At 69.2% G+C, this 43,538-nt stretch carries 51 protein-coding genes and 1 riboswitch (1 of these 52 only partly in view); of the genes, 26 read left to right on the top strand and 25 right to left on the bottom strand.

The annotated features are described in order from the left end of the window. Nucleotides 1-77: 77 nt before the first annotated feature. From DC434_RS17660 to xseA, 6 genes are all read right to left on the bottom strand, one after another. Nucleotides 78-395 carry a type IV toxin-antitoxin system AbiEi family antitoxin domain-containing protein gene (locus tag DC434_RS17660; RefSeq protein ID WP_116636624.1) on the bottom strand — a complete coding sequence of 106 codons (318 nt, stop codon included), beginning with the start codon at nt 393-395 and terminating at the stop codon, nt 78-80. Between the two features lie 193 nt (nt 396-588). Then, nucleotides 589-1,983 (bottom strand): class II fumarate hydratase, encoded by a 1,395-nt coding sequence (locus tag DC434_RS17655; RefSeq protein ID WP_116636623.1) that lies wholly within the window; start codon nt 1,981-1,983, stop codon nt 589-591. Continuing rightward, on the bottom strand, nt 1,980-2,654 hold the full coding sequence (locus DC434_RS17650; RefSeq protein ID WP_116636622.1) for a carbonic anhydrase: 675 nt from the start codon (nt 2,652-2,654) through the stop codon (nt 1,980-1,982). The genes DC434_RS17655 and DC434_RS17650 overlap by 4 nt, the downstream gene beginning before the upstream one ends. Continuing rightward, complete coding sequence (locus tag DC434_RS17645; protein ID WP_116636621.1) at nt 2,651-3,295, bottom strand: DUF4245 family protein; 645 nt, start codon at nt 3,293-3,295, stop codon at nt 2,651-2,653. The genes DC434_RS17650 and DC434_RS17645 overlap by 4 nt, the downstream gene beginning before the upstream one ends. Further along, nucleotides 3,292-3,534, bottom strand: a complete 243-nt coding sequence (locus DC434_RS17640) for an exodeoxyribonuclease VII small subunit (protein WP_116636620.1) — start codon at nt 3,532-3,534, stop codon at nt 3,292-3,294. The genes DC434_RS17645 and DC434_RS17640 overlap by 4 nt, the downstream gene beginning before the upstream one ends. 36 nt (nt 3,535-3,570) lie before the next feature. Then, nucleotides 3,571-4,848 carry an exodeoxyribonuclease VII large subunit gene (gene xseA / locus DC434_RS17635; protein ID WP_116636619.1) on the bottom strand — a complete coding sequence of 426 codons (1,278 nt, stop codon included), beginning with the start codon at nt 4,846-4,848 and terminating at the stop codon, nt 3,571-3,573. Between the two features lie 76 nt (nt 4,849-4,924). Here xseA and DC434_RS17630 point away from each other — a divergent pair, with 76 nt between their 5' ends. The 3 genes from DC434_RS17630 to DC434_RS17620 all read left to right on the top strand — a co-directional run bounded on the left by DC434_RS17630 (nt 4,925) and on the right by DC434_RS17620 (nt 7,566). Beyond that, complete coding sequence (locus DC434_RS17630; RefSeq protein WP_207769994.1) at nt 4,925-6,004, top strand: 4-hydroxy-3-methylbut-2-enyl diphosphate reductase; 1,080 nt, start codon at nt 4,925-4,927, stop codon at nt 6,002-6,004. Between the two features lie 2 nt (nt 6,005-6,006). Continuing rightward, nucleotides 6,007-6,798: an IclR family transcriptional regulator gene (locus DC434_RS17625; RefSeq protein ID WP_116636618.1), complete on the top strand. Its 792-nt coding sequence runs from the start codon at nt 6,007-6,009 to the stop codon at nt 6,796-6,798. Nucleotides 6,799-7,038: 240 nt separating this feature from the next. Further along, entirely contained in the window at nt 7,039-7,566 is a 528-nt protein-coding gene (locus DC434_RS17620) for a DUF6264 family protein (RefSeq protein WP_116636617.1), read from the top strand. 130 nt (nt 7,567-7,696) lie between these two features. On the opposite strand, the gene fbaA is transcribed toward DC434_RS17620, so the two are convergent. Beyond that, entirely contained in the window at nt 7,697-8,725 is a 1,029-nt protein-coding gene (gene fbaA, locus DC434_RS17615; RefSeq protein WP_116636616.1) for a class II fructose-bisphosphate aldolase, read from the bottom strand. Nucleotides 8,726-8,910: 185 nt separating this feature from the next. On the opposite strand from fbaA, the gene glpX reads away from it, so the two are divergent. Together glpX and DC434_RS17605 are read left to right on the top strand one after the other, a co-directional pair. Next, nucleotides 8,911-9,897, top strand: coding sequence for a class II fructose-bisphosphatase (gene glpX / locus DC434_RS17610; RefSeq protein WP_116636615.1), 987 nt, complete (start codon nt 8,911-8,913; stop codon nt 9,895-9,897). A 193-nt stretch (nt 9,898-10,090) separates the two neighbouring features. Further along, nucleotides 10,091-10,375, top strand: a complete 285-nt coding sequence (locus DC434_RS17605; RefSeq protein ID WP_116636614.1) for a hypothetical protein — start codon at nt 10,091-10,093, stop codon at nt 10,373-10,375. Between the two features lies 1 nt (nt 10,376). Here the strand turns inward: DC434_RS17605 and DC434_RS17600 are convergent, their stop codons facing one another. Then, nucleotides 10,377-11,621, bottom strand: coding sequence for a DNA recombination protein RmuC (locus DC434_RS17600; RefSeq protein ID WP_116636634.1), 1,245 nt, complete (start codon nt 11,619-11,621; stop codon nt 10,377-10,379). Nucleotides 11,622-11,686: 65 nt separating this feature from the next. Then, nucleotides 11,687-12,280, bottom strand: a complete 594-nt coding sequence (locus DC434_RS17595; protein ID WP_116636613.1) for a 3'-5' exonuclease — start codon at nt 12,278-12,280, stop codon at nt 11,687-11,689. Nucleotides 12,281-12,339: 59 nt separating this feature from the next. Here DC434_RS17595 and DC434_RS17590 point away from each other — a divergent pair, with 59 nt between their 5' ends. Both DC434_RS17590 and ychF read left to right on the top strand, forming a co-directional pair. Then, nucleotides 12,340-13,080 carry a class I SAM-dependent methyltransferase gene (locus DC434_RS17590; protein ID WP_116636612.1) on the top strand — a complete coding sequence of 247 codons (741 nt, stop codon included), beginning with the start codon at nt 12,340-12,342 and terminating at the stop codon, nt 13,078-13,080. Between the two features lie 42 nt (nt 13,081-13,122). After that, complete coding sequence (gene ychF, locus DC434_RS17585; protein WP_116636611.1) at nt 13,123-14,196, top strand: redox-regulated ATPase YchF; 1,074 nt, start codon at nt 13,123-13,125, stop codon at nt 14,194-14,196. A gap of 18 nt (nt 14,197-14,214) precedes the next feature. On the opposite strand, the gene DC434_RS17580 is transcribed toward ychF, so the two are convergent. Then, the gene (locus DC434_RS17580) at nt 14,215-14,586 is read right to left on the bottom strand and encodes a hypothetical protein (protein ID WP_116636610.1); all 372 of its coding nucleotides are present in this window, start codon (nt 14,584-14,586) and stop codon (nt 14,215-14,217) included. A 670-nt stretch (nt 14,587-15,256) separates the two neighbouring features. Here DC434_RS17580 and DC434_RS17575 point away from each other — a divergent pair. From DC434_RS17575 to DC434_RS17555, 5 genes are all read left to right on the top strand, one after another. Further along, nucleotides 15,257-15,490 (top strand): toxin-antitoxin system, encoded by a 234-nt coding sequence (locus DC434_RS17575; RefSeq protein WP_116636609.1) that lies wholly within the window; start codon nt 15,257-15,259, stop codon nt 15,488-15,490. After that, the gene (locus DC434_RS17570) at nt 15,487-15,909 is read left to right on the top strand and encodes a type II toxin-antitoxin system VapC family toxin (protein ID WP_116636608.1); all 423 of its coding nucleotides are present in this window, start codon (nt 15,487-15,489) and stop codon (nt 15,907-15,909) included. The genes DC434_RS17575 and DC434_RS17570 overlap by 4 nt, the downstream gene beginning before the upstream one ends. 102 nt (nt 15,910-16,011) lie before the next feature. Beyond that, nucleotides 16,012-16,290, top strand: a complete 279-nt coding sequence (locus DC434_RS17565; protein ID WP_116636607.1) for a DUF4190 domain-containing protein — start codon at nt 16,012-16,014, stop codon at nt 16,288-16,290. Between the two features lie 174 nt (nt 16,291-16,464). Next, complete coding sequence (locus tag DC434_RS17560; RefSeq protein ID WP_116636606.1) at nt 16,465-17,034, top strand: alpha/beta fold hydrolase; 570 nt, start codon at nt 16,465-16,467, stop codon at nt 17,032-17,034. A 1-nt stretch (nt 17,035) separates the two neighbouring features. Continuing rightward, nucleotides 17,036-17,596 carry a cysteine hydrolase family protein gene (locus DC434_RS17555; protein WP_116636605.1) on the top strand — a complete coding sequence of 187 codons (561 nt, stop codon included), beginning with the start codon at nt 17,036-17,038 and terminating at the stop codon, nt 17,594-17,596. Between the two features lie 19 nt (nt 17,597-17,615). On the opposite strand, the gene DC434_RS17550 is transcribed toward DC434_RS17555, so the two are convergent. After that, on the bottom strand, nt 17,616-17,960 hold the full coding sequence (locus DC434_RS17550; protein WP_116636604.1) for a LysR family transcriptional regulator: 345 nt from the start codon (nt 17,958-17,960) through the stop codon (nt 17,616-17,618). 82 nt (nt 17,961-18,042) lie between these two features. On the opposite strand from DC434_RS17550, the gene DC434_RS20200 reads away from it, so the two are divergent. Both DC434_RS20200 and DC434_RS17540 read left to right on the top strand, forming a co-directional pair. Continuing rightward, on the top strand, nt 18,043-18,240 hold the full coding sequence (locus DC434_RS20200) for a hypothetical protein (RefSeq protein ID WP_116636603.1): 198 nt from the start codon (nt 18,043-18,045) through the stop codon (nt 18,238-18,240). A gap of 56 nt (nt 18,241-18,296) precedes the next feature. Then, on the top strand, nt 18,297-19,961 hold the full coding sequence (locus tag DC434_RS17540; protein ID WP_116636602.1) for an ABC-F family ATP-binding cassette domain-containing protein: 1,665 nt from the start codon (nt 18,297-18,299) through the stop codon (nt 19,959-19,961). Between the two features lie 14 nt (nt 19,962-19,975). On the opposite strand, the gene DC434_RS17535 is transcribed toward DC434_RS17540, so the two are convergent. The 3 genes from DC434_RS17535 to DC434_RS17525 form a co-directional block, all read right to left on the bottom strand. Then, the gene (locus DC434_RS17535; RefSeq protein WP_116636601.1) at nt 19,976-20,620 is read right to left on the bottom strand and encodes a hypothetical protein; all 645 of its coding nucleotides are present in this window, start codon (nt 20,618-20,620) and stop codon (nt 19,976-19,978) included. Between the two features lie 111 nt (nt 20,621-20,731). Continuing rightward, nucleotides 20,732-21,031, bottom strand: a complete 300-nt coding sequence (locus DC434_RS17530) for a Fe-S cluster assembly protein HesB (RefSeq protein WP_116636600.1) — start codon at nt 21,029-21,031, stop codon at nt 20,732-20,734. A 107-nt stretch (nt 21,032-21,138) separates the two neighbouring features. Beyond that, a complete protein-coding gene (locus DC434_RS17525) occupies nt 21,139-21,624 on the bottom strand; it encodes a GNAT family N-acetyltransferase (RefSeq protein ID WP_116636599.1) in 486 nt (161 codons plus the stop codon). Between the two features lie 95 nt (nt 21,625-21,719). Between DC434_RS17525 and DC434_RS17520 the strand changes: the two genes are divergently transcribed. After that, entirely contained in the window at nt 21,720-22,265 is a 546-nt protein-coding gene (locus DC434_RS17520; protein WP_116636598.1) for a DNA starvation/stationary phase protection protein, read from the top strand. Nucleotides 22,266-22,280: 15 nt separating this feature from the next. Here the strand turns inward: DC434_RS17520 and DC434_RS17515 are convergent, their stop codons facing one another. Continuing rightward, nucleotides 22,281-22,808, bottom strand: a complete 528-nt coding sequence (locus DC434_RS17515; protein WP_116636597.1) for a DUF6328 family protein — start codon at nt 22,806-22,808, stop codon at nt 22,281-22,283. Between the two features lie 69 nt (nt 22,809-22,877). Here DC434_RS17515 and DC434_RS17510 point away from each other — a divergent pair, with 69 nt between their 5' ends. After that, nucleotides 22,878-23,081 carry a hypothetical protein gene (locus DC434_RS17510; RefSeq protein WP_116636596.1) on the top strand — a complete coding sequence of 68 codons (204 nt, stop codon included), beginning with the start codon at nt 22,878-22,880 and terminating at the stop codon, nt 23,079-23,081. A 17-nt stretch (nt 23,082-23,098) separates the two neighbouring features. Here DC434_RS17510 and DC434_RS17505 read toward each other — a convergent pair whose 3' ends face one another. Both DC434_RS17505 and DC434_RS17500 read right to left on the bottom strand, forming a co-directional pair. After that, nucleotides 23,099-23,689 (bottom strand): 1-acyl-sn-glycerol-3-phosphate acyltransferase, encoded by a 591-nt coding sequence (locus tag DC434_RS17505; RefSeq protein WP_116636595.1) that lies wholly within the window; start codon nt 23,687-23,689, stop codon nt 23,099-23,101. Nucleotides 23,690-23,712: 23 nt separating this feature from the next. Further along, nucleotides 23,713-24,315 (bottom strand): carboxymuconolactone decarboxylase family protein, encoded by a 603-nt coding sequence (locus tag DC434_RS17500; RefSeq protein ID WP_116636594.1) that lies wholly within the window; start codon nt 24,313-24,315, stop codon nt 23,713-23,715. A gap of 129 nt (nt 24,316-24,444) precedes the next feature. Here DC434_RS17500 and DC434_RS20195 point away from each other — a divergent pair, with 129 nt between their 5' ends. Beyond that, a complete protein-coding gene (locus DC434_RS20195; protein WP_165808120.1) occupies nt 24,445-24,591 on the top strand; it encodes a hypothetical protein in 147 nt (48 codons plus the stop codon). A 36-nt stretch (nt 24,592-24,627) separates the two neighbouring features. On the opposite strand, the gene DC434_RS17495 is transcribed toward DC434_RS20195, so the two are convergent. Beyond that, the gene (locus tag DC434_RS17495; protein WP_116636593.1) at nt 24,628-26,106 is read right to left on the bottom strand and encodes an MDR family MFS transporter; all 1,479 of its coding nucleotides are present in this window, start codon (nt 26,104-26,106) and stop codon (nt 24,628-24,630) included. A 166-nt stretch (nt 26,107-26,272) separates the two neighbouring features. Between DC434_RS17495 and DC434_RS17490 the strand changes: the two genes are divergently transcribed. Then, nucleotides 26,273-28,327 carry an ABC transporter ATP-binding protein gene (locus DC434_RS17490; protein ID WP_116636592.1) on the top strand — a complete coding sequence of 685 codons (2,055 nt, stop codon included), beginning with the start codon at nt 26,273-26,275 and terminating at the stop codon, nt 28,325-28,327. Between the two features lie 18 nt (nt 28,328-28,345). Here the strand turns inward: DC434_RS17490 and DC434_RS17485 are convergent, their stop codons facing one another. Genes DC434_RS17485 through DC434_RS17455 form a run of 7 tightly spaced genes read right to left on the bottom strand, consistent with a single transcriptional unit; the run spans nt 28,346 to nt 35,684 of the window. Beyond that, nucleotides 28,346-29,119: an SDR family oxidoreductase gene (locus tag DC434_RS17485; protein ID WP_116636591.1), complete on the bottom strand. Its 774-nt coding sequence runs from the start codon at nt 29,117-29,119 to the stop codon at nt 28,346-28,348. Nucleotides 29,120-29,138: 19 nt separating this feature from the next. Next, complete coding sequence (locus tag DC434_RS17480) at nt 29,139-30,086, bottom strand: glycosyltransferase family 2 protein (RefSeq protein ID WP_243408996.1); 948 nt, start codon at nt 30,084-30,086, stop codon at nt 29,139-29,141. A 22-nt stretch (nt 30,087-30,108) separates the two neighbouring features. Beyond that, on the bottom strand, nt 30,109-31,245 hold the full coding sequence (locus DC434_RS17475; RefSeq protein WP_116636590.1) for a cysteine desulfurase family protein: 1,137 nt from the start codon (nt 31,243-31,245) through the stop codon (nt 30,109-30,111). A gap of 5 nt (nt 31,246-31,250) precedes the next feature. Then, nucleotides 31,251-32,102, bottom strand: a complete 852-nt coding sequence (nadC, locus tag DC434_RS17470) for a carboxylating nicotinate-nucleotide diphosphorylase (protein ID WP_116636589.1) — start codon at nt 32,100-32,102, stop codon at nt 31,251-31,253. Beyond that, the gene (gene nadB / locus DC434_RS17465; RefSeq protein WP_116636588.1) at nt 32,102-33,637 is read right to left on the bottom strand and encodes an L-aspartate oxidase; all 1,536 of its coding nucleotides are present in this window, start codon (nt 33,635-33,637) and stop codon (nt 32,102-32,104) included. The genes nadC and nadB overlap by 1 nt, the downstream gene beginning before the upstream one ends. Then, nucleotides 33,634-34,971 (bottom strand): quinolinate synthase NadA, encoded by a 1,338-nt coding sequence (gene nadA, locus DC434_RS17460; protein WP_116636587.1) that lies wholly within the window; start codon nt 34,969-34,971, stop codon nt 33,634-33,636. Before nadA ends, nadB begins: the two co-directional genes overlap by 4 nt. After that, nucleotides 34,968-35,684 (bottom strand): NUDIX domain-containing protein, encoded by a 717-nt coding sequence (locus tag DC434_RS17455; RefSeq protein ID WP_116636586.1) that lies wholly within the window; start codon nt 35,682-35,684, stop codon nt 34,968-34,970. The genes nadA and DC434_RS17455 overlap by 4 nt, the downstream gene beginning before the upstream one ends. Before the next feature lie 265 nt (nt 35,685-35,949). Here DC434_RS17455 and DC434_RS17450 point away from each other — a divergent pair, with 265 nt between their 5' ends. The 8 genes from DC434_RS17450 to gcvP form a co-directional block, all read left to right on the top strand. After that, complete coding sequence (locus tag DC434_RS17450) at nt 35,950-37,641, top strand: ABC transporter substrate-binding protein (RefSeq protein ID WP_116636585.1); 1,692 nt, start codon at nt 35,950-35,952, stop codon at nt 37,639-37,641. A 32-nt stretch (nt 37,642-37,673) separates the two neighbouring features. Then, nucleotides 37,674-38,669 (top strand): ABC transporter permease, encoded by a 996-nt coding sequence (locus DC434_RS17445; protein WP_116636584.1) that lies wholly within the window; start codon nt 37,674-37,676, stop codon nt 38,667-38,669. Beyond that, nucleotides 38,662-39,648 carry an ABC transporter permease gene (locus tag DC434_RS17440; RefSeq protein ID WP_116636583.1) on the top strand — a complete coding sequence of 329 codons (987 nt, stop codon included), beginning with the start codon at nt 38,662-38,664 and terminating at the stop codon, nt 39,646-39,648. Before DC434_RS17445 ends, DC434_RS17440 begins: the two co-directional genes overlap by 8 nt. Then, nucleotides 39,645-40,496, top strand: coding sequence for an ABC transporter ATP-binding protein (locus DC434_RS17435; protein WP_116636582.1), 852 nt, complete (start codon nt 39,645-39,647; stop codon nt 40,494-40,496). Before DC434_RS17440 ends, DC434_RS17435 begins: the two co-directional genes overlap by 4 nt. Then, a complete protein-coding gene (locus DC434_RS17430; protein WP_116636581.1) occupies nt 40,493-41,356 on the top strand; it encodes an ATP-binding cassette domain-containing protein in 864 nt (287 codons plus the stop codon). Before DC434_RS17435 ends, DC434_RS17430 begins: the two co-directional genes overlap by 4 nt. 43 nt (nt 41,357-41,399) lie before the next feature. Next, nucleotides 41,400-41,495: riboswitch (glycine riboswitch) on the top strand. Nucleotides 41,496-41,644: 149 nt separating this feature from the next. Then, a complete protein-coding gene (locus DC434_RS17425; protein WP_116636580.1) occupies nt 41,645-42,829 on the top strand; it encodes a glycine cleavage system aminomethyltransferase GcvT in 1,185 nt (394 codons plus the stop codon). Beyond that, the gene (gene gcvH, locus DC434_RS17420; protein WP_116636579.1) at nt 42,826-43,221 is read left to right on the top strand and encodes a glycine cleavage system protein GcvH; all 396 of its coding nucleotides are present in this window, start codon (nt 42,826-42,828) and stop codon (nt 43,219-43,221) included. The genes DC434_RS17425 and gcvH overlap by 4 nt, the downstream gene beginning before the upstream one ends. A gap of 61 nt (nt 43,222-43,282) precedes the next feature. Beyond that, nucleotides 43,283-43,538: the 5' end (the start) of an aminomethyl-transferring glycine dehydrogenase gene (gene gcvP, locus DC434_RS17415; protein WP_243408997.1), read on the top strand. It continues 2,630 nt past the right edge of the window; the window shows 256 of its 2,886 coding nt (coding positions 1-256); its start codon is at nt 43,283-43,285; its stop codon lies off the right edge, out of view.

Raw genomic sequence — 43,538 nt, 5'->3', positions numbered from 1 at the left:
TCTCCGAATACTCGGCTCAATATCGTCACGGGTGCGGTCCTCGGCCTCGCCCTCGGGTTGCTGTATGTGCTCCTGCGCTATCTGGTTGATCGTCGGGTCCGCCACCCGCGCGACATCGAGCGCGAGACCGGCGTCTCGGTCATCGGCACGCTCCCGCTCGAGAAGTCGATGTCCGACGAGCGCCAGGTGATCGACKTCAKCGCCCCGCCATGGGCAGTCGCCGCCCGGACCTGCGGCGAGATGACCCCGGCGGCGAACACTCCGTCACGGATGCGCTCGATCTCGCCGCGTCGAACGGCTCGTGACAGCGCGCGTCGCGTGAAGCCGAGCGTCTGAAGATGGGTGCCGCGTGCGAGCCCGCCTAGGCGTCGAATGGTGTCTGGTGCCGAGAGCATCTCTGCAGCCTGCCCGCGTTGCAGCCGGTGCTGAGTCCACCATCGCACTCCCCGTGCACAACTTGTTCCTGCCGCCCTCCTGTGCAAAACGCCCCGATCTGCTGACGCGGTACCGATCTGCTGACCAACCTTCGGGAAAGGTCAGCAGAACGGGGCGACGTCAGCAGATCGGGGCGTCTGCGTCCGGCCGGGCTCAGCCGGGGTGCGTCATCGAGAGCAGGTCGAGCTTCTCGTCGAGCTGCTCGAGCGTGAGGTCGCCGCGCTCGACGTAGCCCAGGTCGATCACGGCGTCGCGCACCGTGATGCCCTTGGCCACGGAGTGCTTGGCGATCTTCGCAGCAGCCTCGTAGCCGATGAGCTTGTTCAGCGGGGTCACGATCGACGGGCTCATGCCCGCGAACGCGGCGGCGCGCTCGACGTTCGCCTGCAGGCCGTCGATCGTCTTGTCGGCGAGCACGCGCGAGGCGTTCGACAGCAGTCGGATCGACTCCAGCAGCGCGGTGCCCATGACGGGGATCGCGACGTTGAGCTCGAAGGAACCGGATGCCCCGGCCCACGCGACCGTCGCGTCGTTGCCGATCACGCGGGCGCAGACCATGAGCACGGCCTCCGGCACGACCGGGTTGACCTTGCCGGGCATGATGGACGATCCGGGCTGCAGATCGGGGATGTGCAGCTCGCCGAGACCCGTGTTGGGACCGGATCCCATCCAGCGCAGGTCGTTGTTGATCTTGGTGAGCGAGACCGCGATGGTGCGGAGCGCGCCGGAGGCCTCGACCAGGCCGTCGCGGTTGGCCTGCGCCTCGAAGTGGTCCTTGGCCTCGGTGATCGGCAGCTCGGTCTCGGCGGCGAGCAGCGCGATCACCTTCTGCGGGAAGCCGAGCGGGGTGTTGATGCCCGTGCCGACGGCGGTGCCGCCCAGCGGGACCTCGGCGACGCGGGGGAGCGCCGACTGCACGCGCTCGATGCCGAGGCGCACCTGACGGGCGTAGCCGCCGAACTCCTGGCCGAGGGTGACGGGCGTCGCATCCATGAGGTGCGTGCGACCGGACTTCACGGCATCCTTCCACAGCTCCGCCTTCGCCTCGAGAGCGACGGCGAGGTGGTCGAGCGAGGGGATGAGGGTGTCGATGAGCGCCTGGGTGACGGCGATGTGCACCGAGGTCGGGAACACGTCGTTCGACGACTGCGAGGCGTTCACGTGGTCGTTCGGGTGGACGCTCGCGCCGAGGATGCCGGTCGCGAGGGTCGCGAGCACCTCGTTCATGTTCATGTTCGACGACGTGCCGGAACCGGTCTGGTAGGTGTCGACCGGGAACTCCCCGTCGTGCGCACCCGAGGCGACCTGGTCGGCGGCCTGCGCGATCGCGTCGGCGATGGCGCCGTCGAGCGTGCCGAGCTCCTTGTTCGCGAGCGCCGCCGCCTTCTTGATGCGGGCGAGGGCGGCGATCTGCGTCGATTCCAGCCCCTTGCCCGAGATGGGGAAGTTCTCCACGGCGCGCTGCGTCTGCGCACCGTAGAGCGCGTTCAGGGGCACCCGCACCTCGCCCATGGTGTCGTGTTCGATGCGGTAGTCCTGCTCGGTCATTCCGAACCCTCCTTGGTTGCGGGGGTGGCCCCCTCGGTATCGATTCCGACCGTGACCACCGGCGACGCGGTGCCCTCGGCCAGACGGTAGTTGGCGCCCACGATGCCCAGACGGCCATCGGCGACGGCGCTGCTGATCAGCTCGGAGGACTGCAGCAGGTCCTTGACCGTGTTGCGCAGGTGCTCCTCGCCGACGAGCTCGGCGTCGATCTCGGCAACCGTGGTGCCGCCGCTCTCGTGCAGCACCTTGCGCGCCGCGGGCACGATCGGGGCGATGAGCCGCCAGATGTGCGGCGGAAGCGGGGCGGCGTCGATGGCGGTGCCGTCGATCGCCGCGCGCACCGCACCGCAGGAGTCGTGCGCGAGGACGACGATGAGCGGCACCTCCAGCACGGCGACCGCGTACTCGAGGCTCGCGACGATCGACTCGCCGAGGACCTGCCCGGCATTGCGCACGACGAAGAGGTCGCCCAGGCCCAGGTCGAAGATGATCTCGGCCGCGAGACGCGAGTCCGAGCATCCGAAGAGCGTGGCGACCGGATGCTGCGCCGCGGCGAGGTGCTGGCGCCTGGCGCCGTCCTGGTTCGGATGCTGGGGCTCGTCGCGCACGAAACGGGCGTTCCCCTCCTGCATCTGCTGCCAGGCTGCGGCGGGGGTGAGCGTGTTCGTCATGAAGCCTCCGAGAGAGCGCGGATCTGCGGCACGAGGGATTCTGCGAGGTCGGCGGTGGATGCCGCGGAGCGCGAGCCGTACAGCAGCACGTAGTCGTCTCCGGCCTGCGTGCCGATCGCGTAGCTGACGTTGGCGTTCGCGCCTGCGTCGCCGAGCTTGTAGACGTCCCAGTCGAGTCCGCCGATGCGCACCTCGTCGGTGGGGGCGTTGCCGTTCAGGCGCTGCGGCGCCCACGAGGAATCGGCGTCGAACGCCTGGGCGACCTTGATGAAGCCGCGTTCGTCGTCGGCGGCCGGTGCGAGGGTGATCTCCCACACGACGGTGGCACCGCTCTGCAGCTCGGCGGCGTTCACGCGCCAGAAGTCATCGAGTTCCGGGATGATCGCGGGGCTGTCCATGGTCGATTCGACGCCGGCCGCGATGCCGGCGACGTCGATCTCGTCGGCCTTCACCGGCTCGCCGCGCGGGACGGCGAAGATGATCACGGCGACGACGGCGACCGTCACCAGGAGCGCCGCGACGAGGTTCCGCACCGTCTGGCTGCCGCGGTACGCCTTGCTGGATGCGGCCTTGCGCGCCGCGGTCTCGTCCGGGGTCTCGGGCCGACCGAGCTCGGCGACGATCGGCGGCTGCTTGCTCACGATGCGCCGCCGGCGGAGTCGGAGTCGGATGCCGCGGCGCGGGCGGCCTCGAGACGGCGCTTCGCGCCGAGGAGCCACTCCTCGCACCTGGCGGCGAGTGCCTCGCCGCGCTCCCACAGGGCGAGCGAGTGCTCGAGCGTAGGGGAGCCCTGCTCGAGCTCGGCGACGACGGTGACGAGCTCATCGCGGGCTGCCTCGAACGACAGCGTCTCGACGGGGATCTCGTTCAGGGCGCTCACTCCTCCATCTTACGGCGTGCGTCGCGGGTGCCCGGCTCAGGAGCCTTCGGCGATCTCGCCCTCCGAGCGCGCGGCGACGGAGCCGCGATCGACGGTGATCGTCAGGGCGCTTCCGGCCGGCGCGTCCGCCGCATCGCGCAGGATCACGCCGCCCTCGAGGTGCGCGATCGCGTAGCCGCGGGCCAGGGTCGCGGCCGGCGACAGGGCGCGCAGCGAGGCGCGGAGCTCGGTGGTGCGGCGTCCGGCCGTGTCGAGCTGCCGGGTGATCGTGTCGCGGCCTCGCGAGAGAAGCAGCCACAGCTCCTGCGCGCGGGCGTCGATGATCGGCGCAGGGGAGCGCAGGACCGGCCGGGAGCGCAGCTGCTCGAGCTGGGCGATGTCGTGGGACAGGCGCTGGGTCAGGCGCGAAGTCGCCCGAGAGCGCAGCTGCGCGATCAGTGCGCGCTGCTCGCCGACATCGGGGACGACGCGCTTCGCGGCATCCGTCGGGGTCGATGCGCGCAGGTCGGCGACGTCGTCGAGCAGGGGATGGTCGTTCTCATGCCCGATGGCGCTGACGATCGGTGTGGATGCCGCAGCGACGGCGCGCACGAGCCGCTCGTCACTGAAGCCGAGGAGCGTCTGCGGGTCGCCTCCGCCGCGCGCGATGATGATGACGTCGACCTCGGGGTCGGCATCCAGTCGCTTGAGGGCGGCGAGGGTGTCGGGGACGCAGCGGTCGCCCTGCACGGCGGCGTACTCGGTGCGGAACCGCACCTGCGGCCAGCGCAGCTCGGCGTTGCGGTGCACGTCCTTCTCGGCGTCGGAGCGCTCACCCGTGATCAGGCCGATCAGGTGCGGGAGGAACGGCAGACGCTTCTTGCGGGTGGCGTCGAACAGCCCTTCCTGGCGGAGCTGCGCGCGCAGCTTCTCGAGGCGCTCGAGCTGATCGCCGAGCCCGACGTGCTTCATCGCCGAGACGGCGAAGCTGAAGTCGCCGGCCTTGACGAAGTAGTCGGCCTTGACCGCGGCGACCACATGATCGCCGACGCCGAGATCGGAGGGGATGCGTGGGCGCACGCTCGACCAGATCCGGATGGAGATCTGCGCGTCGGACTGGGTGTCCTTCAGCCGGGCGAAGATGTTCCCGGCCCGGACGTTCCACGAGGTGATCTCGCCTTCCACCCAGACGGTGTTCCAGCGCGCGATGAAGTCGCGGATCGTCGCATTCAACCGTGCGACGGAGGTGGGTGCATCCGAGGTGGAGTCGCGCGGGGCGACGGCGTCGGCGGGCGGCGTCTCGCCCGGACCCGCGGCCGCTTCGAAGACTGTCATCTGCTCCCGTTCCGTGCCGTCGCGCCGTGTGGCGGCATCCCGGCCTTCCACAGGCACGCGCCGGTAGAATCAAGGGGTGACTTCGACTGCCGTTCATCTCCCCGTCCCCCTCATCCCACGCGTGCGCGCGGCGGCAGGGCGGCTTCAGGATAACCCGATCGTCGGACACAAGCGGATTCTGCTCGCCGCTCCCCGCGGCTATTGCGCCGGCGTCGACCGCGCCGTGGTCGCCGTCGAGAAGGCGCTGGAGCGCTACGGTGCACCCGTCTACGTGCGCAAGCAGATCGTGCACAACATCCACGTCGTCTCCGAGCTCGAGGAGAAGGGCGCGATCTTCGTCGAAGAGGTCGACGAGGTCCCCGCCGGAGCCCACGTCGTCTTCAGCGCGCACGGCGTCTCGCCGGCCGTCGTGAACGCGGCATCCGATCGCGGACTCCACGCGATCGACGCCACCTGTCCACTGGTCACGAAGGTGCACCGCGAGGCCGTGCGGTTCGCCCGGGACGACTTCGAGATCCTCCTGATCGGCCACGAGGGACACGAAGAGGTCGAGGGCACCGCGGGGGAGGCCCCCGAGCACGTGACCATCGTCAACTCGCCGGCCGAGGCCGACACGGTGCAGGTGAAGGACCCGTCCAAGGTCGTCTGGCTCTCACAGACCACGCTGTCGGTCGACGAGACCATGGAGACCGTCAACCGTCTCCGTCTGCGCTTCCCCGAGCTCCACAATCCGCCGTCCGACGACATCTGCTACGCCACCCAGAACCGTCAGGTCGCGATCAAGAAGGTGGCCGCGAACGCGGATCTCGTGATCGTGGTCGGATCGTCGAACTCCTCGAACTCGGTCAGGCTCGTCGAAGTCGCCCTCGAGTACGGCGCCAAGGCGGCGTATCGTGTCGACTACGCCGAAGAGGTCAAGCAGGAATGGCTCGACGGCGTCGAGACCGTCGGCGTGACGAGTGGGGCATCCGTCCCCGAAGTGCTCGTCCGCGAGGTGCTCGATGCTCTCAGCGACGCGGGGTACCGCGACGTGGAAGAAGTGAAGACGGCTGAGGAGGATCTGATGTTCTCTCTGCCCAAGGAGCTTCGTCAGGACTCCGCCGGCCAGCGCGACGCCCGGGCGCTCGGCGGTCGTGCCTCAGGAGGAGGCGCGTAGCGGTGAGCCCGACAGAGGGCGAGCCCACCCTCATCGGGTCGGTGCAGCGCGCTCTTCGCCTCGTCGACATCGTCGCGAACTCTCCTCGTCCGCTGCCGGCGAAGATGCTGGCCGCCGCCACCGGACTGACCCCGGGCACGACGTACAACCTCATCCGCACGCTCATCCACGAGGGATACCTGTCGGCCGAACCCGACGGTCTCGTGCTCGGCACCAGGTTCCCGTCGTTCCAGCAGGAGATCGACTCGCGCGGCGTCTTCCTCGCCCGCGTGCGCTCCGCTTTGAGGAACGTGACGGAGGAGGTCGGCGCGACCGCCTACCTCTCGCGCTTCGACGACGGCGAGATGCACCTCGTCGACATCGTGGATGCCGTGCACAACCCGCGGGTGGAGCTCTGGGTCGGCCTGCAGTCGAGCGCCCATGCCACGGCGCTGGGCAAGCAGATCCTCGCGGAGCTGCCGGACGAGCACCGGCTCGACTATCTGGCGCGGCATCGCCTGGAAGAGCTGACCCCGCGCACGATCAGCGATCGCGCCACTCTGCTGACGCAGCTCGAGCACTCTCCGGGGTGGGTCGTCGATCAGGAGGAGTACGCGATCGGGGCGACCTGCGTCGCGGTGCCGGTGATCGCCCCGAACATCACCGCGTCGCTCGCGATCTCGCTGCCTTCGGAGCTGGCTGTCGTGGATCGGGCCCTGGTGTCGCGCCTGCAGAGCATCGCGCGGAGACTGTCGCTGCAGCTCGGCGCCGATTCTCTGGATGCGGGTGCACCCGACGTCGAGTTCACCATCTGAAGTTTCGGCTCTAGCGCGCCGGACATGCGCTTTCCTATGATCAGAACCGTAGGCGTCTGTGCAAACGGCACTACAGGTTCGCGGAGGGTCCCCAGCTCTGCGTGAGCCCACTTGGATGACGAGCGTCCCCAGCGTTCCGAGTCCGCGGCCCCGAGGAGTCCCCAATTCTCCGGGGCCGCCATCATTTTCGGCCTGCGTCGGCTGTGAGCCGCTCGGAGCGGCGGCGATTAGCATGGCGGGATGACCGATCAGCGTCCTCAGTACGGCGAACTCGCAACCCCCGAGGAGCAGCGGAGGGCGGCCGGGCTCCCGCCGCTGAACGAGGTCGTGGCGGAACCGGTCTTCACGGCCCCCGCACCGGAGCCCGTCATCGCGGATGCCGCTCCGCGTCGTCCCCACCCCGTCGATCGGTTCGTCACCATCGGGCTGCTGGCCTACGGCCTCATCAACGTGATCGTCACCGCGCTGTCGTACCTCGACCTCACGCGGGTGATGAACGAGAGCATGAAGATCCTCGGCATCGACGGAGAGTTCACGAACTACGACCAGGGCAAGTTGTGGGGCACCGTCGCCGCGGTCGTGCTGGTCGTCGGCTGGTCGCTCACGGCGTGGGCGTCGATCCGGCGGCTCCGCAGCGCGAAGGTCGCCTGGTGGATTCCCCTCGTCGGCGCGGTGGTGACGATGCTGATCGCGTCGATGTGCCTGGCGGTGCCGATGTTCGGCGATCCCGCCTTCATGTCGTACGTCGAGAACATGGGCGGCAGCTGATCCCGCCCATCGACGCAGAAAAGGGGTGCCCGGCCGATCGGCCGGGCACCCCTTCGCTTCGACAGGCTCAGCGACCCAGGGGACGGAGCTCAGCGACCCAGGGGGCGGAGCTCAGCGACCCAGGGGCGGATCAGCTCTTCGACTGGCCGTAGGAGCCGAGCTGGCGGGTGGACTCGACGACGCGGGCGGCCATCGCGGTCTCGGCGATCTTGCCCCATGCGCGCGGGTCGTACTGCTTCTTGTTGCCGACCTCGCCGTCGACCTTGAGGACGCCGTCGTAGTTCTTGAACATGTAGTCGGCGATCGCACGCGTGTAGGCGTACTGCGTGTCGGTGTCGATGTTCATCTTGATGACACCGTTGGCGACCGCGAGGGCGATCTCGTCGACGGTCGAGCCGGATCCGCCGTGGAAGACGAGGTCGAGCGGCTTGGCGCCGGTGTTGTACTTCGCGGCGACCTGCTGCTGGATCTCGCCCAGCAGCTCGGGGCGCAGCTTCACGCCGCCCGGCTTGTAGACGCCGTGCACGTTTCCGAAGGTCAGGGCGGCGATGTATCGGCCCTGCTCGCCGAGGCCCAGCGCCTGAACGGCCTGGTCGACGTCGGCGAAGGTCGTGTAGAGGGCGTCGTTCGAGCCCTCGTGCGCGACACCGTCTTCCTCGCCGCCGACGACGCCGATCTCGACCTCGAGGATCGCGTTGATGGCCTTCATGCGGGGGAGGAGATCCTTGGCGATCTCGATGTTCTCTGCGAGGGGAACGGCGGAGCCGTCCCACATGTGGGACTGGAAGATCGGGTTGCGTCCGGCCTTGACCTCTTCCTCGGAAGCCGCGATCAGCGGCTCGACGAAGCCGGCCAGCGCGTCCTTCGGGCAGTGGTCCGTGTGCAGCGCGACGGTGACCGGGTAGTTCTTGGCGACCTCGGTGGCGTAGCGTGCGAACGCGAGCGCGCCGGTGGAGCGGGCCTTGACCGTGTGGCCGGCGAAGTAGTCGGCGCCGCCGGTGGTCACCTGGATGATGCCGTCGGAGCCGGCCTCGGTGAGGCCCTGCAGGACGGAGTTGATCGTCTGCGAGCTGGAGACGTTGAAAGCGGGATACGCGAAGCCGCCGGCCTTCGCGCGGTCGAGCATTTCGGCGTACTGATCCGGGGTGGCGACGGGCATGAGAACTCCTGCGATAGGGGAAGCCGGGACAGCAGTCACTCTATCGGGGTGCATGGGTCGATGACGCAGGCTCCGAGGCGCTGAGCGGCCAGGACTCCTGCCGGACTGTTAAGAATCGGGATTCCTTCACGTGAAATGGGCCGAAAGCCGGGCTGTTCACGATGGCTGATCGATAGGCTGACCGCATGGTGAGTCTGACAGCGGATCTGAGCCCTCTTCATCCCGACCGCAACCTCGCGATGGAGCTGGTGCGCGCGACCGAGGCGGCGGCGATCCGCGCGGTGCCGTTCATCGGCCGCGGCGCGAAGGAGGCCGCCGACGGAGCCGCCGTCGACGCGATGCGCGCGTTCCTCGGAACGGTCGACTTCCAGGGCCGTGTCGTCATCGGCGAAGGTGAGAAGGACAACGCCCCGATGCTCTTCAACGGGGAGGTCGTCGGCACCGGCCGCGGGCCGCTCTGCGACATCGCGGTCGATCCCATCGACGGCACGTCTCTCACTGCGGCCGGACGGCAGAACGCGCTCTCGGTGATCGCCGTGTCCGACCGCGGCACGATGCTCGACGCATCGACGGTGTTCTACATGGACAAGCTCGTCACGGGCCCCGCGGGCGTCGGCGTGGTCGACATCCGCCTCCCCGTCGGCGAGAACATCCGCCGACTCGCGGGGGCCCTCGACAAGCCCGTCGACGAGATCGTCGTCTCGGTGCTGAACCGCCCGCGGCACGAGCAGCTGATCCAGGAGATCCGCGACGCCGGTGCCGGTACCCGCCTGATGAGCGACGGAGACGTCGCCGGTGGGATCAACGCGGCTCGTCACGACGCGCGCACCGACATGTGCGTGGGCGTCGGAGGCAGCCCGGAAGGCATCGTCACGGCCTGCGCCATCAAGGCGCTCGGCGGCCACATCCAGGGTCGGCTCTGGCCGCGTGACGACGATGAGCGTCAGCGGGGCATCGACGCCGGCCTCGACATGGACAAGGTCTACGAGGCCGACGACCTCGTGCAGGGCAAGAATACGATCTTCGTCGCCACGGGCGTCACCGACGGCCAGCTGGTCGCCGGCGTGCGCCGGGAGCGCGGCTTCGTCTACACGGAGAGCGTCGTGCTTCGCGGAGCATCGGGCACCCTTCGCCGCATCGCCTCGGAGCACCTCGTCTCCAAGTGGCTCTGAGTCGCCCGGCATAGTCGTACGGGCCGCTCGGCGAGCGATCTGTGCGCGGGGAGGCCGTGTCATCGTTACCGACCCGGTATCGGGTCGAGACGTCGTGATCCACGCTTCCTCGGGGTGCCGTGTCACAATTGTCCCTGGGTTTGTCGCCGTCGACGGAGCCGCCAGGCACCGCAGGCACCAGGAGGGCGAACAGATGACAACGCAGCATACGAGCGGCTCGAAGGCCGCCCCGACGAAGATCGTCACGACCAACACGGGGCGCATCCTCCGGGTGAGCGCCGACGCCGAGGTGATAGCTCCGGCTCCGACGGCTCCACCGCAGACCGCGGTCAGCGACCCCGCTCGACGAGCCGACGTGCTCTTCCGCAAGCGTCTCGACGAAGGTCATGAGATCAGCGCATGGTGGATGATCGGGGCCTTCCTCGCCACCAGCGGTCTGGTCATCGTGCTGCTGAGCGGCGTTCCGGGCGCCGCCTGACTCACACGTCGTCGAGACGTGCGCGCACCTCTCCCACATCCGCGCGGACCGGGGCGTCGGACTTCTCGTCGTCGATGCCGACGAGTTCCGGTGCGGTGAAGCGGCGGGTGACCCCTGCGGTGACCGCCGGCGCGGCGGGAAGGCCCGAGGCGTCGACGCCGGGGAACTGTCGCGCCGTCACGAGCACACGGGTCTCGAGCGAACCGGCGAACTTGTTGTAGCTGTCGACGGTGCGCTCCAGTGCTCGTCGCAGGTCGTCGGCGTGGCCGGAGAGAGTGCCGAGCCGCTCGTAGAGCTGGGTTCCGAGATTGAGCAGGGTCCGTGCCTCGGTCGACACCTCCTGCTGGGTCCAGGCATAGGCGACGGTCTTCAGCACGGCCCAGAGGTTGACGGGCGAGGCCAGCGCGACACGACGGCTGAAGGCGTAGTCGAGCAGCGTGGGGTCTTCGTCGATCGCCGCGGCGAGGAGGGACTCGCTCGGCAGGAAGCAGATCACGAACTCGGGACTGGCGTCGAGGCCCGACCAGTAGGCCTTCTTCGCGAGCGCATCGACGTGGGCGCGCACGGCCTTGACGTGCTTCTGCATGTGCGCACGTCGCTGCGGCTCGTGAGCGTCTCCGGCGGGGAGAGCGGAAGCCTCGAGATACGCATCGAGCGGGACCTTGGCATCGACGGCGATCGACGTGCCGCCTGCCAGGCGGACGACCATGTCGGGGCGACCGGTGCCACGGTCGGACGAGATCGTCGACTGCAGGTCGAAGTCGACATGGCGGGTGAGGCCGGCCGCCTCGACCACCCGGCGCAGCTGCGTCTCTCCCCAGACGCCGCGCGTCGCGGTGGATCGCAGGGCCCCGGCCAGGGACTCGGTCGTGGCCCGCAGCGCCTCGTCGGACTCCTGCGCGCGCCGCAGCTGCTCGGCGAGGGTGCCGAACTGCGCCTGCCGCTCCTGCTCGATCGCCGTCACCTTCGACTGCATCTGCTGCAGGCTCTCGCGCACCGGCGCGAGGGCGGTGAGCACGGCGTTCTGCTGCTGGACGCGCAGCGCCTCCGCGCGCTGCTCCGTACGGGCGTGCTCGACCGCGTCGCGGTAGAGGTCGTACTGGCGATCCCGGTCGTCGCGCGCGGCTGCCAGCTCGGCCTCTGCCCGTGCCAGGTCGGCGGCCCCTCGTCCTGCGCGCAGGAACCAGCCCACGGCGACACCCGCCGCGAGTGCGGCGAGGACCAGAACGAGCGAGAGAGCATCCATGTCTCTCATGATGCGGCCGGCATCCGACATTGCGGGGCAGCCCCGCTCAGACGCGGCGATCCCCGTCAGGCGACGGCGCGCTCCAGAGCGGGAACCGCGGGCTCCGTCACCCGCAGGCTGAGCGCGTCGGCGAGCGCGAACACGTCGGCGGCGCCGTGGCGGCGGGCGGCATCGATCACGATCTGCGCGCAGGCGCGGGCATCGGCCAGGGCGTCATGGTGCGAGAACTCCGCGAACCCTGCGGCGGCTGCGGCCACCGGCAGGCGGTACGAGTCGAGCTGATACGTCTTGCGGGCGACCTGCAGGCTGCAGAGCGAGCGGTACGGCGGGCACAGCATGTCGGTGGCCTCAGCCGCCCGGCGCAGGACGTTGAGATCGAACCCGGCGTTGTGGGCGACCAGGACGTCGGCGCCCGCGAAGCCGCAGAGACGGTCGAACTGGTCCGCCCAGGTCGCGGCGGAGACCACGTCCTGCGGTCGGATGCCGTGGATGCGCACGTTCCACTCCTGGAACTCGTCGTGCCCGGGCGGAGGCTGGATCAGCCATCCGGCGGTCGCGACGACCTCGCCGCCGCGCACGCGGACGAGTCCGACGGAGCAGGCGGAGGCCGGGCTGGAGTTCGCGGTTTCGAAGTCGATCGCAGTGAAGTCCAGTGGCACGGATCCACTCTCCCTCGCGATTTCGGCGTCGGATCGCAGGCTCGCCGTAGGCTGGCGACATGACGGACGAGCAGGCGACATCCTTCGGCGTGCAGGCCCACAGCTATGAGGTCGGTCGGCCGGAGTACCCCTTCGCGGCGGTCGCATGGATGCTCGACGCTCTGCCGCACGGTTCGCGTCGCATCGCCGATGTGGGCGCCGGGACCGGGAAGCTCACGCGCACCCTCCTCGGTGCACCGGACGCCGAGGTCGTCGCCGTCGATCCCGACCCCGAGATGCTCGCGACCCTGCGCACCGCGGTCCCCGGGGTCCCCGCGTTCGTCGGGACGGCCGAGCGCCTGCCGCTTCCGGATGACAGCGTCGACGCGGTCGTGCTCGGCCAGGCGTGGCACTGGGTCGAGCCGGTGGCGGCCTCCGCCGAGATCGGGCGCGTCGTGCGCAGCGGGGGAGTGCTCGGACTCATCTGGAACATCCGCGACGAGCGCGTGGACTGGGTGCGACGGCTCACCGAGATCATGCACGGCAGCAATGCTGAGATCATGCTCGCCGCGGGAGACCCCGTCGTCGCGGCGCCGTTCGGTCCGCTCGCGCAGCAGCGCTGGGAATGGGTCCGACCCATCACCCGCGAACTGCTGCACACCATGGCGTCGTCGCGCAGCTACGTGATCACGGCATCCGACGATGAGAAGGCACGCATCCGGCGGGATATGGATGCCCTGTTCGACGAGCTCGGCCTCCACGGCGATGACACGATCGATCTCCCTTACGTGACGAGGGCGTTCCGCGCGGTACGCGACTGACTCGCAGGACCACGCGAGGACCGACAGGTAGACTCGTCCTCCGTGGCTCTCACTATCGGCATCGTCGGCCTGCCCAACGTCGGCAAGTCCACCCTCTTCAACGCACTCACCAAGAACGACGTGCTCGCGGCGAACTATCCGTTCGCGACGATCGAGCCGAACGTCGGCGTGGTGAACCTGCCCGACCCGCGTCTCGACAAGCTCGCGGAGATCTTCGGCAGCGAGCGGATCCTCCCCGCAGCGGTGTCGTTCGTCGACATCGCCGGCATCGTGCGGGGTGCGAGCGAGGGCGAGGGGCTGGGCAACAAGTTCCTGGCGAACATCCGCGAGGCGGACGCGATCGCCCAGGTCGTGCGCGGGTTCGCCGACGACGACGTGGTGCACGTGGACGGTGCCGTGAACCCGGCATCCGACATGGAGACGATCAACGCCGAGCTCATGCTCGCCGACCTCGAGACGGTCGAGAAGGCGATCAACCGCTACGAGAAGGAAGTGCGCGGCAAGAAGATCGAGCCCGTCGTGCTCGAGACCGCGATCGCCGCGAAGGATGCTCTGGAGCGCGGCGTGCTGCTGTCGGTCGCCGGCATCGACCTGGCGCCGATCCGCGAGCTGGGGCTGCTCACCGCGAAGCCCGTCATCTTCGTCTTCAACGTCGACGAGGGGGTGCTGACGGATGATGCCCGAAAGGCCGAGCTCGCCGCTCTCGTCGCGCCCGCGAAGGCCATCTTCCTCGACGCCAAGATCGAGTCCGAGCTGATCGACCTCGACCCGGAGGATGCCGCTGAGCTGCTGGCGTCTACCGGCCAGGACGAGTCGGGCCTCGACCAGCTCGCGCGGATCGGCTTCGATACCCTCGGGCTCCAGACGTATCTCACCGCTGGTCCGAAGGAAGCTCGCGCCTGGACGATCCCCAAGGGGTCGAAGGCGCCGCAGGCCGCCGGCGTCATCCATACCGACTTCGAGAAGGGCTTCATCAAGGCTGAGATCGTCTCGTTCGACGACCTCGTCGAGACGGGCTCGGTCGTCGAAGCCCGTGCCAAGGGCAAGGCGCGCCTCGAGGGCAAGGACTACGTCATGAAGGACGGCGACGTCGTGGAGTTCCGCTTCAACAACTAGCCCATCCGGCTCGGCGAGTCAGGGGCGACCTTCGGCGTCTGCCAGGCCTTTCCGATGCTTCGCGGCCGCACGTCTGATCGTGGCCACCTTCGGGTTGTCCGCACGCTCTGCGGGAAGGCTGTCGAGGATGGTGACGTCGGCTCGCGCTGCGAGCGTCAGGAGGCCCCACATTCCGATCGAGTCGAGTTCCACATCGACTTCTTCGGGGGTCGCCGCCGCGAAGGCCGCATGCGCGCTCGCTTCGATCTCTGGGTCGCTCGGCCTCTTCGCCGCGCCCGCGACGGCGTTCGGCTGATTCGAGTAGTTGTCGAGCTTGGTCAGCAGTTCGTCGGCGCGTGCGGTGCCGAGCGCCGATGCGAATGCGGCTTGAATCGGGTATGTCTCGGTCACGCTCGTCTCCAGAGTTCGGTTCGCGGTCGGTGCGATGGCAGCTGTCGGATTCGGCCACCGTACGGGTAGCGTACTCATTCGGACGACGCTCGGGTTCTGCCGGGACCCTCCAGGTGTGAGTGTCCATCTGCGAACATGTCCTCATGCGCCGCGCTGCCACGCTCACCACGACCCTCGCCGCACTCGTCCTCGCGATCGGCGCGCTTGCAGGGTGCGCCGACCCGACAGCGCCACAGGCGGCACCTCCCTGGCCGACGCCTGCCCCCACACCGCCCCAGGAGTACCCTCCGGAGCTGCCCGAGTGGGCGCAGGGTCACCAGGTTTGGCTCATCTACCCGGACGGTTTCGAGTGCGGCGGCACCGAGGGTGCCCGAACGACTATCGCGCGTTCTTCGGCGAGCCTGGTCCCGTCCTGCCCGATGGCGTCGAGTACTACGACCCGGCCAAGCATGACTGCGTGGCCGTGGCGCCCCTGGGCGTGGACTGCTTCGGGTGAACCGCAGACTCGCCTCACCTGCTCTGCACTCTCCGCGCATCTCTGAGAGTCGTCCACAATCGCTCGCATCTGTTCCCAGGATGGCGTGTGCACGTGCAGGCTCGACGCATGCGAGACAGATCCTCCGCGTTGCCTGATATCATTGATGATATCAAGCAAGGAGGTGGTCGTCCCGTGGCATCGATCATCGTTCGTGGACTCGATGAGTCGGTCAAAGTGCAACTCGCCGCGCAGGCGAAGAGCCATGGACGTTCCATGGAAGCCGAGGTTCGTGAGATTCTGACCAGGGCCGCTCGGAGACCGCACATCGGGCTGGCTCTCATGCACGCCGCCCAGCAAGGGGGTGCTGCGGATGACCTGGAGCTTCCGAAGCGCGATGACATCGCGCGGGCTGCGGACTTCGAGTGATCGTCCTCGACACGAACGTCATCTCGGAGGTCTTCCGATCCGCGCCGAATGAGCGAGTCGTCGCCTGGCTCGAGGCGTGCACCGAGGAAGTCTCCATCACTGCGGTGACACTCGCTGAGCTGTTGGCGGGCCTGGAACGGCTCCCGGACGGCCGTCGGAAAACGGAGCTGACCGCTCGCGTTGACGCGGCGATCGAGCCCTTTCGCGGTACCCGTTCCATCCTGGCCTTCGATGACGCCTCCGCAGCTCACTACGCGAGAGTCCTTCTCGCGCGAGAGGCGGCGGGGCGCCCGATCAGCACGGCTGATGCCCAGATCGCTGCCATCTGCCTCGCCCACTCGGCCACGTGCGCGACACGCAACGTCAAAGACTTCGCTCATACCGGGGTCGACCTGCTCGACCCCTGGCGTGTCTTATAGCATCTCGCGCATGCGGAAAGAGGCGACGAACCACCAGAACGTTTCTATAGTCGACTCGTCGCGATGGGCCCACCTGGCGACACGAAGCCTCGGAAGGTCCCGATGACAACGGCCACCACTGCACCGCGCACGAACACCCTGTCCCTCGTCGGCTTCATCGCCGCGTTCGTGATCCCTGTCGCCGGACTCATTCTCGGTGTGTTCGCGCTGCGGCAGCTGCGCGCGCCCGGCAACCTTGAATCGGGGGCGGGGCTCGCTCGCTGGGCGATGGTGATCGGAGTCCTGGGCGCCCTGGCGCAGCTGATCTTCTTCATCGTGTGGTTCACCCTGTTCTTCTCCGCATTCAACGGGCAGTCGTTCGGCCCGGGGCAGCCCGGCTGAATCCACGACACGATCCCGAGGGCCGTCTCGACGCGGAGCATCGGGCTTCTGTGCCGCCCACGGCATCCGGATAGGCTGGACGAAGGCGGCGTGAGCCGCGGTCCGGCCGCAGGCGTCCGCCGAGTTCGTTCCGCCTGCGCTTCCGACACCGACGGCACGAGGAGACTGACGCCGATGACCGACACCCAGACCTTCGAGCCCGACGGCCGCGCCGTTCCCTTCGTCGACGAAGGCGACGGGCCCGTCAAGCTCGTGCTGATCCAGGAGCAGGGGCTCCCCGCCGACGTTCTGGGCGTCGTCGGGCACTACCTCGCCGAGGAAGCCGGATTCCACGTGCTGCGCATCGGCTACCGTGCCGGCGACGCCGACATCTCGCTCGAGGACCGCGTCGACGATGTCCTCGCGGTGATCGACCATGTCGGCCTCACCGACACCTGGGTCGGCGGACACGGATTCGGCGGAACGATCGCACGCGCGCTCGCCGCATCGCACCATGAGCGGGTCAACGGCCTGCTCCTGCTCGGAGTGGAGGGGAACGACATCCCGGTGGCACCGGTGATTCCCGTGCTCATCATCCAGGCCTCCGACGACACCACCACGGCGCCGGCCAACGGCGAGCGTCTGCAGTCGACCGTGCCCGAGCGCGCGAGCGTGAAGACGATCGCCGGCGGCGACCACCTGTTCCCGATGACGCACGCGATCGAGACCGCGGTGAACATCGAGGAATACCTCGACTGGGACTGAGATGACCTCGACCCCCGCGCAAACATCCGCACGGATGCCGCGCACCGCTGTCGTCGTGATCGACGCGCAGGTCGGCGTGATGCCGGGCTGCTTCGACGAACACGGAACCCTCGCGCGCACCGCGACTCTCGTGGAACGCGCACGCGCCGCGGATGTGCCTGTCGTGTGGGTGCACCACGATCCGGTCGGCGACGGAACGCCCGCATGGGACCTCGCCCCGCCGCTGGCTCGTCACGACGGAGAACCGCTGGTCCGGAAGAGCTATCGCGATGCCTTCGCGGAGACGGACCTGCGCGAGACCCTCGATCGTCTTGCGGTCACACACCTCGTCCTGGCCGGCGCGCAGTCGGACTTCTGCGTGCGCACGACGATGCAGCGCGCGGCGGCGGAGGGATACGACGTCACCCTCGTGGGAGACGCGCACACCACGGTCGACGCGGAGTGGGACGGCGTGCCGATCTCGGGTGAGCAGATCATCGCCCACACCAACATGTACTTCTCGGGGCTGCGGTATCCCGGACAGACCTTCGCGGTCGCGCGGCACGACGCCGTCGACCTGTGACCTCGGCGTCTTCGCGGAGCTAGCGCCCCTGGCGCTTCTTGTACGGCTTCGGCTGACCCTTCACCACGGGCGCGCGGCCCTTGCCCTTGGACGCCTTGGCCTTGCCACCTGCCGGGACGACCGGCTTCGCGCTCGGTGCCGGCGCCGCGGCGATCCGCTCTCGTGCCTCCTCGAGCAGAAGCTCGCCGGCTTTCGTCAGGCGCGTGTCGCCTCCGCGCGTGAAGAGCGGATGGCCGACCTCCTCCTCGAGCTGCTCGATCGACGAATACACAGCCGCCAGCGACACATCGAGGGATTCTGCCGCTCGGGGGAAATGCAGCGTCTCGGCGACGGCGACGAAACGCCGAAGTTGAGTGAGTTTCACGGGGGAGAAGTCCTTTCCCGCAGGAGTCGCGGCAGGTCTTCAGCGTACGCGTCTTCCATCGGGATGTCGGCGTACTCTGGGCATGCCGCCGATCGAAGGGTTCGCCGTGTCCGACCACAACGACCGCTCCTCGCACGAGCACATCCCCGCTCCGGGAGAGCCGACCGTTCCGGAACTCGAAGAAGACGAGACGATCGCACCGCGCCCGGAGGAGGAGATCGCCGACGCGCTGCGGGCGAGACCCGACCTGGAGGACCACAGCGCGCAGCACTCCGACTGAGTCCCGCAGGCGGATCGGGTGCGAGCCCGGCGTCCGCGCGATGACAGGATTGAGTCATGACCGCAACTCTCGTGGCCCAGGGCCTGGCCGGCGGATACGGCCACCGCACCCTCTTCGACTCGCTCGATCTGACGGTCGCGCCGGGAGACGTCGTCGGAGTCGTCGGCGCGAACGGGGCGGGGAAGTCCACCCTGCTCCGCCTGCTCGCGGGCATCGACGAGCCGCAGGCGGGGACGATCGCGCTGGCACCGGCCGACGCGTTCGTCGGATGGCTGCCGCAGGAGCATGAGCGCATCTCCGGTGAGACGATCGCCGCCTACATCGCCCGTCGCACGGGATGCGCCGCGGCGACCATCGCGATGGATGCCGCCGCGGCCGCGCTCGGCGACCCTTCGCTCGCCGCCCCGGGCGTCGACCCGGCAGACGCCTACTCGACCGCCCTCGACCGGTGGCTGGCCAGCGGCGCCGCCGACCTGGACGAGCGACTCCCGGCCGTGCTCGCCGACCTGGGTCTCGAACTCGACGGCGGCGACGCCGACGGGATCCTGATGACCTCGCTCTCCGGCGGTCAGGCGGCTCGTGTCGGGCTGGCGGCGCTGCTCCTCTCGCGCTTCGACATCGCGCTGCTGGACGAGCCGACCAACGATCTGGATCTCGACGGTCTCGAGCGGCTGGAGGCCTTCGTACGCGGACTCCGCGGCGGCGTGGTCCTGGTGAGCCATGATCGCGAGTTCCTCGCGCGCTGCGTGACCCGGGTGCTGGAGCTCGACCTGGCGCAGGGCTCGAACCGTGTGTTCGGCGGCGGGTACGACGCCTACCTCGAGGAGCGGGCCACTGTGCGCCGCCACCAGCGCGAGAAGTACGACGAGTTCGCCGAGAAGAAGGCCGACCTCATCGGCCGCGCCAGGACCCAGCGGGAATGGTCGAGTCAGGGCGTGCGCAACGCGATGAAGAAGGCACCCGACAACGACAAGATCCGGCGCAAGGCCTCGACGGAGTCCAGCGAGAAGCAGGCGCAGAAGGTGCGACAGATGGAGAGTCGGATCGCGCGGCTCGAGGAGGTCGAGGAACCCCGCAAGGAGTGGCAGCTCGAGTTCACCATCGCCGCGGCGCCGCGCTCGAGCTCGGTCGTCTCGACCCTGAGCTCCGCGGTGTACCGGCAGGGTGATTTCGCTCTGGGCCCGGTGTCGCTGCAGGTGAACGCGGGGGAGCGCATCGGGATCACGGGTCCCAACGGCGCGGGCAAGTCGACCCTCCTCCGCGCTCTGCTCGGGCAACAGCATCCGGACGAGGGCACGGCGAGTCTCGGAGCGAGCGTGCAGATCGGCGAGATCGACCAGGCGCGCTCCCTGCTGGCGGGTTCCCAGCCGCTCGCGGCGGCTTTCGAGGAGCTCGTGCCCGAGATGGCCACCGGTGAGGTGCGCACGCTTCTCGCCAAGTTCGGACTCAAAGCCGACCACGTGGGTCGCCCGGTCGACGAGTTGTCACCGGGGGAGCGCACGCGAGCGGGGCTCGCCCTGCTGCAGGCCCGCGGCACCAACGTCCTGGTGCTCGATGAGCCGACGAACCACCTCGATCTCGCGGCGATCGAGCAGCTCGAGCAGGCGCTCGAATCGTACGAGGGGACGCTGCTGCTGGTGACGCACGACCGACGGATGCTCGCCACGGTGCACACCGACCGTCGGTGGCGTGTCGAGTCGGGTCGCGTCACCGAGCTCTGACGAGCGGTCTCGACTCAGAGATCGCTGAAGTCGTCGGCGAGGCCGAAGATCTTCGACACCGTGTCGCCGTCGAGCGCGAGCATGACGTACTGCACGCCGACCTCTCCCGGACGGACGAGCGACATCGTGCCTGGAACCTCGCGGGTGCCCACCGCGAGATAGTCGTTCACGCCGTCGCCGTCGTCGTCCATCGGAAGCTCTTCGGCGCCGGCCGCCAGAGCGTCTGCGCGGCTCGAGCCGATGCCGATCCCGTCGGCGACGGTGAACACGACGCCGGGGGTGTCGTCGCTCCCGATCCAGAGCGCGGCCGGCCCCGACTCGGGGACGTTCAGCCGGACGGCGCCGTCCCAGTCATAGGACGTGAACCCGTACGCATCGGGTCCCTGCGCCTCGGGGACGGGCCCCACGACCTCTCCGAGCGCCGCGCGCACGGCGTCGTGGTCGGTATAGGCGATCAGCGGGCCCTCGTCGATCGACAGTCCGTCGATGGTCACCCGCGCGTCCGCTGTCTCCGGTGTCTCGGACGGCGACGATGACGGCGAGGCGGAGCCCGACGAGATGGTGGACTGCGGTGCCGCTGTCGGCGCACACCCGGCGGCGATGACGGTGAGGATCGCGACGGCGGAGACGATCAGGACACGGGGCGCACGAGTTCGCATGCCTCGATGCTAGGGGCGGGTCCCGAGGCGTGCCGTGGCGCCACGCGCCTCGACCCGAAGACGACGGATGCCGCGACCCCTGAGGGCCGCGGCATCCGGAATCCTGTGTCGTCAGGCGACCTTGGGCATCACCGCGAACGAGACGGCGCCCTCGTCGTCGACACCGGCGTCGAGCACCTTGTCGTCGAGCGCGGTTGCGGCCCCCTCATCGAGGAAGAGGCGGGTGCCGGAGATCTCCACGACCTGGTCCTGCGGCTCCGGGTCGGCGGTCACGAGGACGGCCAGACGGGCGCCGCCTTGCGCGTCGGGAGCGGTGGTGGAGTGGATGCGCAGACCGGCATCCGGGGCTTCGCTCTGACGGCTCACGAGGGTGGAGACGATGGCGGTGGCGTTGTCGGTGAGGGTGAGCACGAGACTCTCCTTCCGGTTGGGGCATGCCGCGGTCGCGACACGTCCGGGCCACGATGCCGGACCTCGTCCATCGGCTCAACCCCCTTGCCGCGATTGTCAGGAGGCTCTCAAGCTCCCAGACGTTTCCGCAGGAAGACCTGGGCGGTCCCGTCGCCGTCCGGCACGCGCTCATGCTCCTCGTAGCCGCAGGCTTCGTAAAGCCGCAGGTTCGCCTCGCTCAGGCTGCCGGTGAAGAGCTCGGCCACATCGGCGCTGGAGGACTCCTCGGCGGCGTCGAGCAGCATCCGTCCGATGCCCTCGCCCTGCAGGTCGGGCGCGATCGCTATCCGCCCGATCAAGAGCAGGCCGTCGCGCTCGACGAAACGGATCGCGCCGACGAGTCGTCCGCCGATCCGTGCGACGAAACCCGATTCCGCGCGCAGCTCGGCCTGCAGCTCGGGAAGCGTCTGGGTCAGCGGGGGCATGTCGACGCTGCCGTAGATCGCCGCCTCCGACACGAAGGCGGCGCGCTGCACCGTCAGCACTTCGCCGGCGTCGCTGTCCTGGATCGTGCTGATCTCGATCTGCGATCTCTGCTGCTGGTCGTCGGTCACGGGTCCGCCTCTCTGTCCTCCGGCCACATTCGAGGCGCGCGCGCACCGGTGTCAACCCCCTCGGCGTGCGTCTCCGCCCCCGTTAGCGTCGACCCATGGCTGACACGAAGACGACCAAGAAGACCGCCGGTACGCCGAAGGGCGGAGCGAAGACGACCCGGCGCCAGAACGCCGAGAAGGGCTTCACCGCATCGCCCGATCTGGCAGCGAACCTGCAGGCCGTGCTCGTCGACCTGCTGGAGCTGGCGACGCAGGGCAAGCAGGCGCACTGGAACGTCGTGGGACGCAACTTCCGCGACACGCACCGCCAGCTCGACGAGATCATCGACGACGCACGCGCCTTCAGCGACACCGTCGCCGAGCGCATGCGCGCACTGCACGCCGTACCCGATGGACGCAGCGTCACGGTTTCGGCCACGACGACGCTGCCGGAGTTCCCGGCCGGCGAGGTCTCCACCTCGGAGACCATCGACCTGATCACCGTCCGCCTCGAGGCTGTCGTCTCGACGATGCGCGATGTGCACGACGACGTCGACGAGGCCGATCCGACATCGGCGGACATCCTGCACGCGGTCATCGAGCGCCTGGAGCAGTTCGCGTGGATGGTCAGCGCGGAGAACCGCAGCCCCGCCGGCCGCTGAGCGAGGTGCGCGGGATCACTCCTCTCCGGTGTCGTCGGAGCGGGGCCGCTCGCGCATCGCCCGCGGCAGGGCCAGCCACAGCGCCACGACCAGCACGAGCGCGGCCACGAGCGCGATGATGCCGGCCGTGCGGTTCACCGTGAAGTCGACGATCAAGGTGGTCACGCCGATGGTCAGCGCTCCGATCACGGCCAGGTCGATCCGGACGATGCGGGCGGCGATCCGCACCAGGTCGGGCTTGCGGCGATGCCCGAACAGCGCGCGGTGCATGCCGACCGGCGCGAGCGCGAGAATCGTCGCGATCGCCGCGAGAGCGACGAGGACGACGTACAGATCGCGTTGGAGCTCGTCCATGTCGGTGAAACGCGGCTGGAAGGCCACGGCGAGGAGGAAGCCGGTGAGGATCTGCGTACCCGTCTGCATGACGCGCAGCTCCTGCAGGAGCTCGAGCCAGTTCCGGTCCGCCCTCTCGTTGGGAGTCTCGTCGCGACCGTCGGCCCGATCGTCGATGTCGGGCTCGTCAGGAGGCAGATCCGCTGTCATGATCTCAGTGTCGTGCCGGTGATCCGGTGATGTCCAGCCCGTTGCCCCACCCCGCTGAAAGAAGGAACGATGACCCTTCCCCCGATCGACGACTGGTGGTCGGACCTGTCGCCCGATGCCCAGCAGTCCGTGCTCGACAGCGACTCACATCTTCTCGATGAGGCGGTACGAGAGGAGATCCGCGTGCTGACCGGAGCCGTCGTCGGGATGGTGGAGCAGCTCTCCGGCAAGGACCTGGCCTACGCCCGGGCGCACACCGCGTCGAAGGACTGACCGGAGCGGCCCGTTCGTCAGGCGGCGTCGGGCGAGGCCGCCGGGTCCTCGCCGCGCAGGCGCGGCTCTGTCCGCCGCTCGGGCCGCACGCCGGCCTTGTCGGCGTAGAACGCCCGGATGCGGTCCATGTCGGCAGCCACGTCGCCGGTGAGGTCGATCGTCGGTCCCAGACCCGAGGTCATGGTCGTGCGGTCGACGAACCCCAGGGTCACCGGCATCCCCGTCTCGCGGGCGATGCGGTAGAAACCGGACTTCCAGTACTCGTTGCCGCCGCGGGTTCCGTCCGGTGTGACGACCAGCCCGAAGACCGTGCGGGCATGCACCTGGCCCACGACGTCCTTCACCACGCGCGCCGGGTCGGCGCGATCGACGGGGATGCCGCCGAGTCCACGCATGATCGGACCCCGCCACCCGCGGAAGAGGCTCTTCTTCCCGAGCCAGTGCACGTCGATGCCGAGGCGCCACGCGATGGCGAGCATCAGGACGAAGTCCCAGTTGGACGTGTGCGGTGCGCCCACCAGCACCGTCGGGCGCGTCGGTGCGCCTTCACTCGTGAGCGTCCAGCGGCTGAACGCCCAGAACAAGCGGGCGAGGAGTCGTTTGAGCATGGCTCAACCGTAGGGGAGACCGGCTATCCATCCGCTGTCGGCTGCGAGCGGCCGGCGGCGTTCGAGCGCGTCAGCGCGGCGGCGATGGTCGGATTCAGGCCGGGGACCTCGTCGACCGGCACGGCGAGGGCGAGCAGAGCCCGGCTGAAGAAGTTCCGCGCCGCCGCCGCGAGGGTGATGTCCACGATCTGCCGGTCCGAATAGCCGACGTCGCGCAGGGCCTGCGTGTCGGCATCCGTCATCGAGGCGGGGTCGTCCGACAGCCGCGCGGCGTACTCGACGACCACCTGCTCGGCGGGGGTGAATCCGGCGTCGTCTCCCGCCGCGAAGGCTTCGAGGGCGTCCTCGTCGAGGACCTCGGCTCGCAGCGACTTGCGGCCGTGAGCGAGGAGGCAGTGGGTGGAGCCGATGGCCCGCGCCGCGCCGAGCGTGGCCGCCTCGTACACGCGGATGCCGATCGACGGCACGATCGCGCCGATCAGGTCCTCGAAGGCGGCATGCGCGTCGGGATTCACAGCCATCGCGCGTGTGTGCCCGAAGACGAAGCCGTCGTCGTCGATGTCGCCCGCATACATCTCGGCGACATGGCCCGTTGCCGCGGCCTCTCCCGGCGTCTCGATGATCATGGCGGCTCCTTCGCTGCGGTCGCCGGAGCGCGCACGCGCCCCAGCATCACAGCGAACGATACGCCGGGCGTATCACGCGGGGAAGGGGCGGGCGGCGCCGGTGGCCTCCGGCAGGCGTACCATCGAAGGATGAAGAAGACGCAGCAGGACACCGCAGCACAGGATGCGCCTCTCGCGCCCCCGCCGCTCGCGGGTGCTCTGAACCTGCTCGAGGCCGATGCGGCCGGTTATTGCAGCGGTGGCGTCTGCCACTTCCCTGCGCCGAAGACGCCGTAGCGGGCAGACGCCACCGAGTAGTGCGATCCGTGTCGGTCAGTGACCGCCGTGGAATCCCTCGCCCGCGTCATCAGCGGGCTTGCGCACGAACGGGCTCAGCGCCACCGCGGCCAGGGAGATGATCGCCGCGATCAGGAACGCCATGCGCGCCCCCGGCGCACCGGCGGTCGCCGTCGAGAGGCCTTCGCTCTCTCCGGCGTGCAGGATCGCGGAGTACGTCACCGTGAGCAGTGCGACGCCCGCAGCGCCACCGACCTGCTGCAGCGTGTTCAGCACGGCGGAGCCGTGAGAATACAGCGAGCGCTGCAGCGAGCCCAGCGACGCGGAGAACAGCGGCGTGAAGGACATCGCGAGTCCGACCGACATCGCGGCCTGAACGATGATGAGCACCCACCACACGGTGTGCTCGCCGACCGTCGAGTAGTAGAACAGCGCGGCGGACACGAGGATGGTTCCCGGGATCAGCAGCGGGCGGGTGCCGCGGGAGTCGTAGACGCGCCCCATCACCGGGCCGAGCAGACCCATGAGCACGGAACCCGGCAGCAGGATCAGCCCGGACTGCAGGGCATTGAGTCCCGCGACGTTCTGCAGGTACTGCGGGAGCAGGGTGAGCGTTCCGAACATCGATAGCGCGAGGATCGTCATGATGATGACCGCGAAGGTGAAGTTGCCGGCACGGAAGACCCGCAGATCGAGCAGCGCGTCGTCGACGCGCTGCAGCAGGAGCTGACGCCAGACGAACAGACCGAGTGTCACGGCTCCGACGACCAGGGCGATGATGCCGGTCGTCTCACCGGAGCCGCCCTCGCCGCCGAACTGGCTCAGGCCGAACACGAGCCCGCCGAAGCCGAGAGCCGCGAGCGGGATCGACAGCACGTCGAGCGGGACGCGACGCGTCTCGCCGAGGTTCGTCATCCACTTGACGCCCATACCCAGGGCGATGAGCGCGATGGGGAGCACGATGGCGAAGAGCGCACGCCAGTTGAACGCCTCGAGCACGGCACCGGCGAGCGTCGGGCCGATCGCGGGCGCGAGCGAGATGACCATGCCGACGCGGCCCATCATGCGGCCGCGCGACTGCGGAGGCACGACGTTCATGATCGTCGTCATCAGCAGGGGCATCATGATGCCGGTTCCTGCGGCCTGGATGACACGGCCGACCAGCAGCACGCCGAATCCGGGCGCGACGAGCGCCACGAGCGTGCCGAGCGAGAACGCGACCATCGCCGCGATGAACACCTGGCGCGTCGTGAAGCGCTGGAGGATGAAGCCGGTCGTCGGGATGACGACGGCCATGGTCAGCATGAAGGCGCTGGTCAGCCACTGGCCGAGCTCGGGCGGGATGCCGAGATCGGTGTTCAGGTGCGGGATCGCGATGCCCATGGTCGTCTCGTTGAGGATCGCGACGAAGGCGGCGACGAGCAGCAGCCAGATGACACGCATGTCGGTGCGAGAGATCTCGCCGGACGAGGGCGTGCGGGTGGTCGGGATGGAGCCGGTATCGACGGCAGACATAGGCGGCCTCCTGGGCGACAAGATGAGGGGGATGTGCGAGAGATCGCGCGAGTCTCTCAGCGTAACCACAGGGTCGGACATTTCATTCCGATCCCGACGAAATCCGCCGAGAGCGGATCCCACGGCCCTCGGTGTCCGCTGCGCTGAGTACGCTGGCGCCATGAGCATGGGCGGTGGCAGGGGTGGTGGGCACGGCGGCGGGTTCCGCGGCGTCGACGAAGACGCGCAGCGGAAGCTGAACGCCGAGGCCCCGCGCATCAGCGGTCTCGGCGCCCGCGTGATCGCGCTGTTCCGCCCGTACCGGTGGCGGATCTTCTTCACCGGCATCCTGGTCGTCGCGGGTGCGGCCATCGCCGTCATCCCTCCGCTGATCGTCCAGCGCATCTTCGACGACGCGCTCTTCCCCGTCGACGGCGGCAGCCCGCAGCTCGAGCTGCTGGCCTGGCTGGTCGCGGCCATGGTGGGACTTTTCCTGTTCTCCGCGGTGCTGGGCGTCGCGCAGACCTGGCTGACGGCGACGGTCGGCAACAGCGTCACCGGCGACCTGCGCGTCAAACTGTTCGAGCACCTCCAGGCGATGGAGCTCGGCTTCTTCACCCGCACCAAGACCGGCGTGATCCAGTCGCGGCTGCAGAACGACGTCGGCGGAGTCTCCGGCGTGCTGACCAACACGGTCACCAGCATCCTCGGGAACGTCGTGACGGTGGTGGCGTCGCTCGTCGCCATGATCCTCATCGACTGGCGTCTGACCCTCATCGCGGTGGTGCTGATGCCGTTCCTGATCTTCGTGCAGCGTCGCGTCGGCCAGGTGCGCGCGCGGATCGCGGGGGAGACGCAGGAGTCGTTGTCGGAGCTGACCTCGATCACGCAGGAGACGCTGAGCGTCTCGGGCATGCTGCTCTCGAAGGCGTTCAACCGGCAGCGCACCGAGTCGCAGCGGTATCAGGCAGAGAACCGCAACCAGGTGACACTCCAGGTGCGCAGGGCGATGAGCGGCCAGGGATTCTTCGCCGTGGTCCAGGTGCTGATGGCCAGCGTTCCGGCGGTCATCTACCTCGTCTCCGGTTATCTGATCACCGGAGGGACCGACGCGATCACCGCCGGCACGGTCGTCGCGTTCACCACCGTGCAGGCGCGGCTGCTGATGCCGCTGATGGGGCTCATGCGCGTCTCGCTCGACCTGCAGACCTCCTCCGCGCTGTTCGCGCGGATCTTCGAGTACCTCGACCTGGTCCCCGAGATCGAGGACGCCCCGGATGCGATCTCGGTGGACGATGCGCCTGGTCCGCGCGGACGCATCGAGTTCGCCGACGTCGTCTTCCGCTATCCCGACGCGTCGGCGGAGGCCCGGCCCACGCTGGACGGCGTCTCCTTCGTCGCCGAGCCCGGACAGCACGTCGCCTTCGTCGGGCCTTCCGGTGCCGGCAAGACCACGATCCTCTACCTGGCACCGCGGCTCTACGAGGCGAAGGGCGGCTCGGTGCTCTTCGCCGGCGCCGACGTGCGCGCGCTGACGCAGGAGTCGATCATCGACAATGTCGGCATCGTCTCGCAGGAGACGTATCTCTTCCACGCGACGATCCGCGACAACCTCCTGTACGCCCGCCCCGGGGCGAGCGAGGAGGAGGTGATCGCGGCGTGCACGGCGGCGAACATCCACCACATCATCGCCGGATTCGAGGACGGGTACGACACGGTCGTCGGCGAACGCGGATATCGGCTCTCCGGCGGCGAGAAGCAGCGCATCGCGATCGCGCGCGTGCTGCTGAAGGACCCGCCGGTCCTCCTCCTCGACGAGGCGACCTCGGCCCTCGACACCGTCTCGGAGCGCGTCGTGCAGGAGGCGCTCGACGAGGCCGCGAAGGGCCGCACCACGCTGTCGATCGCCCACCGGCTGTCGACGGTCATGGGCGCCGACGTCATCCACGTCGTCGAGGCCGGCCGGATCGTCGAGTCGGGTACGCACGCCGAGCTGCTCGCCCACGACGGCCTCTACGCCGAGCTCGCCGCCCAGCAGGTCGCGGCCTCGCGCGTGCTCGCGACCGAGGCGGTCGTCGAGGACGCGGTGACCGGCGGCATCCAGGCGGCGCTCACCGATCGCAGGGCCGACCGTGCGCCCGTGGACTCCGCCGGCGCCGATGCGGTGGCCGCGCTCACGGCTGCGGTCCCGCTGCTCGCCGAGCCGAGGGTCGACGAGCGGGTCTATCCCGCCGAGACCTGAGCGTGGCGCGGGTGCCGGTCAGTGCACCGAGAGGCCTCCGTCGACGAAGAGCGAGTGACCGGTGACGTAGCCGGAGCCTGCCCCGGCGAGGAAGACCGCCGCACCGGCGAAGTCGCTCGGCAGACCGTTGCGACCGATCATGGTGCGTGCGGCGAGGGCGGCGATCTTCTCGGGGTCCTCCTGAAGTCGCGCGTTGAGCGGGGTGAGGACGAACCCCGGGACGAGGGTGTTGCTCGTCACCCCCGTGCCGCCCCAGGCCTCGGCCTCGGACCGCATGAGGGACTCCACCGCGCCCTTGGACGCGCCGTAGATCCCGCTGCCGACGAACGCGCGGTGCGCCTGCTGGGAGCTGATGTGGATGAGCCGGCCGTACCCGCGCTCGACCATTCCGCGGGCATAGTGCTGTCCGAGCAGAAAGGGTGCGAGAGTGTTCACCGTCATCGTGGCATCCCAGTCGTCCTCGGTGATCTCCGCGTAGGGCGGCCGGATGTTGATGCCGGCCGAGTTCACCAGGATGTCCGGGTCGCCGAAGGGTTCGGCCGCCGCCTCGGCGAGGGCGTGGATGCCCGCACGGGTGCCGAGATCGCCGACGACACCGGCGACGCGGCATCCGCTCTCCTGCAGCTCGCGCACGGTCTCGTCGATGCGCTCGGCCCCTCGGGCGACGATGACGGTCGACGCTCCGGCACGGGCCAATGCCGTGGCGATGCCGCGCCCGATGCCCGAGCTGCCGCCGGTCACCACGGCGGTGCGGTCCTCGAGTGAGAAGAGCGCGTCGAGGTAGTCGTTCATGGAATCACCGTTCGTCGAATCACCAGGAGAGCGCCGCAGCGATCGCCTCATCGGGGGAGGCGTCGGCGAACTCCGGAAGCGCGCGGAGCTCGTCGATGAACACGGCGACCTCGGCAGCGTAGGCGGGGTCGTCGTGGGTCGCGGCGATGTCGAGCAGCGAGGGCATGTCCATCGCGAGGATCAGGTCGAGCCGCGCGGTGACGGCCGCGCGCTCGCCGGCGTCCTGCAGCACCCGGATGCCGCCGCGGAGGGCGGCGAGATAGTCGCGCAGAACCGGGAGCTGAGACTTCCCCTGCGTGATCGAGGTGCCGTCGGGGCGCACCCGCCAACGCACGACGACGTCGGGGATGACGTCGAAGGAACGGGCCCGGGTGTACATCAGCTGGGCGACGATCTGATCCTCGTACGCGACGCCTTCGGGGAACCGGAGATCGTGCCAGAAGCCGGTGCGGCTGATCTTCGACCAGGCCACGATGTTCGACACCGCTCGCGGGTGCTGCGCGAGAGACGTGCCGAGCCGTTCAGGATCGGTCGCCGCCGAGATCCACGGCTGCACGCGACCGGCGTTGTACGAGTCGCCGTGCGGGCGCAGTCGCACGTACGCGCCCGCGACGAAGTCGCTCCCGGTCTCGGCGAGCGTCCCGGTCAGGCGCGACAGGGCTTCGGGGGCGAGTTCGTCGTCGCCGTCGAGGAAGCCGAGATACGGGGTGTCGACGAGGGCGAGTCCGACGTTGCGGGCCGCGCCGAGTCCGCGGGAGGCCTCGTGTCTGAGCACGGTGAACCGGGGGTCGGTGCCTGCGGCCTCTGCGAAGATCGCTCCGGTCTCGTCGGCCGAGCCGTCGTCGATGAGGATCGCGCGCCAGCGGGTCTCCGTCTGGGCGCGCAGGGAGGCGAGGGCGGCCGGGGCGAAGGCGGCGATGTCACGTCCGGGGACGATCATCGTCACGATCGGGGCGGATGCAGTCACCAGCCGAGTCTATGGCCGCGCCTCAGACCGAGGCCGCTCGCACGGACTCTGTGACGAGGGCCGTCAGGCGCTCCGGCGCGTCGTCGGGAAGGGGCTCCCGGCCGAACGTGAAGCGCACGGAGGTCTGCGCGACCTCGGGCGGGATGCCGCAGGCGAGGAGCACGGGAGACGGTTCGTCGCTGCCCGCCGCGCACGCCGACCCGCTGGACGAGATCACCCCTCGGCGCTCCAGCTCCAGCAGCACCGCCTCGCCACTGGTTCCCGCGAACGTGAAGCTCGCTGTGCCCGGGAGTCGGTGGTCGGGATCCCCGGTGAGCGCCGCCTGCGGAACGGCGCGCAGCACGCCGGCGATGAACCGCGCCGTCGCGGCGCCGACGCGGGCGGACGCGACCTCCCGCTCGGCCTCGGCGAGTTCGAGGGCCGTCGCCAGGCCGACGGCGCCGGCGACGTTCTCGGTGCCGGAGCGGCGTCCGCGCTCCTGACCGCCGCCGTGCAGCAGCGGCTCCAACGGAACCCGACCGCGCACCGCCAGCGCACCGGTGCCCTTCGGGGCGCCGAGCTTGTGTCCGGCGATCGACACGGCATCCGCGCCGAGATCTCGCAGCGGCAGCCATCCGGCCGACTGCACCGCGTCGAGATGAAGCGGGACGCCGGCCGCGCGGGCCACCGCTGCGAGAGCCGCGACATCCTGCACCGTGCCGATCTCGTTGTTCGCGTGGCCGAGGGAGACGAGCGCCGTGTCCTCGCGGATTGCCTCCGCGAGGGCGGACGGCTCGATGCGTCCCGCGGCGTCGACACGGAGTCTCGTGACCGCGACGGAGTGGAAGCGGCTCAGATAGTCGGCGGATTCGAGGATCGACTCGTGCTCGATGGGGGACACCACGAGGTGCCTCCGCCCGGCGTCGAGTGCCGCGAGCACGATGCCCTTGAGAGCCAGGTTGTTCGCCTCGGTGCCTCCCGCGGTGAACACCACGTCGCCGCGGCGCATGCCGAGCACGCTCGCCACCCGGCCTCTGGCGTCGTCGAGCGCGCTCGCCGCGGCCTCGCCTGCCGTGTGGTGACTGGAGGGGTTCCCGAACACCGCCGTGAGGTACGGATGCATCGCAGCGAGCACCTCCGGTCGTACCGGAGACGTGGCGGCGTGGTCGAGGTAGAGCATGGTGCTCAGTCGATCCGCAGGTCCAGGCCGAGGTCGAGGGCTCTGGCCGAGTGGGTCAGCGCCCCGACCGAGATGACGTCGACACCGGTCGCGGCGATGTCGTGCACGGTGTCGAGGTTCACGCCGCCGGAGGCTTCGACGGTCGCCCTGTCGCCGATCAGCGCGACGCCCGCGCGCAGGTCCTCGAGCGAGAAGTTGTCGAGCAGCACCGTATGCGCACCGCCGTCGAGGACCGCCGGGATCTGGTCCAGGCGATCGACCTCGACGACGACGTGCGTCGTGTGCGGCAGTCGGGACAGCGCGTCGCGGAGGGATGTCGCGAGGTCGGCGCCTGAACGCTTCAGCACCGCGAGGTGGTTGTCCTTGGCCATCACGGCATCCGACAGCGAGTAGCGGTGATTGCGCGCTCCGCCCGATGCGACCGCATGCCGCTCGAAGGCGCGGAGCCCCGGCGTGGTCTTGCGGGTGTCGGCGATGCGCGCGCCGGTGCCCTCGATCGCGCGCACGTAGGCGGCGGTGAGCGTCGCGATGCCGCTCATCCGCTGCGTGAAGTTCAGTGCCACCCGCTCGGCGGTGAGGATGCTGCGCGCCGAACCGGACACCGAGGCGAGCACGTCTCCGGCGGCGAACTCGTCGCCGTCGCCCACGTGCAGGTCGACCGTCAGCGTGGGGTCGGTGAGGGCGAAGGCCGTCGCGAAGACCTCGCCGCCGCTGAACACGCCGGCTTCGCGTGCGACGAGGTCGGCCGTGGCCGTCGCCTCCGCGGGGAGCAGGGTCGTGCTCGTCAGATCGCCCCAGGGGGCGTCCTCTTCGAGGGCCGCGCCGACGACGCGCGTGAGGGTGGCGGGTGTGAGCATCAGACGGTCTCCAGGATCGGTGCGGCGCTGCGGGTCTCGGCATCCGTGAGCCGGTAGTGGGCACCGACCGAGCCGGCGCGGGCGAGAGCGGCGGATGCCGTCGCCTCGGCCAGCAGCAGCAGGTTCGCGTCCTCGTGCTCCCCGACCGTGCGGGGCGCGGGCGCACCGAGGCGCCACGCGCGCACGGCGTCGAGGGTGTTCCGAAGGCCCTCGCCGGTGCGCAGGAGTCCGACCTCGTCCCACATCAGCTGCTGCAGAGCTGCGCGGGAGAAGTCCCGGACCTCGCTTCCGTCGCGATACTCCACGGATGAGGGCGCCGGATCGGTCGATTCCTGCGACCCGAGGGAGGTGGATACGGGCCAGGGGTCACCGAGCGCCGCCGCCGCCCGCGCGCCGAAGACGGCGCCTTCGAGCAGGGAGTTGGACGCCAGGCGGTTGGCCCCGTGCACACCGGTGCGCGCGACCTCGCCGACGGCGAAGAGCCCGGGGAGCGTGCTCCGACCCTCGAGATCGGTGACCACGCCGCCCATCAGGTAGTGGGCAGCGGGCGTCACCGGGATGGGGCCGGTCGACCAGTCGAAGCCGCGTTCGCGCGTCACCCTGTCGATGGTCGGGAAGCGCGCGGCGAGGGTCGAGGCTCCGAGCATGGTGGCGTCCAGGCGCACCGGACCGCCCTGCGCCGCGGCCCGGCGGGCGATCGCCCGGGAGACCACGTCGCGCGGTGCCAGCTCGCCGTCGGGGTGGCTGTCGAACACGAACCGCCGACCGTCGTCATCGATCAGCGTCGCTCCTTCTCCGCGCACGGCCTCGGAGATCAGGAAGGCGGGGCCGTCGGCGAGGATCGTCGGATGGAACTGGACGAACTCCAGGTCGTCGACCGCGGCACCGGCGCGCAGGGCGGCGGCGATGCCGTCACCCGTGGTCCCGGCCGGGTTCGTCGTGTGCGCGTAGAGATGCCCGGCTCCGCCGGTGGCGAGGATCACGGCGTCGGCCGCGAGGTCGGATGCTGTCGCGTTTCCCGAACGGTCACGGATCAGCATGCGGATGCCGCGCACCGCGCCGTCGCTCACGACGAGGTCGGACACGAACGCGTGCTCGATCACGTCGATCGTCGCGCGACGCACCGCCGCGACGAGCGCGCGGGAGATCGCCGCCCCCGTGGCGTCTCCGCCGGCGTGCACGATGCGGGCGTGACTGTGCGCGGCTTCGCGGCCGAGCAGCAGCACGCCGTCCGCATCGCGGTCGAACCCGACGCCGCGGGTGATCAGCTCGGCGATCCGGTCGGCGCCGTCGGCGACGAGGGCTTCGACAGCCGCCTCCTCCGAGAGGCCGGCGCCGGCGGCCAGCGTGTCGGCGGCGTGCTGCTCCGCCGAGTCGCCGGTGCCGTAGACCCCGGCCACGCCGCCCTGCGCATAGCCGGTGCTGCCGTCGCCGAGCGCGCCCTTCGTGACGATCGTGACAGCATGCCCGGCCTCCCTCGCGTGGAGAGCCGCGGTGAGCCCGGCGATGCCGGAGCCGACCACCAGGACGTTCATCGCGCGCCGACCGTCACCGGCGGCTTCGCCGCCAGCATCCGCTCCAGGGCCACCCGCGCGGGATCCGCGACGTCGGCCGACACGGTGATGCGGTTGGGCGTGCGTCCGGCCACGAGCTCCTCGAGCACCCAGGCCAGGTATCCGGGGTGGATGCGGTACATCGTCGAGCACGGGCACACGACCGGGTCGAGGCAGAAGATCTCGTGCTGAGGGTACTGGGCCGCGAGGCGGCGGACGAGGTTGATCTCGGTCCCGATCGCGAAGGTGGTCGGTTCCGTGGCGCCATCGATCGCGCGGCGGATGTAATCGGTGGATCCGGCCTCGTCGGCGGCGTCGACGACCTCCATCGGGCACTCCGGGTGCACGATGACCCGCACGCCGGGGTGCTCCGCGCGTGCCTGATCGATCTGCGCCACGGTGAAGCGACGGTGCACGGAGCAGAAGCCGTGCCACAGGATGACGCGGGAGTCGATGAGCTCGGCTGCAGAGGAGCCGCCCAGCGGCCGACGCGGATTCCACATCGGCATCTGCTCGAGAGGCACGCCCATCGCCTTCGCCGTGTTGCGGCCGAGGTGCTGGTCGGGGAAGAACAGGACGCGCTGACCGCGCTCGAACGCCCACTCGAGCACCGTCTCGGCGTTCGACGACGTGCAGACGATGCCGCCGTGGCGCCCCACGAAGCCCTTGATCGCTGCGGAGGAGTTCATGTACGTGACGGGGATCACGGGCACCCGGCCGTCGGCGTCGGCGGTGTCCAGGTCGCCGAGGACGTCGGCCAGCTGCTCCCAGCACTCCTCGACCTGATCGATGTCGGCCATGTCGGCCATCGAGCATCCCGCCGCCAGGTTCGGCAGGATCACGGCCTGTTCGGGCTGCGAGAGCAGATCGGCGGTCTCGGCCATGAAGTGGACGCCGCAGAACACGATCGCCTCGGCATCCGTCCTGCCCTTGGCTGCCGTCGCGAGCTGGAACGAGTCGCCCACGTAATCGGCGTGCCGAACCACCTCCTCGCGCTGGTAGAAGTGGCCGAGGATGACGACGCGATCGCCGAGGGTCGCCTTCGCGGCTTCGATGCGCGCGTGGAGCGCGTCCTCGTCGGCCTCGCGGTAGGCCGCGGGGAGCTCGCCCTGACGCGGGGCGCCGGTCGGGATGACGTCGCCCATCGAGGAGCCGGGGCCGTAGCCGGGCCGGGCGTCGAAGTCCCACGGGCCGGCGGCGAGGTCGGTCGCGCAGGTGGCGTCGGTCGACGCTCCCTCGACGATCGCCTGGATCGCGTGATCGACCGAGGGATCGAGTGCCGGAACCGCGGGCGTGGGGACGAAGGTGATGCTCATCGGGTGCTCGTTTCTTCGGAACCGAGCGGGCCGCGGTCGGCCAGCTCGACATCGGTGTTGTAGCGGTACAGACGTGCAGGTCGGTGGCTCCCGGTGCGGAAGCGCTCGGTGGGGAGCAGGTTGCCTGTCGCCTCCACCTGGCGACGGAAGTTGGCGGGGTCGAGCTGCTTGCCGAGGATCGCCTCGTAGGCCTCCCGCAGATCGGCGAGCGTGAACTCGGCAGGGAGGAACCCGTGCGCGACGCGGCTGTAGCCGACCTTGTTGCGCAGGCGCCAGAGCGCGTACTCGATGATCTTCGCGTGGTCGAACGCGAGCGGAGGCAGGGCGTCGACGTCGAACCACTGCACGTTCTCCGGGGCGCGTCCTGAGGCGATGTGAGCCGCGCTCTGCGCCACCACATCGTCCTGGCGGAGCAGCGCCCAGTACACGATCGACACGACGCGGGTGGGGGAGCGGTCGACGGCGCCGAAGGCGTAGAGCTGCTCGAGATAGCTGGGGGCGAGGCCTGTGGTCTCGGCGAGCGTACGGGCCGCGGCGTCGACGGGCGATTCGTCGGCGGTGAGCCAGCCGCCCGGCAGTGCCCACTGGTGCGCGAAAGGTTCGCGCGTGCGCAGCACCAGCGGCAGCGACAGGACCGCTGCGCCGTTCTCCGCACGGCGCAGCGTGAGGATCACCGTCGAGCCGGCGACCCGGATGCCGCGGGTTTGAGTCATGGGTACCTTAACCTCCGAGATCGATCTTAGTGTCCTTCTGACACTTAGTGAGTGCAGATGACGAGAATTCCCGTCGAGTCCGAAACGTTATCTCCCGACCGGGTGGAGGCTTGTCCGCCGCGGCAGGGTTTGTTAGGTTACTGTCCTAACAAACCCTGCGAGGTCGGCCCAACAGCTCCTCCCGGGTTTCCACGAACCCCAGACGGGGTTCTGCTCCATCCGGAGAAATCCCTCCTGCAGTGCAGCACCGAGAGGAAACAGAAGAATGATCCGTAACGGAAAGCGCAAGATCGCGCTCACCGCCGTCGCAGGGGCATCCGTCCTGGCCCTGGGCCTCACCGCCTGTGGCACCGGCGGCAGCGGCGATGGCGGCAACGCCGATGGCGACCGGGCCCTTCGGGTGTGGGCCGGTAGCCAGACCCCGATCACCGCGAACTACAACCCGTTCGCACCGACCGTGCTCCATGGCGCGCTCGGACCCATCTACGAGCCGCTGTTCTTCTTCAACAAGACGTCCGACTCCGAGCCCGTGGGCCTGATCGGCGACTCGTACGAGTACAACGAGGACGGCACGGTGATCACCATCACCATCAAGCCCGACCTCAAGTGGAGCGACGGCGAGCCGCTCACGGCTGCGGACGTCGCGTTCTCCTTCAACTACGAGGCGAACAACCCCGAGGGCAACGGACTCGTGTCCGCTGAGGCCACCGACGACACCACTGTGGTGCTCACCTACGCGGCCGCGCAGTACACCACCGAGTTCCAGCGCCTCGGCTCGACGTACATCCTGCCCGAGCACATCTGGGCCGACGTCGCCGACTTCGCGAACTTCGCGAACGAGGAGCCGGTCGGATCCGGCGCCTACGTCGTCGACAAGACCACCAGCGAGTCGTACACGCTCGTCGCGAACGAGAACTTCCGCGACGCCGACAAGCTCGGTGTGAAGAAGGTCCAGTACATCGCGGTCGACAACAACCAGACCGCACAGGATCTGCTCGCGGCCGGTGAGCTCGACTGGACGGGCATGTTCATCCCGAACCCGGACGATGTCACGGCCAACGGCAAGATCAGCTGGGTCAACACCCCGCAGGACCCGACCGTGCTCTACACCTGCTCGAACGCCGACCTCGGCTGCACCGGTCCGCAGACGGATGTCGCCGTGCGCCAGGCGCTCAACGTCGCGATCGATCGCGCGGCGATCAAGGACAAGGCGTTCGTCGGTCTCACCGGCGACATCTCCCCGACCTACGCGCTGCTCCCGCGCGACGAGAAGTGGGTCGCGGATGCCGCCAACGAGGTCAGCCCGCAGGAGGCGGACGCCGCCGAGGCAGCCAAGATCCTCGAGGCCGCCGGCTACGTCAAGGACGGCGACTTCTACGCGAAGGACGGCGTGCCGCTCGAGCTCACTCTGACCTCGGTCGACGGCTGGACCGACTACAACGACGCAGCCAAGCTGATCGCCGAGCAGGCCGCGGCCGCGGGCATCAAGATCACGGCGTCGACCGTGCAGTGGCAGGAGTTCTCGGACTCCCGTCAGGGCGGCGAGTACCAGCTCATCGTCGGCGGCATGATCGGCACCTCGGTGGCCGACCCGTTCCAGATCTACCGCGACTGGGTCGGTGGCACCGCGGTCCAGTCGACCAGCCCCGTCGGCACCGAGGTCCCCGCCGGACGCTGGAACTTCAGCCGCTACGACAACCCCGTCGTCGACGCCGCGATCCAGTCGGCGATCAGCACGAACGACGAGGCCGAGAAGAAGGCGCTGTACGGCACGATCCAGACGGAGATCGTCCGCGACCTGCCCTACATCCCGCTCGTCATCAACGCCACCCAGACCTTCTACAACACGAAGGACTTCACGGGTTGGCCGACGGAGGAGGAGATGTACGCCTTCCCGCCGTCCTGGGGTGCGATCGCGGCAGGCTACGTCCTGACGCAGCTCCAGCCGGCTAAGTAGGACGAAGGGACGGGGAAGCAGGAAGCAGTGACATGAAGTTCTATGCACGAAGAATCGGGTTCTACGCGTTCACGCTCTGGGCCGCGATCTCTCTCAACTTCCTGCTTCCCCGGCTCATGCCGGGGAACCCCGCCGACATCATGATCGCCAAGATGCAGCGGGCCGGCGGCGAGATCTCCGAGACCACCATCAGGAACATCAAGCTCCTGCTGGGCGGCGACGACTCCTCGCTATGGGAGCAGTACCTCTCCTACTGGGCGCGCATGTTCCGCGGCGACCTCGGCATCTCGGTCACGAAGTACCCGACCCCGGTGACCGAGCTCATCGCCGGCGCGATCCCGTGGACCCTCGTCCTGGTGGGTACCGCGACCGTCATCTCCTTCATCCTCGGCATCGCGCTCGGCGCCTGGGCGGGGTGGAAGCGCGGGACCTGGGTCGATCATCTGATCCCGGCCACGACCGTGCTGCAGTCGATCCCGTACTTCTGGTTGGCGCTGATCCTGGTCGCGGTGTTCTCCGTGGGGCTCGGCTGGTTCCCGCTCTTCGGCGGGTACGACGTCTTCGACTTCCCCGACGGGCCGGAGCCGACCTGGGCGTTCTTCTCCGATGCCTTCTCGCATGCTCTCCTTCCGGCGATCACCATCGTCATCTCCTCGGTGGGCGGCTGGATGTTCGGCATGCGCAACATGATGGTCGCGACCCTCGCCGAGGACTACGTCCTCACCGCCGAGGCCAAGGGCCTTCGCCCGCGGCGCATCCTCACCACGTACGCCGCGCGGAATGCGGCGATCCCGTCGATCGCCGGCTTCTCGATCACCCTCGGCTTCGTCGTCTCGGGCTCCATCGTGATGGAGCAGGTGTTCACCTACCCCGGCATCGGCAAGCTGATGTTCCAGGCGGTCACCAACAACGACTACGCGCTGATGCAGGGGCTGTTCCTCGTGATCACCATCACGGTGCTCGCGGCCAACTTCTTCATGGACCTCGTCTATGGCTTCATCGACCCGAGGGCTCGCCAGAATGTCTGATCCGCAGAACACCGCCGGCCTCCTCTCCGTCGAGGAGACGCCCACGACGGCACCCGCCAGCACGATCGCGATGGCGACGCAGCAGGACCGCAAGCGCCGTCGCATCCTTCCCAGCACGTCGCCGAAGTTCATCGTCGGCTCGATCCTGGTGCTCGCGACCGTCCTGTTCGCGATCATCGCGCCGATCTTCACTCAGAACCCGCGCAGCACCGCGAATCCCGCTCTTCAGGCGCCGTCGGCGGAGCACTGGCTCGGCACCACGAAGCTCGGCAACGACATGTTCGCCCAGCTCGCGATCGGCGCTCAGGGCTCGCTGCTCGTCGGACTGATCGCCAGCGTCATCGCCATCGTGCTGTCGCTCCTCTTCGGCGTTCTCGCCGGCTACCTGGGCGGATGGCGCGAGGATGGACTCGCGCTCATCACCAACGTGATGCTCGTGATCCCCGCATTGCCGCTGGTCATGGTGATCGCGTCCTTCGTCCCCCAGCGCACCTGGCAGCTGGTGGCGATCTTCCTCGGCATCACCTCCTGGGCGGGCGCGGCCTACGTGCTGCGTCTGCAGACACGCTCGCTGCGCACCCGCGACTACGTCTACGCCTCGAAGGTCGCCGGAGAGAGGTCGCTGCGTGTGATCCTCGTCGAGATCATGCCGAACCTCCTCCCGCTTCTCACCGCGCAGTTCCTGTTCGCCCTCATCTTCGCGATCCTCGGGGAGGCGGGACTCTCGTATCTGGGACTCGGACCCACGGACTCGATCACCTGGGGGACGATCCTCAATGATGCGCAGTCCGGTCAGGCTCTCGGACGAGGGGCGTGGTGGTGGTTCGTGCCGCCGGGACTGATGATCGCCGTCATCGGCGCAGGCCTCGTCCTCATCAACTTCGCGATCGACGAGGTCATCAACCCGAAGCTCCGCAACGCGCCGGATGCGGCCCGCCGCGTGCGCAAGGCCGCCAAGACCAAGGGGGTCACCGCATGAGCGACGCCGTGCTGACAGCGACGAACGTGTCGATCGAGTACGAGGTCGATCCGCCCGTCAAGGCCGTGCGCAATGTCTCGCTCACTTTGAACCGCGGCGAGATCCTGGGACTCGCGGGGGAGTCCGGCTGCGGGAAGACGACGCTCGCCTACGGGATGAATCGTCTGCTCAAGCCGCCGGCGCTGATGACGAGCGGCGAGATCGTGTTCCACGACCGCGATGGGCACGACATCGACATCGTGGGCCTCGACGGCGACGGTCTGCGGGCGTTCCGGTGGGACAAGATCTCGATGGTGTTCCAGGGGGCGATGAACTCGCTCAACCCGGTGATCGATGTGAAGGCGCAGATCTTCGACATCTTCGACACGCACCGCCCCGGGATGTCGAAGAAGGACAAGACCGCGCGCGCCGAGGAGCTGCTGACCCTGGTCGGGGTGGACCCGTCGCGTCTGACGAGCTTCCCGCACGAGCTCTCCGGCGGCATGCGCCAGCGCATGATGATCGCGATGGCCCTCGCGCTGGACCCGCAGGTGATGATCATGGACGAGCCGACCACCGCACTCGACGTAGTCGTGCAGCGGGGCATCATCCGCGAGATCATGCGGCTGCGTGAACGACTCGGGTTCGCGGTCATCTTCATCACGCACGACCTGCCGATGCTGATCGAGATCAGCGACCGGATCGCGGTGATGCTGCAGGGACAGATCGTGGAGCAGGGGACGGCGGAGGAGATCTACCGGACCCCGCAGCACGAGTACACGAAGAAGCTGTTGTCGAGTTTCCCGTCGCTGAAGGGCGAGCGGGGCGACTTCGTCCGCACGGGCGTGAGCCAGGAGGGGACCCGATGAGCACGAAGACGGATGCCGCGCGCGGCACGGGCACGCTGGAGGCGCGGAACCTGACCAAGGACTTCCACCTGCGTTCCGGGTTCAAGACGACGACCCTGCATGCGGTGAAGGATGTGTCGTTCACGCTCGAGCCGGGGCGGACGGTCGCGCTGGTGGGGGAGTCCGGGTCGGGCAAGTCGACGATCGCGCGGATGCTGATGAAGCTGGAGACCCCCACGAGCGGGGACATCCTCCTCGACGGGGTGCCATCGGGGACGCACGGGCGCACGTTGGAGCGATACCGGTCGGATGTGCAGATGGTGTTCCAGGACCCGTTCGCGTCGTTGAACCCGTTCCACACGATCGTGCATCACCTGGAGCGACCGATCCGGCTGCATCACCCCGAGTTGAGCAGTGCTCAGGTGCGGGAGCGGGCCGTCGAGCTGCTGGAGCGGGTGCGGCTGACACCGGGGGAGAGCTTCGCGGAGCGTCGCCCGCACGAGCTGTCGGGTGGGCAGCGGCAGCGTGTCGCGATCGCCCGGGCGCTCGCGCCCGGGGCGCGGTTCATCGTCGCCGACGAGCCGGTGTCGATGCTCGACGTGTCGATCCGCCTCGGCGTGCTGAATCTCCTCGCCGAGCTGCAGCGTGAGGAGAACCTCGGGGTGCTGTACATCACGCACGATCTCGCGACCGCCCGGCACTTCTCCGACGAGATCATGGTCCTCTACAAGGGTGACGTCGTCGAACGCGGACCCGCCGACGAGGTCATCCTCCACCCCCAGCACGACTACACCAAGACGCTCCTCGGCGCGGCCCCCGAGCCCGAGAACCTCGGACGCCTCCGTGACGAGGTCCGCGCCGAACTCGGCATCCGATCCTGAAGGGCTCCGGCTAGACTGAACCCCACAACTGAAGACAGGCCGAATGACCCCCGCGGGAGAGCCCCGGCGAATGCAGCCGGGCACCGAAGGAGCAAGCCTCCCCGCCAATCTCTCAGGTAACGCGTACCGCGCGGTTCCGGCCACTCTGAAAAGCGATCTCGAGCGAAGCTCGAGATCCGCCGACGGTGAAAGCCCCCGCGCGGGCGAAGCTCTCAGGCCCATGACAGAGGGGGAGTTCCGAGGAACGTCGACGTCGTCGTTCCGCCCGAATCCGCACGGGAGAACTCCATGTCCGATCCCCGCTACACCCCGCTCCGCGAGCGCCATGAGGCGCTCGGGGCGTCGTTCACCGACTTCGGCGGCTGGCAGATGCCGGTGCGCTACACCTCCGACCTCGCGGAGCACCACGCCGTCCGCCGGTCGGCCGGTCTCTTCGACATCTCGCACATGGCGGAGTTCCTCGTCACGGGTGAGAGCGCCGCGGAGTTCCTCGACTACGCGCTCGCCGGTCGCCTGTCCTCGATGGCCGTGGGCAAGGCGAAGTACTCGCTGATCCTGTCGGAGTCCGGAGGGATCGTCGACGACGTGATCGTCTACCGGCTCGCCGACGATCGCTACCTGGTGATCGCGAACGCCGGCAACCGCGGCTACGTCGACGCGGCCTTCGCCTCGCGCGTGCGCTCGTTCCCGTCCCTCGTCGAACGCGAGGGGCCTCCCCGGGCGGAAGGGGAGGAGCGCAGCTTCGCCGGGTTCCTCGGCGACCGAGGGGTCGACGTCGAGGACGTCTCGGACTCCTTCGCCCTCCTCGCCGTCCAGGGCCCCGCGGCCGAGGCCATCGTCGCGGCGACCGAGGGCATCACCGAGGTCGGTACGCCCTGGGCCGAGCAGAGGTACTACGCCTGGGCCGACGCCCGCTTCCACGGTGAGCCCCTGCTCCTCGCCCGGACCGGATACACCGGCGAGGACGGCTTCGAGCTGCTCGTCCCCAGCACACTCGCACCCGCGTTGTGGGACGCCCTGCTCGCCGCCGGAGAGCCGCACGGCCTCGTTCCCGCAGGTCTCGCCGCTCGCGACACGCTCCGGCTCGAGGCCGGGATGCCGCTCTACGGGCACGAGCTCTCCCTCGAGACCCGACCGGCGCAGGCCGGCCTCGGTCGAGTGGTGGTGGCGGACAAGGAGAGCTTCATCGGGAAGGACGCCGTCGACGCGGCCCCGGAAGCTCCCGTCCTCGTCGGACTCGCCGCCGAGGGCAAGCGCGCCGGGCGCGCCGGCTACGCCGTGGTGGATGCCGATGGCACGGTGCTCGGCGAGATCACCAGCGGCGCCCTCAGCCCGACCCTCGGCCACCCGATCGCGATGGCCTACGTCGATCCTTCTTCCGCGGAAGAGGGAACAGCAGTATTCCTTGATGTGCGGGGGACGAAGATCCCCGCGACCGTGACCGCCCTGCCTTTCTACCGGAGGACCAAATGACCGACCTCAGCGCACTGAAGTACACCGAAGAGCACGAGTGGATCGCGACCGGTCCTTCGACGGGCTCGGGAACCCAGACCGTGAGCATCGGCATCACCGACTACGCCGCCGAGAAGCTCGGTGACGTCGTCTTCGTCGAGCTCCCCGCCGTCGGCGCCGAGCTCACCGCAGGCGCGGTCGTCGGCGAGATCGAGTCGACGAAGTCGGTCGGAGAGCTCTACGCCCCGGTCGCCGGCACGGTCGTCGAGATCAACGACGCCGTCGTCGACGACCCGTCACTCGTCAACGCCGAGCCCTTCGAGGGTGGCTGGCTGATCAAGGTCTCCGTGGCAGACGGCGCCACCGACGACCTGCTCGACCGCGACGCGTACGTCGCACTGACGGAGGGCTGATCCACCCGTGGTCTCCTTCGCCGATCGTCACATCGGACCCACCGACGCCGCCCAGCGGACCATGCTGGACGCGCTCGGCATCCACCCTTCGACAAGCTCAGGGACCCAGGGGGCAAGCTCAGGGACCCAGGGGGCAAGTTCAGGGACCCAGGAGGGAGATGCCGTCGAGGCGCTGATGCGCCAGGCGGTCCCGTCCTCGATCTTCACCGGACCGACGGGCTCGCTCGACTCGACCATCCCGGCAGCGGCGAGCGAGACCGAAGCGCTCGCCGAACTCCGCGCCCTCGCCTCGCGCAACGCGGTGAACCGGCCGATGA

This window comes from Microbacterium sp. TPD7012, assembly GCF_003075395.1.
In the GTDB taxonomy this organism is placed as follows: Bacteria; Actinomycetota; Actinomycetes; order Actinomycetales; family Microbacteriaceae; genus Microbacterium.
Note: the sequence above shows the minus strand (reverse complement) of the source record. Positions and strands in the feature narration are given on the sequence as shown.

Excerpts from the sequence above, each read along its gene's own strand:
- DC434_RS17500 (WP_116636594.1), bottom strand. The coding sequence starts at position 24,315 with ATGATCATCGAGACGCCGGGAGAGGCCGCGGCAACGGGCCATGTCGCC.
- DC434_RS17535 (WP_116636601.1), bottom strand. The coding sequence starts at position 20,620 with ATGCGAACTCGTGCGCCCCGTGTCCTGATCGTCTCCGCCGTCGCGATC.
- DC434_RS17560 (WP_116636606.1), top strand. The coding sequence starts at position 16,465 with ATGACCGACACCCAGACCTTCGAGCCCGACGGCCGCGCCGTTCCCTTC.
- DC434_RS17600 (WP_116636634.1), bottom strand. The coding sequence starts at position 11,621 with ATGGATGCTCTCTCGCTCGTTCTGGTCCTCGCCGCACTCGCGGCGGGT.
- DC434_RS17490 (WP_116636592.1), top strand. The coding sequence starts at position 26,273 with ATGGGCGGTGGCAGGGGTGGTGGGCACGGCGGCGGGTTCCGCGGCGTC.
- DC434_RS17565 (WP_116636607.1), top strand. The coding sequence starts at position 16,012 with ATGACAACGGCCACCACTGCACCGCGCACGAACACCCTGTCCCTCGTC.
- DC434_RS17440 (WP_116636583.1), top strand. The coding sequence starts at position 38,662 with ATGTCTGATCCGCAGAACACCGCCGGCCTCCTCTCCGTCGAGGAGACG.
- DC434_RS17515 (WP_116636597.1), bottom strand. The coding sequence starts at position 22,808 with ATGACAGCGGATCTGCCTCCTGACGAGCCCGACATCGACGATCGGGCC.
- DC434_RS17450 (WP_116636585.1), top strand. The coding sequence starts at position 35,950 with ATGATCCGTAACGGAAAGCGCAAGATCGCGCTCACCGCCGTCGCAGGG.
- nadC (WP_116636589.1), bottom strand. The coding sequence starts at position 32,102 with ATGCTCACACCCGCCACCCTCACGCGCGTCGTCGGCGCGGCCCTCGAA.
- DC434_RS20195 (WP_165808120.1), top strand. The coding sequence starts at position 24,445 with ATGAAGAAGACGCAGCAGGACACCGCAGCACAGGATGCGCCTCTCGCG.
- nadB (WP_116636588.1), bottom strand. The coding sequence starts at position 33,637 with ATGAACGTCCTGGTGGTCGGCTCCGGCATCGCCGGGCTCACCGCGGCT.
- DC434_RS17555 (WP_116636605.1), top strand. The coding sequence starts at position 17,036 with ATGACCTCGACCCCCGCGCAAACATCCGCACGGATGCCGCGCACCGCT.
- DC434_RS17510 (WP_116636596.1), top strand. The coding sequence starts at position 22,878 with ATGACCCTTCCCCCGATCGACGACTGGTGGTCGGACCTGTCGCCCGAT.
- xseA (WP_116636619.1), bottom strand. The coding sequence starts at position 4,848 with ATGACAGTCTTCGAAGCGGCCGCGGGTCCGGGCGAGACGCCGCCCGCC.
- DC434_RS17520 (WP_116636598.1), top strand. The coding sequence starts at position 21,720 with ATGGCTGACACGAAGACGACCAAGAAGACCGCCGGTACGCCGAAGGGC.
- DC434_RS17590 (WP_116636612.1), top strand. The coding sequence starts at position 12,340 with ATGACGGACGAGCAGGCGACATCCTTCGGCGTGCAGGCCCACAGCTAT.
- DC434_RS17445 (WP_116636584.1), top strand. The coding sequence starts at position 37,674 with ATGAAGTTCTATGCACGAAGAATCGGGTTCTACGCGTTCACGCTCTGG.
- DC434_RS17475 (WP_116636590.1), bottom strand. The coding sequence starts at position 31,245 with ATGCTCTACCTCGACCACGCCGCCACGTCTCCGGTACGACCGGAGGTG.
- glpX (WP_116636615.1), top strand. The coding sequence starts at position 8,911 with ATGGTGAGTCTGACAGCGGATCTGAGCCCTCTTCATCCCGACCGCAAC.
- DC434_RS17485 (WP_116636591.1), bottom strand. The coding sequence starts at position 29,119 with ATGAACGACTACCTCGACGCGCTCTTCTCACTCGAGGACCGCACCGCC.
- nadA (WP_116636587.1), bottom strand. The coding sequence starts at position 34,971 with ATGAGCATCACCTTCGTCCCCACGCCCGCGGTTCCGGCACTCGATCCC.
- DC434_RS20200 (WP_116636603.1), top strand. The coding sequence starts at position 18,043 with ATGCCGCCGATCGAAGGGTTCGCCGTGTCCGACCACAACGACCGCTCC.
- DC434_RS17455 (WP_116636586.1), bottom strand. The coding sequence starts at position 35,684 with ATGACTCAAACCCGCGGCATCCGGGTCGCCGGCTCGACGGTGATCCTC.
- DC434_RS17435 (WP_116636582.1), top strand. The coding sequence starts at position 39,645 with ATGAGCGACGCCGTGCTGACAGCGACGAACGTGTCGATCGAGTACGAG.
- DC434_RS17620 (WP_116636617.1), top strand. The coding sequence starts at position 7,039 with ATGACCGATCAGCGTCCTCAGTACGGCGAACTCGCAACCCCCGAGGAG.
- fbaA (WP_116636616.1), bottom strand. The coding sequence starts at position 8,725 with ATGCCCGTCGCCACCCCGGATCAGTACGCCGAAATGCTCGACCGCGCG.
- DC434_RS17495 (WP_116636593.1), bottom strand. The coding sequence starts at position 26,106 with ATGTCTGCCGTCGATACCGGCTCCATCCCGACCACCCGCACGCCCTCG.
- DC434_RS17655 (WP_116636623.1), bottom strand. The coding sequence starts at position 1,983 with ATGACCGAGCAGGACTACCGCATCGAACACGACACCATGGGCGAGGTG.
- DC434_RS17505 (WP_116636595.1), bottom strand. The coding sequence starts at position 23,689 with ATGCTCAAACGACTCCTCGCCCGCTTGTTCTGGGCGTTCAGCCGCTGG.
- DC434_RS17605 (WP_116636614.1), top strand. The coding sequence starts at position 10,091 with ATGACAACGCAGCATACGAGCGGCTCGAAGGCCGCCCCGACGAAGATC.
- gcvH (WP_116636579.1), top strand. The coding sequence starts at position 42,826 with ATGACCGACCTCAGCGCACTGAAGTACACCGAAGAGCACGAGTGGATC.
- DC434_RS17430 (WP_116636581.1), top strand. The coding sequence starts at position 40,493 with ATGAGCACGAAGACGGATGCCGCGCGCGGCACGGGCACGCTGGAGGCG.
- DC434_RS17540 (WP_116636602.1), top strand. The coding sequence starts at position 18,297 with ATGACCGCAACTCTCGTGGCCCAGGGCCTGGCCGGCGGATACGGCCAC.
- DC434_RS17650 (WP_116636622.1), bottom strand. The coding sequence starts at position 2,654 with ATGACGAACACGCTCACCCCCGCCGCAGCCTGGCAGCAGATGCAGGAG.
- DC434_RS17425 (WP_116636580.1), top strand. The coding sequence starts at position 41,645 with ATGTCCGATCCCCGCTACACCCCGCTCCGCGAGCGCCATGAGGCGCTC.